At 40.3% G+C, this 57,671-nt stretch carries 63 protein-coding genes (1 of these 63 running past the window's edge); 41 read left to right on the top strand and 22 right to left on the bottom strand.

Annotated features, from left to right (window positions below):
• Nucleotides 1-15: 15 nt before the first annotated feature.
• On the bottom strand, nt 16-747 hold the full coding sequence (locus tag IHV10_RS20405; RefSeq protein WP_197133943.1) for a Bax inhibitor-1/YccA family protein: 732 nt from the start codon (nt 745-747) through the stop codon (nt 16-18).
• Between the two features lie 220 nt (nt 748-967).
• On the opposite strand from IHV10_RS20405, the gene IHV10_RS20410 reads away from it, so the two are divergent.
• The 7 genes from IHV10_RS20410 to IHV10_RS20445 all read left to right on the top strand — a co-directional run bounded on the left by IHV10_RS20410 (nt 968) and on the right by IHV10_RS20445 (nt 7,435).
• Nucleotides 968-1,819 (top strand): hypothetical protein, encoded by an 852-nt coding sequence (locus tag IHV10_RS20410; protein WP_197133946.1) that lies wholly within the window; start codon nt 968-970, stop codon nt 1,817-1,819.
• A gap of 58 nt (nt 1,820-1,877) precedes the next feature.
• The gene (locus IHV10_RS20415) at nt 1,878-3,185 is read left to right on the top strand and encodes a hypothetical protein (RefSeq protein ID WP_197133949.1); all 1,308 of its coding nucleotides are present in this window, start codon (nt 1,878-1,880) and stop codon (nt 3,183-3,185) included.
• A 250-nt stretch (nt 3,186-3,435) separates the two neighbouring features.
• Entirely contained in the window at nt 3,436-3,903 is a 468-nt protein-coding gene (locus IHV10_RS20425; protein WP_255552096.1) for a redoxin domain-containing protein, read from the top strand.
• A gap of 2 nt (nt 3,904-3,905) precedes the next feature.
• Complete coding sequence (locus tag IHV10_RS20430; RefSeq protein WP_197133952.1) at nt 3,906-4,079, top strand: hypothetical protein; 174 nt, start codon at nt 3,906-3,908, stop codon at nt 4,077-4,079.
• Between the two features lie 130 nt (nt 4,080-4,209).
• Complete coding sequence (locus IHV10_RS20435) at nt 4,210-5,265, top strand: SDR family oxidoreductase (protein ID WP_197133955.1); 1,056 nt, start codon at nt 4,210-4,212, stop codon at nt 5,263-5,265.
• A 579-nt stretch (nt 5,266-5,844) separates the two neighbouring features.
• A complete protein-coding gene (gene rsgA, locus IHV10_RS20440) occupies nt 5,845-6,906 on the top strand; it encodes a ribosome small subunit-dependent GTPase A (protein WP_197133958.1) in 1,062 nt (353 codons plus the stop codon).
• Between the two features lie 127 nt (nt 6,907-7,033).
• Entirely contained in the window at nt 7,034-7,435 is a 402-nt protein-coding gene (locus IHV10_RS20445; protein WP_197133961.1) for a secondary thiamine-phosphate synthase enzyme YjbQ, read from the top strand.
• A 218-nt stretch (nt 7,436-7,653) separates the two neighbouring features.
• Here the strand turns inward: IHV10_RS20445 and IHV10_RS20450 are convergent, their stop codons facing one another.
• Nucleotides 7,654-8,079 (bottom strand): hypothetical protein, encoded by a 426-nt coding sequence (locus IHV10_RS20450; RefSeq protein ID WP_197133964.1) that lies wholly within the window; start codon nt 8,077-8,079, stop codon nt 7,654-7,656.
• A gap of 2 nt (nt 8,080-8,081) precedes the next feature.
• Entirely contained in the window at nt 8,082-8,285 is a 204-nt protein-coding gene (locus tag IHV10_RS20455; RefSeq protein WP_197133967.1) for a helix-turn-helix transcriptional regulator, read from the bottom strand.
• A gap of 360 nt (nt 8,286-8,645) precedes the next feature.
• Between IHV10_RS20455 and IHV10_RS20460 the strand changes: the two genes are divergently transcribed.
• From IHV10_RS20460 to IHV10_RS20495, 8 genes are all read left to right on the top strand, one after another.
• Complete coding sequence (locus IHV10_RS20460) at nt 8,646-9,845, top strand: branched-chain amino acid ABC transporter substrate-binding protein (protein WP_197133970.1); 1,200 nt, start codon at nt 8,646-8,648, stop codon at nt 9,843-9,845.
• Nucleotides 9,846-9,936: 91 nt separating this feature from the next.
• On the top strand, nt 9,937-10,923 hold the full coding sequence (locus IHV10_RS20465; RefSeq protein WP_197133973.1) for a branched-chain amino acid ABC transporter permease: 987 nt from the start codon (nt 9,937-9,939) through the stop codon (nt 10,921-10,923).
• Between the two features lie 10 nt (nt 10,924-10,933).
• On the top strand, nt 10,934-12,223 hold the full coding sequence (locus IHV10_RS20470) for a branched-chain amino acid ABC transporter permease (RefSeq protein ID WP_197133976.1): 1,290 nt from the start codon (nt 10,934-10,936) through the stop codon (nt 12,221-12,223).
• A 14-nt stretch (nt 12,224-12,237) separates the two neighbouring features.
• Entirely contained in the window at nt 12,238-13,014 is a 777-nt protein-coding gene (locus tag IHV10_RS20475) for an ABC transporter ATP-binding protein (RefSeq protein ID WP_197133979.1), read from the top strand.
• Nucleotides 13,015-13,025: 11 nt separating this feature from the next.
• Complete coding sequence (locus IHV10_RS20480; RefSeq protein ID WP_197133982.1) at nt 13,026-13,733, top strand: ABC transporter ATP-binding protein; 708 nt, start codon at nt 13,026-13,028, stop codon at nt 13,731-13,733.
• Nucleotides 13,734-14,004: 271 nt separating this feature from the next.
• Complete coding sequence (locus tag IHV10_RS20485) at nt 14,005-14,175, top strand: hypothetical protein (protein WP_197133985.1); 171 nt, start codon at nt 14,005-14,007, stop codon at nt 14,173-14,175.
• A gap of 120 nt (nt 14,176-14,295) precedes the next feature.
• Nucleotides 14,296-14,766, top strand: a complete 471-nt coding sequence (locus IHV10_RS20490) for a low molecular weight protein-tyrosine-phosphatase (RefSeq protein ID WP_197133987.1) — start codon at nt 14,296-14,298, stop codon at nt 14,764-14,766.
• A gap of 15 nt (nt 14,767-14,781) precedes the next feature.
• Entirely contained in the window at nt 14,782-15,207 is a 426-nt protein-coding gene (locus tag IHV10_RS20495; protein ID WP_197133990.1) for a GNAT family N-acetyltransferase, read from the top strand.
• Between the two features lie 203 nt (nt 15,208-15,410).
• Here IHV10_RS20495 and IHV10_RS20500 read toward each other — a convergent pair whose 3' ends face one another.
• Nucleotides 15,411-15,665 carry a GlsB/YeaQ/YmgE family stress response membrane protein gene (locus IHV10_RS20500; RefSeq protein ID WP_066391095.1) on the bottom strand — a complete coding sequence of 85 codons (255 nt, stop codon included), beginning with the start codon at nt 15,663-15,665 and terminating at the stop codon, nt 15,411-15,413.
• A gap of 161 nt (nt 15,666-15,826) precedes the next feature.
• Here IHV10_RS20500 and IHV10_RS20505 point away from each other — a divergent pair, with 161 nt between their 5' ends.
• Nucleotides 15,827-16,702, top strand: a complete 876-nt coding sequence (locus tag IHV10_RS20505; RefSeq protein WP_231618342.1) for a YihY/virulence factor BrkB family protein — start codon at nt 15,827-15,829, stop codon at nt 16,700-16,702.
• A gap of 377 nt (nt 16,703-17,079) precedes the next feature.
• On the top strand, nt 17,080-17,526 hold the full coding sequence (locus IHV10_RS20510) for a VanZ family protein (RefSeq protein ID WP_197133993.1): 447 nt from the start codon (nt 17,080-17,082) through the stop codon (nt 17,524-17,526).
• Between the two features lie 74 nt (nt 17,527-17,600).
• Here the strand turns inward: IHV10_RS20510 and IHV10_RS20515 are convergent, their stop codons facing one another.
• Both IHV10_RS20515 and IHV10_RS20520 read right to left on the bottom strand, forming a co-directional pair.
• Nucleotides 17,601-18,050 (bottom strand): redoxin domain-containing protein, encoded by a 450-nt coding sequence (locus tag IHV10_RS20515; RefSeq protein WP_197134137.1) that lies wholly within the window; start codon nt 18,048-18,050, stop codon nt 17,601-17,603.
• A gap of 122 nt (nt 18,051-18,172) precedes the next feature.
• A complete protein-coding gene (locus IHV10_RS20520; protein ID WP_231619644.1) occupies nt 18,173-19,351 on the bottom strand; it encodes an MFS transporter in 1,179 nt (392 codons plus the stop codon).
• A 91-nt stretch (nt 19,352-19,442) separates the two neighbouring features.
• On the opposite strand from IHV10_RS20520, the gene IHV10_RS20525 reads away from it, so the two are divergent.
• Together IHV10_RS20525 and IHV10_RS20530 are read left to right on the top strand one after the other, a co-directional pair.
• On the top strand, nt 19,443-19,826 hold the full coding sequence (locus IHV10_RS20525) for an OsmC family protein (RefSeq protein WP_197133999.1): 384 nt from the start codon (nt 19,443-19,445) through the stop codon (nt 19,824-19,826).
• A 122-nt stretch (nt 19,827-19,948) separates the two neighbouring features.
• Complete coding sequence (locus IHV10_RS20530) at nt 19,949-20,794, top strand: YfkD famly protein (protein ID WP_197134002.1); 846 nt, start codon at nt 19,949-19,951, stop codon at nt 20,792-20,794.
• Nucleotides 20,795-21,031: 237 nt separating this feature from the next.
• Here IHV10_RS20530 and IHV10_RS20535 read toward each other — a convergent pair whose 3' ends face one another.
• Nucleotides 21,032-21,349 carry a winged helix-turn-helix transcriptional regulator gene (locus IHV10_RS20535; RefSeq protein WP_066243338.1) on the bottom strand — a complete coding sequence of 106 codons (318 nt, stop codon included), beginning with the start codon at nt 21,347-21,349 and terminating at the stop codon, nt 21,032-21,034.
• A gap of 111 nt (nt 21,350-21,460) precedes the next feature.
• Entirely contained in the window at nt 21,461-22,579 is a 1,119-nt protein-coding gene (yfkAB, locus tag IHV10_RS20540) for a radical SAM/CxCxxxxC motif protein YfkAB (RefSeq protein WP_197134005.1), read from the bottom strand.
• 134 nt (nt 22,580-22,713) lie between these two features.
• Between yfkAB and IHV10_RS20545 the strand changes: the two genes are divergently transcribed.
• From IHV10_RS20545 to pdaA, 3 genes are all read left to right on the top strand, one after another.
• A complete protein-coding gene (locus IHV10_RS20545) occupies nt 22,714-22,905 on the top strand; it encodes an SE1561 family protein (RefSeq protein WP_066243343.1) in 192 nt (63 codons plus the stop codon).
• Between the two features lie 107 nt (nt 22,906-23,012).
• The gene (locus IHV10_RS20550; protein WP_197134008.1) at nt 23,013-24,560 is read left to right on the top strand and encodes a fumarate hydratase; all 1,548 of its coding nucleotides are present in this window, start codon (nt 23,013-23,015) and stop codon (nt 24,558-24,560) included.
• 359 nt (nt 24,561-24,919) lie between these two features.
• A complete protein-coding gene (gene pdaA, locus IHV10_RS20555; protein WP_370568992.1) occupies nt 24,920-25,729 on the top strand; it encodes a delta-lactam-biosynthetic de-N-acetylase in 810 nt (269 codons plus the stop codon).
• A gap of 106 nt (nt 25,730-25,835) precedes the next feature.
• Here the strand turns inward: pdaA and IHV10_RS20560 are convergent, their stop codons facing one another.
• On the bottom strand, nt 25,836-28,268 hold the full coding sequence (locus IHV10_RS20560) for a carbohydrate binding domain-containing protein (protein ID WP_370629684.1): 2,433 nt from the start codon (nt 28,266-28,268) through the stop codon (nt 25,836-25,838).
• Between the two features lie 247 nt (nt 28,269-28,515).
• On the opposite strand from IHV10_RS20560, the gene rlmD reads away from it, so the two are divergent.
• A complete protein-coding gene (gene rlmD / locus IHV10_RS20565) occupies nt 28,516-29,907 on the top strand; it encodes a 23S rRNA (uracil(1939)-C(5))-methyltransferase RlmD (RefSeq protein WP_370629685.1) in 1,392 nt (463 codons plus the stop codon).
• A 27-nt stretch (nt 29,908-29,934) separates the two neighbouring features.
• Nucleotides 29,935-30,498, top strand: coding sequence for a maltose acetyltransferase domain-containing protein (locus tag IHV10_RS20570; RefSeq protein WP_197134014.1), 564 nt, complete (start codon nt 29,935-29,937; stop codon nt 30,496-30,498).
• Between the two features lie 232 nt (nt 30,499-30,730).
• Here IHV10_RS20570 and IHV10_RS20575 read toward each other — a convergent pair whose 3' ends face one another.
• From IHV10_RS20575 to IHV10_RS20595, 5 genes are all read right to left on the bottom strand, one after another.
• Nucleotides 30,731-30,895 carry a YfhD family protein gene (locus tag IHV10_RS20575; RefSeq protein ID WP_197134017.1) on the bottom strand — a complete coding sequence of 55 codons (165 nt, stop codon included), beginning with the start codon at nt 30,893-30,895 and terminating at the stop codon, nt 30,731-30,733.
• A gap of 176 nt (nt 30,896-31,071) precedes the next feature.
• Nucleotides 31,072-31,209, bottom strand: a complete 138-nt coding sequence (locus tag IHV10_RS20580; protein WP_197134020.1) for a hypothetical protein — start codon at nt 31,207-31,209, stop codon at nt 31,072-31,074.
• Nucleotides 31,210-31,297: 88 nt separating this feature from the next.
• The gene (locus tag IHV10_RS20585; RefSeq protein ID WP_197134023.1) at nt 31,298-31,864 is read right to left on the bottom strand and encodes a GNAT family N-acetyltransferase; all 567 of its coding nucleotides are present in this window, start codon (nt 31,862-31,864) and stop codon (nt 31,298-31,300) included.
• A gap of 253 nt (nt 31,865-32,117) precedes the next feature.
• On the bottom strand, nt 32,118-33,248 hold the full coding sequence (locus IHV10_RS20590) for an amidohydrolase (RefSeq protein WP_197134026.1): 1,131 nt from the start codon (nt 33,246-33,248) through the stop codon (nt 32,118-32,120).
• Between the two features lie 30 nt (nt 33,249-33,278).
• On the bottom strand, nt 33,279-34,172 hold the full coding sequence (locus IHV10_RS20595) for a TIGR01777 family oxidoreductase (protein WP_231618343.1): 894 nt from the start codon (nt 34,170-34,172) through the stop codon (nt 33,279-33,281).
• A 103-nt stretch (nt 34,173-34,275) separates the two neighbouring features.
• Between IHV10_RS20595 and IHV10_RS20600 the strand changes: the two genes are divergently transcribed.
• The 3 genes from IHV10_RS20600 (at nt 34,276) to recX (ending at nt 37,599) form a co-directional block, all read left to right on the top strand.
• Nucleotides 34,276-36,378, top strand: coding sequence for a carbon starvation CstA family protein (locus tag IHV10_RS20600; protein ID WP_197134029.1), 2,103 nt, complete (start codon nt 34,276-34,278; stop codon nt 36,376-36,378).
• The gene (locus tag IHV10_RS23155) at nt 36,375-36,581 is read left to right on the top strand and encodes a YbdD/YjiX family protein (RefSeq protein ID WP_197134032.1); all 207 of its coding nucleotides are present in this window, start codon (nt 36,375-36,377) and stop codon (nt 36,579-36,581) included. Before IHV10_RS20600 ends, IHV10_RS23155 begins: the two co-directional genes overlap by 4 nt.
• A gap of 202 nt (nt 36,582-36,783) precedes the next feature.
• Nucleotides 36,784-37,599 carry a recombination regulator RecX gene (recX, locus tag IHV10_RS20610; protein ID WP_197134035.1) on the top strand — a complete coding sequence of 272 codons (816 nt, stop codon included), beginning with the start codon at nt 36,784-36,786 and terminating at the stop codon, nt 37,597-37,599.
• Here the strand turns inward: recX and IHV10_RS20615 are convergent.
• Nucleotides 37,586-38,257, bottom strand: coding sequence for an SDR family NAD(P)-dependent oxidoreductase (locus tag IHV10_RS20615; protein WP_197134038.1), 672 nt, complete (start codon nt 38,255-38,257; stop codon nt 37,586-37,588). The two genes, recX and IHV10_RS20615, sit on opposite strands and share 14 nt — an antisense overlap.
• Nucleotides 38,258-38,324: 67 nt before the next feature.
• Between IHV10_RS20615 and IHV10_RS20620 the strand changes: the two genes are divergently transcribed.
• Nucleotides 38,325-38,630 (top strand): YfhH family protein, encoded by a 306-nt coding sequence (locus IHV10_RS20620; protein WP_137791576.1) that lies wholly within the window; start codon nt 38,325-38,327, stop codon nt 38,628-38,630.
• A gap of 234 nt (nt 38,631-38,864) precedes the next feature.
• Here the strand turns inward: IHV10_RS20620 and IHV10_RS20625 are convergent, their stop codons facing one another.
• Nucleotides 38,865-39,032, bottom strand: coding sequence for a YpzG family protein (locus tag IHV10_RS20625; protein WP_077364736.1), 168 nt, complete (start codon nt 39,030-39,032; stop codon nt 38,865-38,867).
• A gap of 39 nt (nt 39,033-39,071) precedes the next feature.
• Nucleotides 39,072-39,227, bottom strand: a complete 156-nt coding sequence (sspK, locus tag IHV10_RS20630; protein WP_066242730.1) for a small, acid-soluble spore protein K — start codon at nt 39,225-39,227, stop codon at nt 39,072-39,074.
• 100 nt (nt 39,228-39,327) lie between these two features.
• Between sspK and IHV10_RS20635 the strand changes: the two genes are divergently transcribed.
• The gene (locus IHV10_RS20635) at nt 39,328-39,594 is read left to right on the top strand and encodes a YfhJ family protein (protein ID WP_197134041.1); all 267 of its coding nucleotides are present in this window, start codon (nt 39,328-39,330) and stop codon (nt 39,592-39,594) included.
• A gap of 13 nt (nt 39,595-39,607) precedes the next feature.
• Here IHV10_RS20635 and IHV10_RS20640 read toward each other — a convergent pair whose 3' ends face one another.
• Nucleotides 39,608-40,609, bottom strand: coding sequence for a metal-dependent hydrolase (locus IHV10_RS20640; RefSeq protein ID WP_197134044.1), 1,002 nt, complete (start codon nt 40,607-40,609; stop codon nt 39,608-39,610).
• Between the two features lie 37 nt (nt 40,610-40,646).
• Here IHV10_RS20640 and IHV10_RS20645 point away from each other — a divergent pair, with 37 nt between their 5' ends.
• The 3 genes from IHV10_RS20645 to IHV10_RS20655 are packed head-to-tail and all read left to right on the top strand — an operon-like array spanning nt 40,647 to nt 42,836.
• Nucleotides 40,647-40,961, top strand: a complete 315-nt coding sequence (locus tag IHV10_RS20645; protein WP_197134047.1) for a hypothetical protein — start codon at nt 40,647-40,649, stop codon at nt 40,959-40,961.
• 1 nt (nt 40,962) lies between these two features.
• Nucleotides 40,963-42,084: an A/G-specific adenine glycosylase gene (gene mutY, locus IHV10_RS20650; protein WP_197134050.1), complete on the top strand. Its 1,122-nt coding sequence runs from the start codon at nt 40,963-40,965 to the stop codon at nt 42,082-42,084.
• Complete coding sequence (locus IHV10_RS20655) at nt 42,081-42,836, top strand: SDR family NAD(P)-dependent oxidoreductase (protein ID WP_197134053.1); 756 nt, start codon at nt 42,081-42,083, stop codon at nt 42,834-42,836. Before mutY ends, IHV10_RS20655 begins: the two co-directional genes overlap by 4 nt.
• Before the next feature lie 233 nt (nt 42,837-43,069).
• On the opposite strand, the gene IHV10_RS20660 is transcribed toward IHV10_RS20655, so the two are convergent.
• Nucleotides 43,070-43,294, bottom strand: coding sequence for a hypothetical protein (locus IHV10_RS20660; protein WP_153238266.1), 225 nt, complete (start codon nt 43,292-43,294; stop codon nt 43,070-43,072).
• A gap of 146 nt (nt 43,295-43,440) precedes the next feature.
• On the opposite strand from IHV10_RS20660, the gene IHV10_RS20665 reads away from it, so the two are divergent.
• The 8 genes from IHV10_RS20665 (at nt 43,441) to IHV10_RS20700 (ending at nt 52,451) form a co-directional block, all read left to right on the top strand.
• Nucleotides 43,441-43,614 carry a gamma-type small acid-soluble spore protein gene (locus IHV10_RS20665; RefSeq protein WP_082861254.1) on the top strand — a complete coding sequence of 58 codons (174 nt, stop codon included), beginning with the start codon at nt 43,441-43,443 and terminating at the stop codon, nt 43,612-43,614.
• Nucleotides 43,615-44,006: 392 nt separating this feature from the next.
• The gene (gene ntdP, locus IHV10_RS20670; protein ID WP_066242704.1) at nt 44,007-44,534 is read left to right on the top strand and encodes a nucleoside tri-diphosphate phosphatase; all 528 of its coding nucleotides are present in this window, start codon (nt 44,007-44,009) and stop codon (nt 44,532-44,534) included.
• Nucleotides 44,535-44,640: 106 nt separating this feature from the next.
• Nucleotides 44,641-46,383, top strand: coding sequence for an ABC transporter ATP-binding protein (locus tag IHV10_RS20675; RefSeq protein ID WP_197134056.1), 1,743 nt, complete (start codon nt 44,641-44,643; stop codon nt 46,381-46,383).
• A 224-nt stretch (nt 46,384-46,607) separates the two neighbouring features.
• A complete protein-coding gene (locus IHV10_RS20680) occupies nt 46,608-47,618 on the top strand; it encodes an ABC transporter ATP-binding protein (protein ID WP_197134059.1) in 1,011 nt (336 codons plus the stop codon).
• Nucleotides 47,593-48,567, top strand: a complete 975-nt coding sequence (locus IHV10_RS20685; RefSeq protein WP_197134062.1) for an ABC transporter ATP-binding protein — start codon at nt 47,593-47,595, stop codon at nt 48,565-48,567. Before IHV10_RS20680 ends, IHV10_RS20685 begins: the two co-directional genes overlap by 26 nt.
• Before the next feature lie 58 nt (nt 48,568-48,625).
• Nucleotides 48,626-50,227 carry an ABC transporter substrate-binding protein gene (locus tag IHV10_RS20690; RefSeq protein ID WP_197134065.1) on the top strand — a complete coding sequence of 534 codons (1,602 nt, stop codon included), beginning with the start codon at nt 48,626-48,628 and terminating at the stop codon, nt 50,225-50,227.
• Nucleotides 50,228-50,514: 287 nt separating this feature from the next.
• On the top strand, nt 50,515-51,519 hold the full coding sequence (locus IHV10_RS20695) for an ABC transporter permease (RefSeq protein ID WP_197134068.1): 1,005 nt from the start codon (nt 50,515-50,517) through the stop codon (nt 51,517-51,519).
• 11 nt (nt 51,520-51,530) lie between these two features.
• Nucleotides 51,531-52,451 carry an ABC transporter permease gene (locus IHV10_RS20700; RefSeq protein WP_197134071.1) on the top strand — a complete coding sequence of 307 codons (921 nt, stop codon included), beginning with the start codon at nt 51,531-51,533 and terminating at the stop codon, nt 52,449-52,451.
• Between the two features lie 46 nt (nt 52,452-52,497).
• Here IHV10_RS20700 and IHV10_RS20705 read toward each other — a convergent pair whose 3' ends face one another.
• The 3 genes from IHV10_RS20705 to IHV10_RS20715 all read right to left on the bottom strand — a co-directional run bounded on the left by IHV10_RS20705 (nt 52,498) and on the right by IHV10_RS20715 (nt 56,378).
• Nucleotides 52,498-53,472, bottom strand: coding sequence for a nuclease-related domain-containing protein (locus IHV10_RS20705; protein WP_197134073.1), 975 nt, complete (start codon nt 53,470-53,472; stop codon nt 52,498-52,500).
• Nucleotides 53,473-53,807: 335 nt separating this feature from the next.
• Nucleotides 53,808-54,878 carry an FUSC family protein gene (locus tag IHV10_RS20710; protein ID WP_197134076.1) on the bottom strand — a complete coding sequence of 357 codons (1,071 nt, stop codon included), beginning with the start codon at nt 54,876-54,878 and terminating at the stop codon, nt 53,808-53,810.
• Between the two features lie 213 nt (nt 54,879-55,091).
• A complete protein-coding gene (locus IHV10_RS20715; RefSeq protein ID WP_197134079.1) occupies nt 55,092-56,378 on the bottom strand; it encodes a glutamate-1-semialdehyde 2,1-aminomutase in 1,287 nt (428 codons plus the stop codon).
• A 537-nt stretch (nt 56,379-56,915) separates the two neighbouring features.
• Between IHV10_RS20715 and IHV10_RS20720 the strand changes: the two genes are divergently transcribed.
• Nucleotides 56,916-57,671 carry the 5' portion of an ABC transporter ATP-binding protein gene (locus IHV10_RS20720; protein WP_197134095.1) on the top strand. It continues 261 nt past the right edge of the window, so 756 of the gene's 1,017 nt are visible here — the first part of the coding sequence; the start codon lies at nt 56,916-56,918; the stop codon falls past the right edge of the window.

Genomic DNA, 57,671 nt, shown 5'->3' on the forward strand with positions numbered 1-57,671 from the left:
GTCGGCTTCTCTTTTTTAGTTTCTTCTTAATTTAGCAAGCAGATGTAAAATTTCAAAGTACAGCCAGATTAACGTAACCATAAGTCCGAAGGCACCGTACCATTCCATGTATTTAGGCGCCCCACGATCTGCTCCATATTCAATAAAATCAAAATCCAAAACTAAATTAAGTGCAGCAATCACTACGATAAATAGGGAAATTCCAATCCCAATCGGACCTGTGCTGTGTAGATAAGGTACGCTCATTCCGAAAAAACCTAAGATAAAGCTTGTAAGATAAACAAGCATGATTCCCATAGTCGCTGAGAAAACAATCAATCGGAAATTGTGAGTCACTTTTATGATCCTAAACATATATGCGAGCAGTAAGGCGAACAACGTTCCAAATGTTAAAGCAACAGCTTGCAATGTAATGCCATTGAATTGAGCCTCGAAGTTTGCTGATATTCCCCCAACTGCTAGACCTTCCAGTGCAGCATATACCGGTGCAAGTAATGGTGCTGTTTTAGGTACAAATGCAACGATTAATGCCGTGACTAAGCCTCCGACCAAACCAATCACGATAAAATGACCGACGGGTTTACCTAAGTTGTATTGATACCAAGTAAATATTGCAGATGCCATTAAGATAAGCAGAAGAATAAACGTTTTGTTTACTGTTCCTGATAAAGTCATTTTCTTGCTAAAAGACGTCCCCCTGAACTTATCAAAAGTGGAGCCTTTTAATGCAGGATTCGCACTTCTCAAGTAAAATCCCTCCTTCTTTCCATACTTAAAAGTACGTGCAAGCAACATCAAAGTTTCATGCATTATAATAATTGGTTACATATCAATCATTATAAGGGTATTTCCTAATGAATAAAAAAGAATAAAAAAGAATTAGGGAATATTGACTATTTTAGACAAAGACCGACAAAAATTTAACGATATGGAAGTATTATATAGTTGAAAGAAGGGAGGTGAATGTATGCGTATATCAAACCTCATTATGCAGGGGTTAATCGCGGGTGCCGTCCTTTTTATTCCTGCAGAGGCTTTTGCAGAGAAAGAAGATGTGGAGAAACGGAATCAAAATGCTGAGCGAAACAATCAGCAAATCGTACAGCAAGCCAAAGCGACAGATCGTGTTCCTGTGCAAGCAACTAAACCTGTAGGAACAGCGTTGAAAACAAATCCGTCTGAAAGTAAGGATAAAGCGGAGTTGAATAAACCTCAATCCAAGGATTCTGAAAAACGATCTGAAACAAAGCTGCCCAAGCAAGTTCCGTTTTCTAAACAGAAAAGTTCTCAACATGCAAACTACCGAAGCGGGGTAAAAAAATCAGATCCTAAACGACAAACTAAAGAACTTGTCCCGATGAAGCAGACTGAAAAACTGAATCAGGCAGAGCGTTCTGATTTAAAAAAGGCTGAATTATCAAGTGCTATACATAGAAAAACAGTGGTAAACAAATCCGCTTCAATAAAAGAATCGGTAAAGGTACTTAAAAAGAACTCTGCTCCATTAAAAGAGAATGTTAGTCAACCACCGATGGAAGAGGATTTTTCTCCTTTATCAAATAAGGAGTCTTCAAAAGTACCAACACATCTTGTTTCAAAGGTAATTCCTGCAACAACAGGACAAGGATCTTCCTCATCAACAAACCATACGGATGGTGGGGCCGGAACAACCTCATTTGCTAACTTTAAAGCTAGCTTAATGTTGCCGATTATCTTTGAAGATGGGGAAAAGGTTTCTGTGTATTTTGGCAGAATGGACCTCTTAAGAAGTCAATGGGTGAATGCACCGCCAGGAAGACCACCGGAAAGCGCTCTTTAATTTTTCAAGAAGATTGTGATGAAACCAACTATCTGAAAATTTAAGGAGCGAAATTAAAATGAAAAAAGTCAACCGTACATTTGTAAAATCTATCGTATTTGCTGGAACATTAACTCTTGCAGCTGTTGTAGGTACAGGTGCTGCTGAAGCAGCTGGTCACCAATCAGAAAAGGCTATCGCAGCTCAAAGTGCAAAAGGATCTCAAGGTAACGTACAAGCTAAGGATGAAAAGTTTGAAAAACCAGCTAAAGTTACTGTAAAGATTCAAAAGCCAGTAAAGGTTGAAAAGCCAGCCAAACCTGAGAAAGCTACTATTAAGCCAGAAAAAGCTGAAAAACCTGCAAAAGATAAGAGTCATTCTCAATCTACTGAACATGCAAGTGAAAATGCAAAGAAACACGCTGCTCCAAACTCAGCGGTTCATGCTGTACCGACTAGAACAGAAGAGCCAGTTGTAACAGAGCCTGTAACTGAAGAGCAAGCAGAAGTAGTGGTGCCTGTTGAGGAAGAAGTAATTGAAGTTGAAATCCCTGAAACAGATACTGAAGAAGGCAAAACAGAAGATACAGTGACTGAAGATGAGGATGCTACTCGCAAAGAGGATCTTGACGTTGATACTGACGAAAATGCAGTGAAAGAAGACGAAGAAGACTCTGAAGATCAAGCAGTTCAAGAGGAAAATGAAGATAACCCAGTCAAAGAAGAAGAGAAAACAGATGTTATTGCTGACGATGATGCAGTAAAAGAGGACGAAGATTCTAACGACGAAGATTCTGAAGATGCAGAAGAAGTAAAAGAAAACAAATCTCTTCAAAATAAAATCAACTCTAATGCATTCCAGCGTTCAAGTGAAAACGCAAAATTGCATGCTGCACCAAACGCTGCTGTACATGCTGATGCTGAAGTAACTGAAGAAGCGCCAGCAACTGAAGAGACTACGACTGAAGAGGAAGTAACTGAAGAAACTCCTGCAACTGAAGAAGTTGTTGAAGAAGAAACAGAAGTAAAAGAAAACAAATCTCTTCAAAATAAAATCAACTCTAATGCATTCCAGCGTTCAAGTGAAAATGCGAAATTACATGCTGCTCCAAACGCTGCTGTACATGCTGAAGCAACACAAGAAGTAACGGAAGAAGCACCAGCAGCTGAAGAGACTACGACTGAAGAAGAAGTTTCTGCTCTTTTGAACAAAATTCGTTCATTTGCAGCTGAGCAAGCTTCTGAAAATGCCAAGTTACATGCAGCTATTAACGCGGCAATTTTAGCAGTTGAAGATGTTTTAGAAGAAGATGCTTCAGAAGTTGTTGAAGTACCTGCAACTGAAGAAGAAACAATTGAAATCATAGTAGAAACTGAAACAAAATAGTAAAAATGAAGTCAGGGGTACGCGGTCCCTGGCTTTTTTGTACTGAAATATTTTTTTATAAGTCCTCGGAAAAATTTATAAGTCTCCAAACTTTTTTATACGTCCTCAAAAAAATTTATAAGTCTTGGTTAGGTATTTATAAGTCTTCAGCTTTTATACATCACGTCACCTTACAATGACTATATATTCCAACGTTTTCTTTTATACGTTCGGGGAAGTATATTCTTAAAGATGCAAGGAGGTGGGATAGTTGCTACAAAAAGGTGATGTTGCACCTGATTTTACGTTACCATCCACATTAAAAAAAGATATTTCATTGTCAGACTATAAAGGAAAGAAAAATGTCCTTGTGGCTTTTTATCCACTAGATTTCACACCTGGTTGAATTAAGGAAATTACCTCTTGGAAAGAGGATTATAAACGCTTTGAAGATGCAAATACAGAAGTGCTTGCGATCAGTGTTGATCACATATACTCACACAATGTCTTTGCGGCAGCTTTAGGAACCTTGCCTTACCCCCTTTTAGCCGATTGGCATAAAAAAGTAACACAGAAGTTCGGCGTTCTTAACGAAGAGAATGGAACTGCCATTCGATCATGTTTTGTTATCGATCAAGAAGGTATTGTTCAATTCAGCAACCATACGTTTGATGCGAATGAACCACTTCAGTATGAGGAAGTATTTAAAGCTTGTGAAACATGTGGAAAAGGAGATTAACTATGGACCAAGAAAGCAAGGATCATAAACCCATTGAAGATCCGACTGCTCATGCAGAACAAGAGATCAACGCTTATTTTTATGACGAGAAAAAACAAACCGATGGCCATCCCACTGATTATATGAATAGTGAGATGCCCGCTGTTAATATTGCTAAACCCGATGATGAAAAATAAGGCTGCTTTTTAGCAGCTTTTATTTTTGGGCTTTATTTAGCATATCTCTTGAAACCGGCAACATACAAGTAATGTTGTGGTACTATATAAGCAGAAGTATGCTGATATAGGAATAGGAAGGAACAGCTGAATGAATATATTTTTAACCGGAGCAACTGGTTTTTTAGGTGGTCGCTTAATTCAAAACTTGGCGCGTGAAGGTCATACACTTTATGTGTTAGCGCGAAACTTACAAAAAGCTGAGCAGCTTCTTCACAAGACAGCTGATTTGAACGGCGTTATTCATATCATACAAGGGGATATCACAGCTCCTCACTTAGGTATGACGAAGGAAGCGGAGCAAGAACTTTCAGATAAAATTGATGTGTTTTATCATATGGCTGCTCTTGTGAAATTTGACTTGGACCTTAAAGATGAACTTTTTCAAATAAATTATACAGGTACACAACATGCACTACATGCTGCAAAAAAAATGGGGGTTGAGCATTTTTATTATGTAAGCACAGCATATACTCTTGGCAAAGACGAATCTGCTAAAGAAGAATTGCACAGTTTGAACAATACATTCAACAATCCTTATGAAGAAAGTAAGTGTAAAGCTGAACATCTATGTATGGAGTTTACAGATCGTTTTAACGTAAGTATCTTAAGACCGGCGATCATTATTGGCGACTCTAAAACAGGAGAAGCAGATTCTAAGTTTACCTTGTATGGTTTACTCCGTAGCCTTGAAGTCTTTAAAAAGAGATTTCAAAGAAAAGGAATGGGTGATCGTGTATTCCACTTACTGTGTGAAGAAGGAAGTACGCAGAATCTTGTTCCTGTTGATTATGTAGCAGATATTTTATCTGGTGTTCTAAAAAAGGGAAGAGAAACAAAGATCTATCATATTACAAATAACAATCCGCCGCTTAGTGCAGATGTTTTTCAGGTTATGAGGGAAAAAGCGGGACTACAGCTGTTTAAGCTTGCTCCTTATGATTACGAGCCTTCTTTAAATGAAGAAGAAAAGCTTCTCAACAGCGTGATTGACGTTTATAAAAACTACTTGAACAGAAACATTACGTTTGATGACAGCAACACTCAACAAATGCTAGAAGAAATAGAAGCTGCACCCCTTCATATGGATATGCCTATGATCAAACGAATCATTGAAGGGTATCAGAATGCTTCTGTTCAAAAATAAAAATATGCATCTATTTACAATTTATGCATATCCTGCTATAGTGTATATGTAAAGTAACTAATTCTTAATGAAACCCAAGGAGGTATGTATCATGAGACAACTTAATGGAATGACTTCAGAGAGTGTAATTTATGTACAGCCTATTGGGACAATGAAGAACCGCTAGTAGTTTATTTGCGTGTAATTTCTTCGCTTAAATTTGTCATTTAACCATGGGCTGTACAACAGTGCCATGGTTTTTTATATGAAGAGGGGTATTTGTGTACCTTTCTTTCGTAAAGAACCTAAGTATAACTTTAGGTTCTTTTTCTATTTTATTTTGTAAAACGCTAAAGGATTGTTGCTTTTAACTCTTTACATCTTTGAAAGTTGATTGGAGTGGAAGATGCGAGACTCCTACGGGCTAGCCACTGCAACTAGACAGGTGAGACACTTAAATGTGAATCATTCGAATGTGGCTCACCGCCTGCCCCGTGGAAAGCGAGCAACCTGGAACGGAAATCAACACTTTCAAAAGCGACATAATTTGCGAAAAAAAGATATTAATAAAATGACAACATTTATTCGGAGGGTATTACATTGAATTTAAAATCACTAGGTTGGAATCAAACATTTGAAGAATCGTTTAAAACATATGAAAATCAAGATCTTGTTCCAGGAAGAATTAGTGTAGAACATAAAGGACTATATAGTGTTCTGACGGAGCATGGTGAATTACTAGGTGAGATCACAGGGAAGATTCGCTTTAATGCAACAGGGCGTCATGATTTTCCGGCTGTTGGAGATTGGGTCGCTGTTCAGGCTATTCCGCATGAAGGAAAAGCTTACGTTCACGGTATACTGCCCCGCAAGAGTAAGTTTTCTCGAAAAGCAGCAGGCTTAACAACAGATGAACAGATTGTCGCGACAAACGTAGATACAGTCTTTTTAGTGAATGCTTTAAATCAGGACTTCAACCTTCGTAGACTTGAACGCTATTTGTTAATGGCTTGGGAAAGCGGTGCGACTCCTGTTATCGTTTTAAGCAAGGCGGATCTTTGTGATGATGTTCAAAAGTTCTTAGATGAAGTGGAAACCATTGCGTTTGGTGTTCCTACATTTGCAGTTAGTGCAGAAACTGGTTCGGGTCTTGATGAACTTGCAGCATATATTACAGAGGGTGAAACCGTTGCTCTATTAGGTTCATCCGGTGTTGGGAAATCGACGCTTGCAAACAAACTTTTCGGCTCAGAGGTATTGAAAACAAACGTTATTCGTGAAGAAGATGGAAAAGGAAAACATACGACCACACATCGTGAACTGCTTGTTCTTGAAAGTGGTGGAATCTTAATCGATACTCCGGGAATGAGAGAGCTTCAATTGTGGGAAGGCGACAACAGTTTAAGCCAAAGCTTTCATGATGTTGAAGGATATGCGGAGCAATGCCGTTTTCGTGATTGTACCCATCAAAATGAACCAGGGTGCAAAGTGCAAGAAGCGATTGAAACAGGTGAGTTAAAAGAAGACCGCTATAACAGTTATGTAAAACTTCAACGTGAATTAGCGTACTTCGCTCGCAAAGAAGATCAGAAGTTAGCGAATGCCGAAAGAGCAAAGTGGAAAAAACTCGCTGGTGACCGTACGCGCGTTCATCGTAAATAATTGAAATAGAAGAGGAATGGTTTTATGGCCACTCCTCTCTTTTTTTGCCTATTGATACTGATAGATTAACTTTTAAAAAGGATTTTCATAGGGAAACATCAAAATAAGAAGATTGAGGAGGGATAAGATGGCACATGTATTTACGATACAAACGCATCAAAGAGATGAGATGTATGAGATTACGAGTACATTGGAGGCTTATCTAGAAGAGCAGCGTGTAAACGATGGTGTGATGTACATATATTGTCCGCATACGACAGCAGGAATAACAATTAACGAGAATGCAGATCCGGATGTTGTTCATGATATGCTTATGCGACTGGATGAGGTATATCCGTGGGAACACCCGAAGTATCGCCATGCTGAAGGCAACTCCGCTTCACATCTTAAAGCAAGTACTGTTGGTTCTTCGCAAGTTGTGTTTATTCAAAACGGCAAGCTTCTCTTAGGGACTTGGCAAGGGATTTACTTTTGTGAGTTTGATGGTCCACGGACACGAAAGTATCATGTGAAGATTTTGAACAAATAAATATATCCATAAAAGAAGGTTCACTGATATAACTAAGTATTTCAGTTAATGTGAAGAAAATTAAAATGAACAGTCCTATTTCAATTACAAAAAGCAATAGAGATAGCGATACAATTTACAGTTAATGTAGCACAAAAAAACGCTTGAAGATTTCTTCAAGCGTTTTTCATCCTGTTTTAATTCTGTCATTCAAGTAAAGCCCTTGTTAGTGAAAAGTCCTATTCATCGGCATCTTGTCTTTTTTTCCTTAGACTATAGATATAGACTATTGGAATAAAGCCGCAAATAAATAAAATTCCACCCATAATTACTCCATCAACTATATCAAAACCATCAGTAAGAGATACAAAAAATCCGACAACAGTTGAAATGAAAACAATCACAACCAATGAAATACTTAGACTCTTTTTGGGGTTAATTTTATTGCTTTCGTGGTCTGCACTAATACTCATTGATAAATAAGCGAAAATAGCTGTGGTTAATATAAATACAAGCCATAGGGGATTTTCTCTCATTCCATCTAACCCTTTTGTAACAAAGTCATATCCTAAAATTCCAAGAATACCAACTGTTTGAACAATATACGCAATGCGGATGTTTTTTAAATTCTGCAATACTAAACGTTCATCTGTTATTTTGTTCATTATTAATCACTCTTCCTTTCTATCCAAAATACTTCATCTAATGTTTTATTAACTGCATAGCAAATATCCAGACACAACTTTAATGTTGGATTATATTTTCCTTTTTCTATCAAGCTAATTGTTTGTCGAGTAACACCTATTCTTTCAGCTAACTGTTGTTGCGTTAAATCAACCTGTATACGAGCTATCTTAACTTTGTTTTCCAAATGATATAATCCCTCCTTATAAATAAATTGTAACATATATATTGCATTATTCAATATATATATTACATGTACACAGTGAAAGTCCTTTTTTAATTATTCTGCCTCGTCAGTTTTTGTGAAGAAACAGTAGAAATAGCAAAGTCTTGAATTTAAAGGATATAACAGTAAACCTTTTTTATTTCCTACTAAAGTTCTAGGTATCGAATGAAAAAGAAATATGTTGAATAATAGGGAAAACTTTTAAATTTAACATAAAAATTCTATTTTTCCAAAAATTTAGTTGTCTAATCCCTTTTCTTCATGTACTATTTTTTTTAAATAGTGGAAATTATCATAATATTCAAACAAGGGGGATTTTAGGTGGGGATTAAGAGAGGGTTAAAAGTATTAGCGGTTTCCGCATTATCACTAGGACTTTTGGCAGGTTGTAATTCTTCTGGTGGCTCAGAAGGAAGCAATGGAGGGGGAGGAAGCGGAAAAGTAATCAAGATTGCAACGCAAACTCCTTTGTCTGGCGGTAGTGCAACACTTGGGGAATCTATTAAGCTTGGTGCGCAACTGGCGTTGGAAGAAAACAAGAAGAAGTTTGAAGACTTAGGGTACAAGCTCCAGCTTCAGCCGTATGATGATCAAGCAGATCCTAAAAAAGGTGTAGCAAATGCACAGCTGATTGGGTCAGATAAATCGATCCTTGGGGTAGTAGGTCACTTGAATTCAGGCGTATCCATCCCTTCATCTGAAGTTTATGAAAAATATAAAGTCCCGATGGTATCCCCAGCAAATACTGCGACAGAGGTAACGGACCGAGGACTTAAAACAGTGAACCGTATCGTAGCACGTGATGATTTCCAAGGTCCTGCAGGTGCAGACTTTGCGATCAATAAATTAGGAGCAAAAAAGATCTTCGTTATCCAAGACAAAACAGCTTACGGAACAGGGCTTGCCGATGCATTTAAGGAGGCAGCTGAAGAAGCTGGAGCAGAAATTCTTGGTTACGAAGGAATTACCGTTGGTGAGAAAGACTTTAACGGTGTACTCACACAAGTATTATCAAAGAAACCTGATTTAGTTTTCTTTGGTGGATTATACACAGAAGGCGGTCAGTTGATCAGACAAGCTCGTGACAAAGGAATTAAGATTCCATTCATGGGCGGAGATGGTATGGATTCCTCTACTCTAGTTGAGATCGCAGGAGATTCTGTAAAAGACGTTTATTATACTTCTGTAGCAGCTGATGCGAGCAAATCAACAGAAGGCAAAGATTTCTCTTCTAAATACAAAGAGAAGTTCAACAAAAACGTAGAATCGTATTCAGCTTATGGCTATGATTCTATGAGCGTTCTATTAAAAGGATTAGAGGCAGCGATCGAAGGAAGTGACGGAGACCTTCCGGCACGTGAGAAAGTAGCAGAAGAAATTCGTAAGATTCAAGATTTCCAAGGTGTTGTTACGAAGGTTGGTTTCGATGATATCGGAGACAACAAGTTTGCAAAAGTATACATCTACAAGTTCAGTGAAGCTAAATATCCAGGCGTTCAAGAAGGCGAAATCAGTAAGTAAACTTATGTTTACAAGAGAGGGAATGACCCTAACGGCCATGTCCCTCTTCTTTTTTACATACACTCCCCAGACGTGAAAGAGAGGAATATTTATGTTAGCTGAAATTTTACAAAGTCTGCCTCAAGTACTTGTAGATGGTATTGCTCTTGGTGCGATATACGCAGTTATTGCACTTGGTTATACGATGGTTTATGGGATTTTAGAGCTCATCAATTTCGCCCACGGTGAAATTTTTATGACAGGTGCTTTTATCGGAGTTGCGATGCTGATTCTCATGACAGGCTTGGGCTGGTTAGCGGCGATGCCTGCCATTCTTGCTTTAATTCTTGTGTTGGTCGTTACGTCGATCCTGACCGGTTTCATGGGTGTTGGGATAGAGCGGATGGCATACAGACCACTCAGGAATTCGCCTAAACTGATCACGTTGATCTCGGCGATCGGTGTATCGTTCCTGCTGCAAGATCTCGTACGTTTTATTACGGAATACAAAAGAGGAAATTATATCTTAACAGGTCCATCCATGTTTAATGAGCAATTTTCCATAAAATTTTCTAGCATATCCTCTTCGTTTAGTGATGCTTTCTTTAAAACATCTACATTGATCTTAATCATTGCAGTAGTGATCATGATGATCGGACTGGACTTTTTCGTTAATAAAACGAAGTGGGGCATGGCGATGAGAGCAGTAGCTCAAGATCGTGAAACAGCTTCACTTATGTCTATCAATGTGAACAAAGTGATCTCGTTGACCTTTTTTATCGGATCAGCTCTAGGTGGAGCAACAGGTGTTCTATTTGCTGTGCAATATGGAACGATTGATCCGTACATTGGCTTTATTCTAGGATTAAAAGCATTTACAGCTGCAGTTCTTGGAGGCATCGGAAATATACGCGGTGCTATGGCTGGAGGATTAATGTTAGGGATTTTAGAGATGTTCGCAGCTGCCAATCTGCAGCTCTTAACGGGTGGGATCTTCGGCGCAGAGTATAAAGATGTATTTGCGTTCGCCATTCTAATTGTCGTATTAATTTTCAAACCAGAAGGACTGTTCGGCAAAGCAGTTACTGAGAAAGTGTAGGTGAAGAGCGATGAATAAGCTGACAAGTAAACTAAAAGGCAACAAGCTGGCACAAATTATTCTGCTCGTCCTTTATGTACTGATTACCTCGTTGAGCCTATATCTTGCTCAAGCATCTGTAACAGCTTTTCTCTTGCTGTTGTTCTCATTGTTGCTTCTGTACTATACAGAGTTGCCAGACCGGCTAAAATGGTTGATCGCAGGCGTCGTCCTTATTGGTGTAATACCCTTTGTATCGAGCACCGGACCAGGTTATCAATCGTATATGGAAGTCGCTACGGTTGTCGGTATCTATGTAGCGATGGCATTGGGACTTAATATTGTAGTTGGTTTAGCAGGTTTACTAGACCTCGGGTTCGTAGCCTTCTTTGCGATCGGGGCATATACGTATGGAATCTTTGCAACAGGACAAGCTGCTAACTTTATGCCATTCGGAACGTTCCCTTTATCGGGTGAGAGCTTTTGGATCTTTATTCTAATAGGCTGCTTTGTAGCTGCACTATTTGGTGTCTTATTAGGTATCCCTGTACTTCGTGTAAAAGGAGACTACTTAGCGATCGTTACGCTTGGTTTCGGTGAGATCATTAGAATTGTGTTTAATAATCTAGATAAACCTGTGAATATCACGAATGGAGCAATGGGATTAGCATCTGTTAAACCTCCAGAGATCTTCGGTTATCAGTTTGTATATCCAAACCAATTCTACTATATCGTTCTTGGTATCTTGTTTCTTGTCATTCTAGCTGTTAGAAGATTCGAGTTCTCAAAAATCGGCCGCTCATGGAAAGCGGTTAGAGAGAACGAAATCGCTGCACAATCAACGGGTATCCACCTTGTGCGTACAAAGCTTTTAGCATTTGCAATCGGGGCTTCTTTTTCAGGAATGATGGGAGTTGTCTTTGCAGCGAAACAAACATTCGTTGATCCGACGAGTTTCACGTTACTAGAGTCTATCACTATCCTAGTAATGGTCATCCTAGGAGGCATGGGAAGTGTGCCAGGTGTAATCCTTGGTGCAGCAGTCATTACTATTCTAAATCTACAGGTACTGACAGAGGTAACAAATTACTTAAATCAATTGAGTCTTGATGGTGTGATCAGCTTTCCAGAAGCACTTGCTCCAGCAAAAATGCAACGATTTATCTTTGGAGCGATTTTAATCATATTTGCCATCTATCGCCCTCAAGGGTTAATACCATCTAAAAATCCTGTGTTTGATGAAGAGTCTCTTAAAGAGGGGTCTAAAAAGCACAGAAAAGAACAGATTACGGTTGAACCTGACAAAGGGTTTCAGGCATAGGAGGCGGTATAAAGATGTCGATTTTAACAGTTAGTAATCTTACAAAACAGTTTGGCGGACTGGTTGCTGTAAATTCAGTTGATATGACAGTGGAAAAAGGTTCGATAACAGCTGTGATCGGACCGAACGGAGCAGGGAAGACTACCTTTTTTAACCTAATCACAGGGGTATACCAGCCGGATAATGGGAATGTGCAACTCGGACCGACTTCTTTAGTTGGGTTGAAGCCACACGAGATTTCCCGGCACGGAATTGCTCGTACGTTCCAAAACATACGTCTTTTTTCAAACATTACCGTTCTCGAGAATGTAATGGTAGGGTTGCATAAACAGTTGAAAGCGGGAATCGTTGGTACTCTGTTTCAAACAAAAAAGGTAAGAGAAGAAGAACAGCTGGCAAAAGAAGAGGCTTACCATTGGCTTGAATATGTCGGCCTTGCCAAGCATCTGAACGAAGATGCTCAGAATCTATCTTATGGAGCTCAGCGTAGGCTAGAGATTGCGCGTGCACTGGCTACGAAACCTAAACTCTTGCTGCTAGATGAACCTGCAGCAGGGATGAACCCGAGAGAAACGCGTGAGTTAACGGAGTTTATCCATCGTATGAGAGAGGACCTAGACGTAACAATCGTTTTGATCGAACATGATATGAAGCTAGTCATGGAGATATCTGAACAGATCTTTGTATTGGATCATGGTGAAAAGATCGCTGAAGGAAAGCCTGCTGAAATCCGTAATGATGTAAAAGTGATTGAAGCTTATCTTGGAAAAAGTGCCGTAACACCAGCGTAAGGAGGAGAACGATGAGTATTCTGCAATTAAAAGATATTAACACATATTACGGTGGTATTCATGCGCTAAAAGGTATCAGCATTTCTGTAGAAAAAGGGGAAATCGTTACATTAATCGGATCAAACGGTGCAGGGAAATCCACAACATTAAAGACGATCAGCGGACAGGTTCTACCGAAAACAGGTTCTGTTATCTATGAAGGAAAGGATATCTCTAAACAATCTGCGCACATTACTGCTCAAACGGGTATTGCCCACGTTCCTGAAGGAAGAAGGATATTTCCAAGACTTTCGGTAAAAGAGAATTTAGAGATGGGTGCTTTTATCGTAAAAGACAAAAAAGTCATCAAGGAACGAATGGAACAGGTCTTCGACTATTTTCCAAGGTTGAGAGAACGTTTAACCCAAAAAGGAGGTACGATGAGTGGCGGTGAGCAGCAGATGCTCGCCATGGGTCGTGCCCTTATGTCCAAGCCGCGTCTATTGCTGCTTGATGAACCTTCAATGGGATTAGCCCCTGTTATTGTAGAACAAATTTTTGATATTATAAGTGATCTCAATAAAGAAGGAATGACGATTCTTCTCGTTGAACAAAACGCATTTCAGGCTCTGCAGATCGCCAATCGAGGGTATGTGCTTCAGACTGGAGAGATCGTGATGGCTGGTCAAGGGAATGAGCTCATTACAAATGAGTCTGTTCGAGAGGCTTATCTGGCTTAACTAGACGGTTATAGCAAACGATGCTTTGTAAGCAGTTGATTTGCGTTCCAGATGCTCGCTTTCCACGGGGCGTGCGGTGAGCCTCCTGCCGCTTTGCGCCATTAGGAGTCTCCACCTGTCTAGTTCCAGTGACTAGCCCCTCTAGGTCAAAAGTTGAATGGTCAAGAATGCAAAGTGCGCCTTCCTGGCCCATTCAACTTTTGCTTGTCGGGGCTGAACGAGTCACTTCCACTTTTCGGACTGACCGCTCGTCCCGTAGGAGTCTCCCATCTTGCACTCCAATCAACTAGTCAGTGAAGTGAAAGAAAAGACAGTTAAGAAGAACTTCACAAAAAGACCAGTTCATACCAAAGTACTTAGTGATTTCGATCCGTCACAGGATGCTCGTGTTCCGAGGGCAAGCAGCTTTTCGAAACAATCTATTGTAAATTCAACAGCATAGTTTACAGAACAAATGAAACCGGGTTTGGTAGAAGCTCGGTTTTCTTTTTATGTATATTTCCTCTTTATTATTGGATGAAATTGTTATACCTTTAAAAGGAAGACGAAAGGGGTATGATTCATGATTAAAGTACTCTTTGTATGCTTAGGAAACATATGTCGATCTCCTATGGCGGAGGCAATTTTTCGAGATCTTGTAAAACGAGAAGGCTTATCTGAAATCATTTCGATTGATTCTGCTGGAACAGGAAACTGGCATGCAGGTGAACCGCCGCATGAGGGAACAAGAAACATCTTGAAAGAAAACCAAATATCCTATGAAGGCCAAAAAGCACGGCAAGTTAAGACAAAAGATTTAACAGACTACGATTATATCATCGGGATGGACGCTGAGAATATCGGTAACATGCATAGGATGGCGGGGCAAACCCAAACAGGTATGATCGCAAGGCTAATGGACTTTGTACCTGAAGTTGAAAAAGAGGATGTACCAGATCCATACTTTACAGGTAACTTTCAAGAAGTATATGATCTTGTGACAATCGGCTGTGAGAGGCTTCTAATCGAAATAAAAAATAGAGAATCGTTATAATCAGGAGGATATCGGATGGGTGAAATTCGTCAATTATCATCAGAACAAGAAGTGCGTAATGCTTTTCCGGTTATGAATCAGCTTCGTACACATCTTTCAGAAGACCTTTTCTATGAATTATTTTTGCAGATGGAGAAAGAAGGTTATACGTTATTCGCCAATGTTCATGAAGGAAAAATTGTTGCTGTGGCTGGTTTTGCGATGCTGACAAACCTTTACGACGGCAAGCATATTTATTTGTACGATCTAATCACTGATTCAAACGAAAGATCAAAAGGATATGGTGAGGAACTTCTTGCATTTTTGGAGTCCTTTGCACTTCAAAATAACTGTAATTGTGTTGCACTGAGTTCAAATGTGGACCGTAAAGACGCTCACCGTTTTTATACAGAAAAGATGAATTATGAGATGCCGAGCTATGTGTTTAAAAAGAGATTTTAAGGTAGCTGAGCATGGATTTAAATATTGACGTAAGAGCATTAATCAGCGCTTTAATCTCGACTAAAGGAACGGGAATCCTTATGCAACCTAAATGAATTGCATAACTATTGTAGCAAAGTAAAAAGCTGGCCAAGGAAGATCATGTTATGATCGACCTTAGCCAGCTTTTCTTTTTGAAATAGGTTATGTTTTAGTAAATCTTATTAAGCACGGCTACGCATACTGCGCATGATCCAGCTTACGATAAGTACTACTACAACTGCACCGATAATAGCTGGAACGATTGCAAAACCTGCTACCATTGGTCCCCAATCACCTAACAATAATCCACCTAACCATGCACCAACAAAACCTGCGATGATGTTACCGATGATTCCGCCTGGTACGTCACGCCCTGTTAAAAGACCTGCTAACCAACCGATGATTCCTCCAATTATAAGTGCCCATAATAAACTCATGTAAAATTCCTCCTTTTTTTTTGTAGGTTGTAATATGGAATTATTCTTAAGTTACCCATTATAAAAAATTATAAACTTATCCTGAAAAAAGTTTTTATCACCCTAAGTAAGGGGAAAGATAAAGGGAAATGTATAAAAATAAGTAAGGGGTGAGAGAAACTTTGACATTATGGCATATACTCAAACATATGAAAGCCAAAGCATTTGGAATCGAATTCATGCATGGTTTTCAAAGAGGAGATGTTACAGGACTTGCAGCACAGCTTGCTTATTATTTTCTGCTTTCCCTGTTCCCTTTTCTTATCTTCTTATTAACGCTCGGTGCCTTTTTTATAGAACCGAAAGAAGCGCTCGATCTGTTAGAGCATTTTGTACCAACAGAGGCGATGGATTCTGTTCGGGAGAATTTACTTGCTGTATTAGAAGGCAGAAGCGGTGGCCTCTTATCTATTGGAATTCTAGCTACGATATGGTCAGCTTCTAATGCGATCAATGCAGTAATTAAGACGTTAAATGAAGCATACGGAGTTAAAGAATGCCGTAGTTTCATTAAAACAAGGTTGTTGGCTATTTTCTTAACGTTTGGTGTTATTTTTGCTTTTGTAGTTGCACTTGTTTTTCCTGTATTCGGAAAGATGCTTGGGAACGCAGCGTTTTCTTATTTAGGGTTGAGTGATGAGTTCCTGCAAATCTGGGGAGTGTTACGGTGGTTGATTAGTTTTCTTATCATCTCGACAGTTGTATCTGTTCTCTATTATTTAGCTCCATGCAAAAAACTGAAATATAGTGAGATCTGGTACGGTTCACTTGTTGCTACATTCTTTTGGCAGATCGTTTCGTTCGGTTTCGCATTTTATGTGGATCATTTTGGCAATTATACAGCTACCTATGGAAGTATTGGAGCGATTATTGTTCTTATGCTTTGGTTTTATCTTACAGGTATCGTACTTTTATCAGGTGGAGTCCTTAATGCCACATTCCATAAGTTTAAGATTGATTTTGCCAAGAAAAGGGGCTTGTTAAAGGCTGAATCCTAGGGAAAACTATACATACCTTGTCGTTAAGGAGGTATTATTGATATGGGAAAAAGCAATAAACAGACCCACAACAATAAGAACAACAAAAATGATAGTCAGCATAAGACGAGTAAGTCTTCTAACAAAAAGAATGACTTTCATTAATCGAACACGAACAAGTACGAAGCTGTCCTTTTAAGGGGCGGCTTTTTCGTTTTAGCAGTAACGGTAATGAAAAAGTACATAAGAAGTACATGTTTTGAATGAACTATGCGAAATGTGTATAGGTAATGGGAGAAAGTTTGTGTCTTTTACCTGTATCTCCTTAAGAGCTTTGCGTGTTACACTAAAAAGGCACTTATGGGAATTTCTTTAAAAAAGGCAGGAGAAAAGGCAGTATGAAAAAAGTAAGATTCATCTTTAGCATTTTAGGTACACTTCTTTTTATCGTGTACATGGCAGTTTTGATTAAAGCCACTCTTTTCTCATTTAATGAGTACGTTTATGGAAAATCAGCTAATCTCGTTTTGTTTGACAGTATAAGGCTGATGTGGAGAAGCGATGATGATTGGCTCATTCTGAAGAACATAATAGGAAATGTTATTTTGTTTGTACCATTTGGTTTGTTGTTGCCTTTAATTTACCGAGTGTTTAACTCATGGCGTTTTATTTTCATTTTTGGTTTTGGTACAAGTTTTATTATAGAAGTTCTACAATATGAGTATTTTAAACGAATCTTTGATATTGATGATATATTTCTTAACGGTATCGGTGCCATGCTAGGACTGTTTTTATATAAGTTCTTAGCGGTGCTCTTTCGTTGGATTGAACGATTGCTAAAATAAAGCGTCTCTAAAGCAAGAATTTTATAAGATAAAAGAAACCGGACAGCGAATATAGCTGTCCGGTTTTTGTATACTTATTTTGTTTCTTTACCTAGTACACGGTTAACACGCTTTGTCAGCATCTTCATACCGTCCCCACCAGCTTGGTAATGACGAAGCTTTCCTTCTGCATCAAAAACATAATAAGCAGGTACGTATTCATTTTCAAACGCGTCTGTTAGAGCGTGGTCGTTATCAACGAAGATGGGCTGTGTAATATCGTGTTCTGCTGCTACTTCTTTAATTTGATCGATATCCAAATCTTTTTCTGAACGAGGCATATGAACCGCTATAACGTTCAGTTCGTCTTTATAGTCATCGCGGAATTGATTAATGTTAGGCATGGCATCCTTACATAATCCGCAGCTTACAGACCAAAAATGAATAAGTGTTGGTTTATTTCCAATCAAGTCACTTTTAGAAACTTCTCCATTAATCCATTGTGTAGCACCAGTAAGTTCTGGCATATCCGAACGTAATCTCATCATAAAAAATCTACTCCTTGTTTTGAAGATGGTTAAGTTATCTAATTTCTAGTTTAAAGATTGAACAACTAAAGTCAAAATTCCTGCTTTACTAATATGGTGTAAAAAGAAAAATATTATTTTTAAGCAGTTTTAGACTTAAGCGCGATCTCATGTTTATTTTTACTAAAAAGAATCGGTAAGCAGAGTATAAATAACATACCACAGATGGCAAATACAAAAGCACCGCCATCGAACAAGCTTATGAAGCTTCCACCGATCATAGGACCAGACATGCTGCCTATGCTAAAGCTGATGCCTGCTAAGATATTACCTGCTGGCAGGTGATATTTAGGAAGTAGATCACTCATATACGCGATCCCTAGAGAGAACATCGATCCGACAAACATTCCAGATAAAAAGAACAAACTGATAAGAAGCCAAAAGTTATTCATGCTCCAATATGTTGCCAAAAACGAGAAGAAGCCGGAGACGAAAGAAAAGATGAGAATTGGTTTTCGCCCCAATTTATCACTGAGAATTCCAAGTGGCAGCTGGAAAACAAGGCTGCCTAACACGAAGGCTGGCAGCAGAAGCGCTACCCAATCTAAGCTTATCCCGTTGCGAAGTGCAAATACGGGAAAAGAGCCGTGAAGAGTCGCTTCTAAAAAGCCGTAACCAAAAGGCGGCAACAAAGATACCCATGCTAATTTCAATACATCTTTATAGCGATCGATTGCAGTAATGCCAGAAGTACGAGCAGATTCTGTTTCAGGTCTTTCGTTGCGTATCGATGTCATTAGAAGAAAAGAAAGAAAACAAAGACCTGCAGCAAGCCAAAAAGGAAGGTTTTCGTTCACTTCTAACATCTTCGTCATAAGAGGTCCGATTCCAAATCCTGCTCCGAACGCGATCCCATATATAGAGATATTTCTGCCTCTCTTGTTTTCAGGGCTACTTGTCGTGATCCAAGTTTGCGTAGAGAAATGCAGCATATGATCTCCAATACCGATCAACAGTCTTAATACAAACCAAAACCAAAATACTTTCCAGACGGGAAACATTGCAAAACAGAGTACGACAGCTAACAGACCAGCTAATATGAGTGGTTTATACCCAAACCTTCTAAGAGGCTTCTCAATAAATGGAGAAGCGATCAAAATCCCTATATAAAGAGCTGTTGCATGAAAACCATTTAAGGAAGCGGATGTACCGTCCTGTTCAAAAATAACTGCAATTAAAGGAAGCAGCATGCCTTGAGCGAACCCTGAAATAAAAACAATGCTGACTAAAACTGAGAATTTATACGTAGAAAGCTGCATGAGCATCTCCTTTTCAAAACAAACTAAAACCATTGTACAATGGAAATCATAAAAAGTTGAGTGTAAAGTTCAAGATTAGAGGTGTGTAAATTTGGAATTTAAGATGACTGAAAACGGTTTTGAAACCGAGGTGGATTTCGGAACACTCGAAATAAGCGGGAACGCGGAGTATGGTTATCGGCCGTTTCAACTGCTCGTTTCATCTATCGCCGTATGCAGTGGTGGAGTTCTACGTAAAGTATTAGAGCGGATGAGAATGCCTTATGAAGATATTACTGTTCAAGCTAAAGAGACGAGAGTGGAAAAAGAGGCTAACAGAGTATCTGAAATTCATCTTCACTTTTTAATAAAAGGTAAGAATTTGTCTGAGGAAAAGGTTGAAAAAGCATTACATGTAACTCGAAAAAATTGCTCCATGGTCCAGTCCGTTAAAGATAGTATAAAAATCACCGAAAGTTTCACCATTCAAGCTTGAATAATACCCTGGTTCTTTAGAGAATCAGGTTTTTTTATTTTCCAACAATACCCGTACGAAACAAAGTAAGGAACGTGGATAAATTTTGTGGGTTAGAAAAAAATAGGGGAAAGGAGGATGTTATGAAAAAGAGAATTTTTATTATGTTATTTGTCATGCTTTTTGTGTTATCCAATACAGCGCTAGCAGCTGAAAAAACAAAACAACAGCCAGAACAAAAACAAAAACAAGCAGAAAAAATAGAAAAGACTGCTCCAAAGGCAGATATAAAAGTACCGAGTTCTGTTCTTAGCATATCAAAAGAGAACACGTATCCTAACTCTGCACAAGATCTTCCGTACTTAGAACCAAGCAAGCTCGCAAAAGCAATGCTTAAAACGTCTGATGTTCCAATCACAAATCCGGATCTCATTCGATTATTGAATGAGTCGACAATCAATGGATCAAAAGTAGCTTTTTGGTACCGTGCAAAAATTTACTTAGGTCAATGGCCGCTGTCTTATCAATCAACAGAGACGACCGTGAACTGGGAACATCAACAGATTAACACGAACCGTTTAGACAATAGGGGTGCAAAAGCCGTTGCGAAATTGTCTTATAATCAAACAGCTCATAAAAAAGTGAGTGGTGGCCTGACAGCTTCTATTCCTAATAGTGAAGCCGTTCAAAAGATGATGCTCATCACAGCAGCAGAAAAATCGAAGCTGCCGTTATCGTTCCAAACTGCTGTTGGTGCGGGTACAAAGAAATCAAACGTATACCATGTGTCACCGAAACAGGTGGGATATTTAAATAGTTATGTCCCAGCCGTAAATGAAAGAGGAAGAGTAACTTACGGAGAAGTGTATATCGTTCTAAAAGGCGGTAAGCGAGAGATCGTCATTCAAAACGTTACACAGCAAGGGATTGGTGCTTGGATTCCGGTTCAAGACCACGTATCATTCAGTTTTCATACAAGCAATATGTAAAAAAGGACAGCTCCTTAATCAGCTGTCCTTTCTTTTTTGCGTATTAAAGTTATATCCAAGATGATGCTGTGGTGCCAACAAGCTTCATCGAAAAGTTAATTGGAGTGTAAGGTGCGAGACTCCTGGGGGATCAGCGGGACAGGTGAGACTCTTAACAGCGCATAGCGCTAAGAGGCTCACCGCACGCCCCCCGGAAAGCGAGCACCTGAAACGGAAATTAACACTATCGGGTTAGCCTTAACAATGGTCCACCCATTGTTCGCTCCAGTCTTGAATGGCGTTAATGATTGTTTTTAAAGAGTTTCCTTTATCCGTCAGTGAATACTCAATTCGCACAGGTGTCTCTGGGTACACATTACGTTTCACAATTCCCACAGACTCCAATTCCTTCATCCGTTCCGTAAGCATACGATCACTCATTTCGGGAATCTGGGACTTGATGTCTTTAAACCGTTTAGGGCCATCCATCAAAACGCGAATGATGAGTCCTGTCCATTTTTTGCCGATAATATCCATGGCTACTTCGTACTTCGGACACATCGTGCTATAATCCATTATCATTCACCTCAATCTATATGAAAAAACGATGCTTTTTCTACAGTCTATATTTGCCTCCTATTATACGGTTTAAACTTACTTTTGTAAAGTTTATAACTTTTTAACGCTTTAAAGCTTTGAGGTATTATTTTTAAAATCAACTTCTTGATAGTAAGAATGCTTTACAAGCACGTTCGGTCCTAAACATTGCACAGCTGGGCAATGACAGCCTAGTTCTTTAGCAAGTTCTGATTGGTTCCATGCTTCATAAGCATCAAGCAAGCTCGTGTCTTTAATGTTCCCGAGAGCAGGAGCATCCCCAAAGTCTGTAACTATAATATTGCCATCAAACAGGTTGATGTTTAACCTCGATCTTCCATCAGGGTCATTACGCACTGTAACATTTTCTTCTGTTTGAAGTCTTCTGATCAATCTCAGATCCTCTTCGTTTTCAGAGCAAGCATAAAAGGGTAGGGTCCCAAATAGCATCCAAGTGTTCTTATCACGAAGATCAAGTAGATGATGAATACTTTCACGCATTTCTTCTAAAGAGATGGTTTCCAATGTGCTAGCAAAGTCACTCGGATACATAGGGTGAATCTCGTGGCGCTGACAGCCCATCTCAAGAACGTGTTTATGTATCTCTTCTAAGTAGGGCAACGTCTTCTTATTTAACATCGTTTCAGCAGATACCATCACACCAGCTTTTGTTAAAGCTTGTGCGTTTTCAACTAAGCGGGTGAAATACGCTTGGCGTTGTTCAACAGAAGGCTTCTTTTCCATCATCGCAAAACCAGTATCAGAAAATTCCTCCACCGTTCCCCAGTTATGGGAAATGTGAAGCACATCCAAATACGGAATAATTTTTTCGTAGCGTGCTAAATCTAAAGTTAAATTTGAGTTGATCTGAGTGCGTGCACCACGTTCTCTTGCGTATTTTAAAAGTGGCACAACGTAATTATTTACTGATTTTAAGGAAAGCATCGGCTCACCGCCAGTAATACTGAATGCTCTTAATTGAGGGATCTCATCGAGTCTTTTGATGACAAGGTCAAGTGGAAGAGGCTCAGGGTCTTTTGTTTGCAGCGTGTATCCGACAGCGCAGTGTGCACAACGCATGTTGCACAATGTGGTTGTCGTTATTTCTATATTGGATAGCTGAAGTTTATTATGTTCACTCATATCTAAATAAGCTTCCCACGGATCGTTCTTTGGGGTAATCGCTTTTAATTCGGTTTTTAACACCATCATACATCTCCTTTGCGACCATAAATGGACAGTATCTATCTTAACCGAAGCCTCATTAAAGAAAAAGGATATTATTCTGTTGGCAAAATCCCGTTACCTTGTTAAAGTAGAAGGGATGGAAAGGAGAGATCAACATGGGTAACTCTATTCAGGATAAATCCTCTCAAAAAGAATATATTAAAAATCGTATTGACTTATTAGTTGATGTTTTAGATTCTATAGATGCTGAAACAGCAGGAATTGAAGAGATCGACCGAATCATCGGAATGCTGGACGACTTAGAAGAAAAGTGCAAACAGTTCCGTCATGATTGGGAAGAAAAATAAGCTCGAAAACCGTTTCTTTATTAAAGAGACGGTTTTTTTTGTTATAATGAACTCATTAATAATTTGATTACGCTTACAATAGCAAGTCAAAAAGGGGTAGTGAAGAGATGGAGAAATTTCAAGAAAGCATGTACAAGCTGATTGTTGAAACATCAACGAAATTGCCAAAAGACGTTCGCCGTGCCATTCTTGCAGCTAAGCTAAAAGAAAATGCCGGAACACGTGCTGCGATGTCTTTAGATACGATTACAGATAATATCTTAAAAGCAGATGAAAATGTCTCGCCGATCTGTCAGGATACGGGACTTCCTACTTTTAAAATTAAAGTTCCTGTAGGAGCGAACCAGATTAAGATGAAAAAAGCCATCCGTCAAGCGATCGCGGATGCAACAAAAGACACGAAACTTCGTCCGAATTCAGTTGATTCGATCACTGGAGACAACAGTGGAGACAACTTAGGAGACGGGACGCCTGTTATTAAATTTGAGCAGTGGGAAGAAGATTACATCGATGCGCGGCTGATCTTAAAAGGCGGCGGTTGTGAGAACAAAAACATTCAATATAGCCTTCCTGCTGAGTTAGAAGGGTTAGGACGAGCGGGACGTGATCTAGACGGTATTCGTAAATGTATCATGCACTCCGTTTACCAAGCTCAAGGCCAAGGCTGTAGTGCCGGCTTTATCGGTGTTGGTATTGGGGGAGACCGTACATCAGGGTATGAATTAGCAAAAGAGATGCTATTCCGTTCTGTTGATGACGTCAATCCAAACGAAAATCTTCGTAAACTTGAAGAGTATGTAATGGAGAACGCGAATAAGCTCGGTATCGGTACGATGGGCTTTGGCGGTGAAACGACATTACTTGGCTGTAAAGTTGGTGTGATCAATCGTATTCCAGCGAGTTTCTTTGTATCAGTAGCTTATAACTGCTGGGCTTACCGTCGTTTAGGGGTAAAACTTAACGCTGAAACGGGAGAAATTCAAGATTGGTTGTATACAGAAGGTGAAGAAGTGGATTTCACTAAAGCTGAAGAGGAAGCAGCTGCGGCTGTTGAACAGCAAGAAGAGAAGACGAGAAGTGTCACACTTGAAGCTCCTATTACCGAAGAGCAAATCCGTGAGCTAAAAGTCGGAGATGTTGTGACGATCAACGGAATGATGCACACGGGTCGAGATGCTATTCATAAACACTTAATGGATAATCCTGCTCCAATCGATCTAAACGGTCAAATCATCTACCACTGCGGGCCAGTAATGGCAAAAGACGCTGAAGGAAACTGGGTTGTAAAAGCGGCTGGACCGACTACAAGTATTCGTGAGGAGCCTTACCAAGGTGATATTATGAAAAAGTTCGGAATCCGCGCGGTTATTGGTAAAGGTGGAATGGGTCCAAGAACATTAGCAGCTCTTAAAGAACATGGTGGTGTTTATTTGAACGCTATTGGTGGAGCTGCACAATATTACGCAGAGTGCATGGAGAAAGTAGAAGGTGTTGACCTCATGGAATTCGGTGTTCCAGAAGCGATGTGGCACATTCGCGTTAATGGATTTACAGCAGTTGTTACGATGGATTCACACGGAAACAGTCTTCATGAGCATGTGGAGAAATCGTCCTTACAGAAGTTAGAACAGTTTAAAGATCCCGTATTTAAATAAAATGAATGTGTGAGCCACAGTTCTGATATGGAACTGTGGTTTTTTATTTTACAGCGTGAGATGAATAGGGAGTGTCGAAAAATGTCCATATTTGTAGACTCGTGGATAAATCGCAAAAACTTTAGGATTGAGCATTAAAACTTGTGGATTGAAGCACAAAACTTTAGGATTAGGCATCAAAATTTGTGGATAGAAGCAGAAAAATTTAGGATTCACCATATAAACTATCGAATACAAAGCGCCAGGATATTTGGTTTCAACAAATTACACTCGTTTCCTTTATATCCCTAGCATGGTTTTCTACAATTACACCAAAATAAAGGTATAGGTTGTCGCTTGAAGGAGGAAGTTTAATGAAAATCAATCGGCTCCTGTGCCTAATATTGGTTTCAATCATATTTTTTACACAAACGCATGTTATTTATGCTCAAAGAGGCGTATCCAATCAAAGACTGGAATGGTACTTTGAGAAAAAAGGGGAAGAGAAGCCTCCGATTACAGATGCAAGATACATGGAGCTCGTCCATAAATACGATAGCCTTTTTATTGGGGACCCGACCAAAAAAGATATCTATTTAACCTTTGATAACGGATACGAAAACGGTTATACCGATAACGTTTTGGATGTTTTGAAGAGAAAGAAAGTACCTGCAGCCTTTTTTGTAACCGGACAATTTATGAAGACTCACCCTCACCTAATTAAACGAATGGCTGAAGAAGGGCATATTGTTGGGAATCACTCTTATTATCATCCAGATCTTACCCAAGTGTCTGATGCACGTTTGAAGAACGAGCTTGAAAAAGTAAAGCACAGATACACGGAGATAACAGGTAAAACTGATATGAATTATATTCGACCTCCAAGAGGAGTGTTTAGCGAAAGAACGATTATGCTTGCTAAACAAGAAGGCTATACACATGTGTTCTGGTCACTTGCCTTTTTAGATTGGGAAACCAATAAACAGCGTGGTTGGCAATATTCATACAATCAGATCATGAAGCAGATTCATCCAGGTAGCATCATGCTTCTGCATACGGTTTCTAAAGACAATGCAGATGCACTCGAACGTACGATTGAAGCCCTTCAAAAAAGAGGCTACACATTCAAAAGCTTAGACGACTTACAGCTTAAGAAATCTGTGCCAACACCATTATTGTTTAAGTCTTAAAAACACTTTTGCATACTTTGCGAAGGTGTTTCTTTTTGTACTAAAAGGATACAAAAAACGCTTAAACCTTTGCTTTTGAGAAAACAGTGGTTTAAGCGTTCAAGGATTATTTTAAAACAGATAGCTGCACGTCATCGAGATAGATCTCATGTTCGCCTAGTGGTGATCCTAGACTTTTTCCAAAAAGGAACTTTAAAGACAACGTATCTGTATCAGTAGGGGTTATTTTGTACGTATAGGTGGTTTTTTCAGTTCCGATTTCAATGCTCTCAGCAAAATAACGCTTGTACTGTGCGTTCTCTAACGTTACCTCTATGTTGCGAGCGATCTGTGAGGAAACCGAAAAACGTAGTTCGTAATTCAATCCCTTAACTAATTTTAAATTGCCTTGTTCTAAAAGAACGCTCCATGGCTCATTTCCTTCAGAATTGATGTTAATCATGGCTTTGCCTTCCTCACTCATAATTTCAGCGTTAGCATCGTAATGAATGTAGGGGCTCCAAAATGAAAGGCCGGAAAGAAAATCTCCATTTTTTAATGGTTTCATGTCCACATCGTTGTAATCAGGAATGTTGGTTAATTTTTTCAAAACAATATCATCTAAGTAAACATCAGCAGGATTGCCGCCTAAGTAAAAGATTAACTGGCTATTATAATCTGACGTTTCTCCTTCATACGTAAACCTTACCTCGTGCGTATCACTCTTTTTGTTCAGAGTTACTTTAGCTGGTGTTACATAGTACTGTTTGCCGCTTTCATCTAACACACCAATTGCAATGGATCGAGCTCTATCGGCTTTTCCTTTAAAAGTTAAAAGGTATTCATTTCCTTTGATCAATTGGATTCCTTTTTGAACAAGGTATCTATCTGTTTTGTTAGTAGAGTGTCCCTTTAAATCAGCATGAAATTCACGAGATTTCTCGCTAACAACAGCTCTATCTTTTTTGTGTTTGGAAACAAAGTTCCAGTACGTTAATCGATCCATCGCGCCTTGATCGAATGTTCCGTTATAAATGTGGTTACCATCGCGAAGTGGTGGCTTAGAGGCGGACTCATCAATGGGCTCATTTGTAACTTCTTCTACACGCACGTTACCGATCCAAACAGGAACGCTTCCGTTGTTTCCTAGATTGAATTCTAATCGAGCAGCAAGGTCTGTATCGGCAAGCATATCAAAAGTAAAGGAATAACTTGAAAGTGCAGTGCCTAATTTGATATTTTCTTCATTGGAGTATTTACCCCAACCTCGCTCTGCGCCACCGCCAACTTTAACAGTCATTTGTCGATCAGATGCTGCTTTTGCATCAAAGCTAACTTTGTAACGTCCGCTTTTACCGAGTGAAAGAAGTTGGATCGCTTGAACAGAATGTGAAAATGCTCCAGGAACTTGTGGAGTGATCACTGCAAAATTCGTATTATCGATCATTTCTTTATCAGCTGAAGCTTCACCACCAAAGTCGGGAAGGGTAACAAGATTCCAGTAGGATGGATCGAAAGGCTGTTCATTTTGATTGATAAGTGTAAAAGGTCTTTCAAAGTTTCCGTCATAAATCAGGTTTCCATCTTCAAGAGGTTGTTTAGCATCTTCAGGCAGTTCAACAGGTTTTGGAGTAGGTTCCACTGGATCTCGGTAATCGCGGTTTTTCATCTCATATACACGAACATAATCAATCTCCATCTGTTGAGGGAACGTAGTCGTTTCATCAGGATCTCCATCAAACCATCCGCCAACAGCTAGGTTCATGATTAAATAAAAGTTTTGATCAAATGGCGCTGGATACGAGTACTTGATCGGATTATTTTGTCCTTTTGCATACCACTCATTTTGCGTTTGGTACAGTTCACCATCTACATACCATCTGATCTCACCAGGTTCCCATTCGATGGCATATGTGTGCCAAGTATTGATTCCCTCGTTAAAAGGGAATTCAAACTCTTTTCCTGTATACCGATTGTTTGGCCAAGTCTCCCCATAATGGAGCGTGCCAGCTACTTTATTAGGTTTACTTCCCCAAGCTTCCATGATGTCTATTTCCCCTGATGCAGCCCATCCGCCATATCGGTCCTTTTCAGGCAACATCCAAACCGCCGGCCACAATCCTTTACCAGTAGGAGATTTAGCGCGAACCTCATACCGGCCATACGTTTGACTGAATAATCCCTTTGTTTTTAATTTGGCAGACGTATAATCATAAGTACCTGAGTCATCAGTCGTACTTTCTTTTTTAGCACGGATAATCAATTTACCGTCTTTGATAAATGAGTTCTCATCTGAGTTCGTATAATACTGTTTTTCATTGTTTCCCCAGCCTGGTGTAATGAGATTCCCATCTTCATCTTTTATCCAGTTACCGATATCATACGTCCACTTTTTTGGGTCAATTTGAGGTTTGTTAAATTCATCTGACCAAGTAAGAGACCATTTCGCTTTCCCTTTCTTTTTTTGAACTTCTTTATCCACATCGTCATCTGCAGAGGCAGTCCCCCCGCTAGGCATCATTAATAAAGCAGAGAGAGCAAAGGCATAGATTTTTTTCACTGAGCAATATCCTCCTTTATTATAAATACTGAAACGAAAGCGGTTTCGAAAATACAAAAAATGATAAGCGCTATTTACGAAAGCGCTTTCGTTAAAGCTATTATAGAGATTATAAAAATTCAAGACAATCTGACTTTAGTATTATTTTTATATAAACTCTTTTTTTGATTGAGATTGAAGTTGGTAGAACAAGCAAGTTTCGTCTACAATAAGGAAAGCCACTTTTAGCTAAGAAACGAGTGAAGATATGATGAAGAATACTAAACAAAATAATCCCATTATGAAGATTGGTGAGACAATTCCTTTATCCATTAAACGATTAGGTATCAATGGAGAAGGAATCGGATTTCATGAACGACAAGTTGTATTTGTCCCTGGAGGGATTCCGGGTGAAGAAATGTCGGTTATTATTACAAAAGTCTTTCCAAATCGAGCAGAAGCAAAGATTAAAAAAGTATTTAAAAAGTCAAAGGATAGAGTAACACCACCTTGCCCGATCTATGAGACGTGCGGGGGATGTCAGATTCAGCATATGTCCTATCCGGCGCAACTAAAAGAAAAACGAGATATTGTTGTGCAAGCCTTCGAGCGATACACAAAGATTCATAGGGATAAATTGAACGTGAGAAAAACAATTGGAATGAATGAGCCTTGGGCTTATCGCAACAAGTCTCAGTTTCAGGTGGGTAAAATCGATGATACTATCATTGCTGGTCTATACAGCAGCAACTCACACAAGCTGATTAACATTGATCATTGTCTCGTACAACACGAAGATACGAATATTGTAACGAATAAAGTGAAACAGATTATTAGAGATCTGAACCTTCCTGTATATGACGAAAAAGAACAAACTGGAAGCATTCGTACGATTGTAGTTAGGACGGCTTTCCGTACAGATGAAATTCAGCTAGTAATCGTAACTGCAACCACTGAGTTGCCGAAAAAAGAACTTTTTATTGAAGAGATCAAGAAAAGACTGCCTCAAGTGACATCTCTTGTTCAAAATGTAAACGAAGAGAAAACTTCGCTTGTATTTGGTGATCAGACGGATGAGATTTACGGAAAAGATACGATTACTGAGCATCTTGGCGATCTTCGTTTTGAGCTATCAGCGCGTGCATTTTTTCAATTGAATCCTGAGCAAACCGTGAACTTATATAACGAGGTAAAAAGGCAGGCGAACCTTACTGGTAATGAAAAGGTCGTTGATGCATATTGTGGGTCAGGCACGATCGGCATGTGGCTTGCAAAAGATGCCCAAGAAGTGAGAGGGATGGATATTATTAAAGAATCCATCATGGATGCTAGAAAAAATGCTGACAAACATCACATCAAAAATGCTTTTTATGAAACGGGAAAAGCAGAAAAACTTCTCCCGAAATGGGTAAAAGAAGGCTGGCAACCCGACGTTGTAGTAGTGGATCCACCAAGAACGGGGTGTGATCCTGTTTTCTTAGATACAATCATAAAAACAAAGCCTAAAAAAATGATATACGTTTCATGTAATCCGTCAACATTAGCAAAAGATGTCCACATGTTAATAAGTAATGGTTATAAAGTAGAACAAATTACTCCTGTGGATATGTTTCCGCAAACATCACAAGTTGAAGCTGTTTGTACGCTAGTACTGAAGTAAGTCAAGACACGAAGGGAATGATGCTTTGTGAAAACGGAAAAAGAGAAAATGATAGATGGCGAGATGTATCGTCCCGATGATGAGCAGCTTGTAAACGAACGAATTCAAGCAAGAAGACTGACTCGAGAGTACAATGCAACAACAGAAGAGGAAGTGGATAAGCGTACTTCTTTAATAAAACAATTATTCGGATCAACCGGTCAGAATGTTGGAATAGAACCGAACTTTAAATGTGATTATGGCTATAACATTCATGTTGGGGAAAACTTTTATGCCAACTTTGACTGTACCATTTTAGATGTGTGTGAAGTTCGATTTGGAGATAATTGTATGCTGGCACCAGGTGTTCATGTCTATGCGGCTACACATCCATTAGATCCTATTGAAAGAAATTCGGGTGTAGAGTATGGAAAACCTGTCGAAATTGGAAATAACGTTTGGCTCGGTGGGGGAGTCATTATCAATCCAGGTGTAAAAATTGGAGATAATGTGGTTGTAGCTTCTGGAGCTGTAGTCACCAAAAATGTTCCGGCTAACGTAGTAGTTGGGGGTAACCCAGCAAGAATCATTAAAACGATTGAAATGAAATAATATATTTAAAGCTTAAAAAATTCAGAAATATACACACTATCCACATGTTTTTCCACAGAAAATGTGCATAACTATTGTGTTTTGCACAAATTTGCACACAATAACTATTATGTTAATTTGAAATATCAACATTATCAACAGTGTTGTGGATAACTTTGTCCACAACATATTAAAACCATAAGGATTTCTATACTAAAAAAAGACCTGCTATCCCAGCAGGTCTTTTTTGCACTTAGCGACGACTTTTTTTCTGGCGTCGGTCAGCGGCTTGTGCACGTGCTTGTGCTTCAAGATCGTTTTGATCTGCCAATTCACTTGAGTACTCGACATCAAGTCCTTTGGCTTGAGAAGCTTTAGCATTATTGTGCAATGAGGACTTTCGGTTACGTTTTTCCACACAAATACCTCCTTAAAGATATCACGATGTTTGAAACGTAAAACAAAAGCAATTGAGGAACTTGTCCTCAACTATAGAATGTGCATTTTTCAGCTAAATATTATAGGAAGAATCATCCTTTTAGAAAATCCGTTTCAGATGCTCGCTTTCCACGGGACGTGCCTATGAAGAAAAACTTAGGAATTATCTTCGTTTGTCATTTCTTGTGTCTCTGCCGTTGATTCTGCAGACTTTAATTCCTCTTTATATAGAATTTCTTGTGTTTTTGTTAGATCGTTGTTTCTTTCTTTTGCTTGTTGTTTACGGCTTTCCATAACTTTACCTCCTTAGAAAAAAATAAACACCACTCAATAGGAGTGATGTTCATTAGTATGCGCAGAGTAAGTGTACACATTACCTGTATTAAGCTTCCTTTAACTGTTCTTCCACAATTTCAAGAGGCTGTGATTGCGTACGAAGCATGTGCATGAGATAGTTATCTTTTTCAATCTGATATAAGTTATAGATATCCTGACCTTGGTTTAACTGATCATAAACATCTTTTCTTGTTTCGTTGGCTAACGTCACATAAGGAATTTTTTCAGCTGCTTTTTGTGAACGAATATTTACTTTACGAATACGCATAAAGATTGTGTGGATATCTTTTTCATAAAACAATTCAGAAAAGAAAGCATCTTTTGCTAAAGAATTGTACCCTTTTCCAAAGTAAGGCTGACCAATCCAGGTGCCAAGAAAGCCATAGCCATCTTGGACATCAAATAAATTAATGGTGCCGATTGGATTATGCCACTCATCCAAAATCGTTCTGGAAATAATGTTTCCTTGGTCCTCTTCCTCGATCGTTTGCTTCGTTAGAAATAGAAATTCTTCGAATGAAGCCGCTTTTTGACGCACAAAAGGGAAGACGTCTGGGTGCACCATTAAATTGTAAAGAACATGACTCTCTGATAAATCACGCTTTTTCAACAATTTAATCCCTCCTAGAGGGCAGAAGTATCCCCCACCCTCGAATTAAGAATAAAAATTAATTCGGGGTGGGAATCGAACCCACTAGGACCAGTCATAGCTGGTGGCGCACCAATTGCCTTCCCTTGCTTCAATATTTAATTTATGAAAATAATGTTGTATTTGACTCTTGAGCGACTATTAAATGTTCCGGATTCGCTTAATCCGCATGTTGCTCTATTTGTATCATAAGACATTTTTTCAAAAAAGAAAATAGTTATTTTGTAGATTTTTTGTAAATTATTTCACCGTCAATCATGGTCATAACAGGGGTAGCAGAAAAGTGGAACGGATGCTCGGTCCAAAGGGATAAATCTGCATCTTTTCCTGGCTCGATACTGCCTACTCGATCATCTATTCCAAGATTTCTGGCAGGAGCGATGGTGATCCCTTCAAGCGCCTTTTTTTCACTCAAACCTTCCCTTACAGCAATTGCCGCACAAACGTTTAAATACTGTATAGGGATGTAAGGGTGATCGGTCGTAATGGAAACATCAACATTATTTTCAGATAGTATACGATACGTTTCCCATGATTTGTTCTTCAGTTCGATTTTGGACTTTCGTGTCAGAGTAGGACCAACGCTTACTTTCAAGTTCAAGTCTTTAAATGAGTCTGCAATAAGGTGGCCTTCTGTACAGTGTTCAATACGAAAATCTAAGTTGAATTCCTCCGCAAAACGGATAGCCGAAAGAATATCATCTGCACGGTGAGCATGAATGCGAACAGGAATCTCACGGTTTAAAGCAGCTGCGATCGGTGCAACACGCAAATTATCTTGATACGCTGAATCTTTTGCTTGATAGAAGGCTTCACGAAGCATGCCCATAATTCCCATACGAGTGATGGAATCATTATGACGTCCACTATGAATGCGTTTTGGATTTTCACCCAACGCGATTTTAAGTCCTGCTGTTTCCTTAATAATCATCTTTCTAATGTCATGACCATGCGTTTTGATAACAGAGGTTGTTCCACCAATAACATTTGCACTTCCGGGCATGATGTGAGCAGTAGTTACTCCAAAACGAACAGCATCTTTAAAGGCGATGTCTAGAGGGTGGCAGCCGTCGATCGCACGGATGTGAGGAGTGAGCACCTCGTGCGTCTCGTTAGCATCATTTCCAGCCCAGCCTGTTCCTTCATCATACAAACCTAAATGAGTATGAACATCAATGAATCCTGGAAGAAGATGCAGGTTTTCAGCTTGGATGATCTCCATGTCAGCTGACGGTTCTATGTGTGCTTCGACAGCTGAGATTTTGCCGTTTTCTACTAGAACATCTCCTTGCTGAAGTTCGCTGCTCGTAATCGGATATACTTTTGCTTTTTGGATTAATGTTTTCATAATGTGTCACCTGATAAATTATTTTTATTATCATTGTAACAAATCATGTAAAGCCCCCTTTAAGTGAGGATATGTAAACGTATAGCCTAAGTTTCCCGCTTTTTCAGGAAGGACGTGCTGTCCCTTGAGAATCAACATACTCATCTCTCCAAACATGATTTTAAAAGCTATAGATGGTGCTGGGAGCCAGTGTGGGCGATGCATAACGTCAGCTGTTACTTGACCAAATTCTTTCATCTTAACAGGATGTGGGGAAGTAACATTTACAGGTCCTGAGTATTGTTCATTCTCTATGGCTTCTGTAATGAGTTTTGCTACATCTTCTACGTGCACCCATGAAACCCACTGCTCGCCTGAACCAACCGTACCCCCTGCAAAGAATCGATAGGGAAGGCTTAGCTGGGGAAGTACTCCACCGTCTTTACCTAGTACGAGGCCGAACCGTGTGAAAACCGTTCTGATACCAAGGGATTCTGCTGCTGATGCTTTTGTTTCCCAGGCTTTTACGACTTCGGCTAAAAAGTCAGAGCCATGCTTTGAGGATCTCTCTGTGAACACTTCGGTTTCAGAAGTACCATAATACCCTATGGCAGAAGCGTTAACCCAAACAGAAGGCTTTTGAGGCATCTTCTTAACAAGCTTTAATAATTCTTCTGTCACCTTTAAGCGGCTGTTTAAAATCGATTTTTTCTTTTCATCGGTCCATCTGCCATTTATAGATTCTCCAGCAAGGTTAACAACGGCATCGATCGGAGGCAGGTCAGGTTCATTGCTTCCCATCCATTGCACATATTGAACGCCTTTTTTCTCTGACTGTTTATCTTTTCTTGTCAGAATATAGACTTCATTTCCAAGCGCTGTAAGGTGCTTGGTTAAAAATCCCCCTACAAAGCCAGTGCCTCCGGTTACTAAGATTCTTTTCAAGGTAATCCACCTCTTTCCGATTTATTTATTTAAAAATTATGAATATTTGATATAATTCATCTTGTACATATTATATTACCCTATTAAGGAGGAAAGAAGGCTTATGGAGCTCCAAAGAAATGTGCAAGCAAAAAAGAAGAACCCCTTTTTGAAAGCGCTCTTATGGATTGGGATTGCTTTAGCTGGTGGAATCGCCTTGTCAATCATCGCGCTTCAAAGAGATGAGAAAATCAACGCGATCTGGTTTGTTGTTGCTTCATTGTGTACGTATGCTATTGCGTACCGCTTTTATGCACGATTTATTGCTACAAAAATCTTCAGCCTTAATAAAAACAATGCAACACCTGCAGAAAGGTATGCAGATGGGAAGGATTATGTACCAACAAACAAATGGGTTCTTTATGGACACCATTTTGCAGCGATCGCAGGTGCAGGTCCCCTTGTAGGTCCAACATTAGCGGCACAGATGGGATATCTTCCAGGAACCATCTGGATTATTGTCGGAGCTGTTCTTGCTGGTGCTGTACAAGACTTTGTTATTTTAATTATTTCCATGAGACGTAGAGGTAAATCAATCGGTCAGATTGCAAAGGAAGAAATAGGGCCAGTTGGTGGAATGCTAGCGCTAATCGGTGTTTTTGCTATTATGGTTATTTTAATTGCCGTGCTTGCACTAGTAGTTGTTAACGCACTCAAGTCCAGCCCATGGGGTACATATACGATTGCCATGACCATTCCAATCGCTCTTTTCATGGGTGTTTATATGCGATATTTACGCCCGGGAAGAGTAGGGGAAGCGTCTATAATTGGTTTTGTATTGTTAATATTTGCTTTGGTCAGCGGCCAATGGGTAGCGGACTCACCAACACTAGCACCTCTTTTTACTTTCGATGGTGAGACTTTAGCTTGGATGCTGATTGTTTATGGCTTCCTTGCATCCGTTCTACCTGTTTGGATGCTTCTTGCACCAAGAGACTATTTAAGTACGTTTCTAAAAGTAGGGGTAATCGGAATGATGGCACTCGGTATTCTTATCGTAATGCCTGAGATTCAGATGCCTGCACTTACTAAATTTATTGATGGAACAGGGCCTGTATTCGCAGGGAACCTCTTTCCGTTCTTGTTCATTACGATTGCATGCGGAGCCATCTCTGGTTTCCATGCTCTGATCTCTTCAGGAACATCTCCTAAACTGATTGCAAACGAGCAGCATGCTCCTATGATCGGTTACGCCGGAATGTTAACTGAATCATTTGTTGCGATTATGGCGATGGTAGCGGCAACGCTATTAACTCCAGGAATTTACTTTGCGATCAACTCACCAGGTGCTGCGATCGGAACGGATGTCGCGACCGCTGCTACCACGATATCCTCTTGGGGTTTCACAGTATCAGCAGATGAGATCAATGAGCTCGCTAAAAATGTCGATGAAGAATCGATTCTTTCTCGTACAGGCGGTGCTCCTTCGTTAGCAGTAGGGATCGCCCAAATTTTCTCGCAAGTGATTGGTGGGCCACAATTGATGGCGTTCTGGTACCATTTTGCGATACTATTTGAAGCCGTGTTCATACTAACCACCATAGACGCAGGTACACGAGTAGGCAGGTTTATGTTGCAGGATCTTCTCGGACAAATATATAAGCCGCTTCGAAAAACAGACTCTATGCCGGCTGTATATTTCACGAGTGCGTTAGTCGTTGCAGGCTGGGGTTATTTCTTAGTTGTTGGTGTAACTGATCCGTTAGGCGGAATCAATACACTATGGCCGTTGTTCGGTATCGTTAACCAAATGTTAGCGGCCATCGCACTTATCGTGGCAACAACTGTTATCTTGAAGATGGGCAAGAAGAAGTTCGTATGGGTCACATTAGTTCCCCTTGCTTGGTTGATGATCGTAACGTTCTCAGCTGCTTGGCAAAAGATTTTTTCTGATGTTCCGAAAATTGGTTTCTTGAAACAAGCAGAAGTGATGAAGGAAGCAATAGCGAGCGGCAATTTGCCTGCAACTGTACCTTCCATGGAAGCTGCTAAACAGCTGGTCTTCAACAATACGTTAAACGCGTATTTAACCGCGATTTTTATGTTGCTTATTTTAGGAGTGCTGATTGATGCGATGCGCATCTGGTACAAGGCGGTCAAGAGCGAGAAGCCTTTAGAAACATCAGAAGAGCCGTTTGTACAAACAAAGCTTGGTGATGTATCGTGACATTTCAAGCCGCTTGGCAATGGGTGAAAAACATCTTCCAGATCCTTTTATATATCGGAAAGGGCATCTCAAATCTCCCTGATTATCAAGCATATGTGAAGCACCTAAAAGAAAATCATCCAGAGCGCACACCGCCTACTGAAAAAGAGTTTTTTGCAGAGTTGCTCGAGAATAAATATGGCGCAAATGCAAAACGTTGTTGATAAGCCTTCATAAGTGCAGGTTGCACTTTCACGAAAAAGCATTCTCTCCAAAACGGGGAGGGTGCTTTTTTTATGTCATGAATGGATCAGTGCGATTTTTGTTAACAAATCCATACAGATACAAATCGATTGTTTGAAGGATGTTTAAACAGTACGAAATCTATAAGATATGGTACACTATTTGGTGAAAGAAGGTGGGTAGATGGCTGTTATAACAAGGATTTCTGCTCAGCAAAAAAACGACGAACGATTCAATATTTTTATACAAAAAGGCCCAAAAGAAGAATTTGCGTTTAGCGTAGACGCAGATGTTTTAATAAAGTTTTCACTTCAAAAAGGTATGGAGATCGATGAAGAAGAATGGGAATCCATCATTGAAGAAGATCAATATCGAAAAGCTTTTAATAAAGCTCTTCACTATTTATCTTTTCGAATGCGAACGGCTCATGAGATCGAGGTATATCTAGAAAAGAAGGAAGTTCCTGAAGCCACGATCAAACGCGTTCTGCAAAAACTTTCGGAGTATGATTTTGTGAATGACCAAACATTCGCAAAATCACTCGTAAGAAGCCGTATGAACACATCCTTTAAAGGACCCGGAATGATTCGGCAGGAGCTGAAGAAAAAAGGAATCAGTGATCGTCACACGGAAGAAGCACTTGATCAGTTCAGTTATGACGAGCAACTAGAAGCTAGCATTGCGTTTATTCAAAAACAATTTTCAAGCGGAAAGAAACGGTCTGAGAAAGAACAAAAGCAAAGGATTGCTCAGCAGCTTCAGCAAAAAGGCTATATGTGGGATGTTATTGAGATGGCATTTCAAGAAGCGAAGATCAGTCAATCTGCTGAAGATGAAAAAGAAGCCTTGCTGGCACATGCTCGCAAAGCTCACCATAAATACAAGAAGTACAGTGGGTTTGAATACGAGTCGCGCATGAAGAAATTTCTTTACAGCAAAGGCTTCAATTCCGAAGTGATTTCAGAACTGCTTAACGGGGATGAAATTAACGATCTATAAAGATTTCAGGTCGGTTGTCGTCCTGTTCAACGATTAGTGACGCAACTTGCTCTGGAGACTTTAAACGTGAGCGATCTGCAATATGAGTGGATTCATCCCAGAATGGCGTATCCATTCCACCCATATAGACGGCTGTGGGATAGATATTCGCTCCGTCCCATTCCTTTACGAGACTTTCTGTAAATCCTCTAACGGCAAATTTAGAAGCACAATAGACGGATTCATTTACCTTTCCGCGTAAGCCTGCAGTTGAAATGATGTTCATGACCTTGCCAAAGCCCTGTTTTTTAAATAACGGGAAAGCAATCTTCGTTGGGAAAATCGTGCCATAAACATTCGTTTCAAGCATTCCTGTAATATCTGTTTTTAATAAGTCTTCAAGCGGATCGAATATTCCAATGCCTGCATTGTTGATTAACGCGTGAACATGCTCGCTATCGAAGATGGATTGAAGCATGGATTCTGTTTGTTCGTAATTCGTAACATCACAAACTTTATACGATACCTTGTTTTCGCTGTGAGTGAATGATTGAACAGCTTGTTCTAATTTTTTCTCATTACGACCAACGAGATATACGTTGTATGTTTTATTATATTCGCGGGCTAGTGCGAGTCCTAAGCCTGAACCGCCGCCCGTAATAATGACAGTCTTACTCAAAATTATCACTCCTATGTAGTTAGTTCTTAAGCATATATAGGGTACAGAAAAGAAAGGAAGTAATCAAATGGAAAAAAGATTCAGCGAGATGACAGAAGTTGAAATTAAAGGCGAAATTGCTTCCCTTCGAGCAAAAGCACAAAAAGCAGAACAAATGGGTATGGTAAGTGAGTACGCTGTTTATGAACGCAAGATCGCGATGGGTAAATGCTATCTGATGGACCCGTCAACGATCGAAAGCGGGAAAGAGTACGGAATTCAAGGGGACCCGGGATCGACTTTTTCTGTGCTGTACCTAAATGGTATTTTTGCCTGGGGTTACAAAAATAAACAAAGTGCACTCGAAGCGTTGCCGATTTCAGTTCTTGAATAATTTTTGAAGGCTCTTTTCTTTGTTTTTTGTTCAAAGCTTCTTTGCAGTTGAATGGAGTGTAAGGTGCGAGACTCCTGGGGGATCAGCGGGACAGGTGAGACACCTAAGGTCGCAAGGCGACGAGGTGGCTCACCGCACGCCCCCCGGAAAGCGAGCACCTGGAACGGAGATCAACCACTTAAAACACCGTGAACAAAATAAAGAAGCGGTACAGGACCGCTCCTTTATTCGTCACTATGAACGCTTACGTGTTTGAATTTCAAGCACATAGTTATTTAATGCTTGCTGGGTCTCCCCGTTCACTTGGTTGTACGCATGCTTCGAATTGGCACGCGGTGAGTGAAAGGGGTCAGAATATTTACCGTTAAATCGCGTTGATGAGAAGTAGTCTTTCTTGTTCAACTGATTCACCCCCCAGAATGAAATTCATAACCGCAAGAGTTACTGATCATCTCGGTGTTGATTGGACAAAAACATTCGTTCCTGCGGATGGTCACGAATGGATCCATCTGGCCGTTTAGAAGAGAATTCTTCTTTTGATCTCGGCTCACCTGAGAAGGAGATCCGATTAGGGAAGTTTTTCGATTTATTGCGCATGTGATTACCTCCTTATTATCGGTTCTCAACTAGTATGAAACGTGAGAGAACCCTTTATGTGACGGGGGTTTCTTTAAAAATTGGTTAAGGAGGGAGAATAATGGAAGAGCGTTTTGACAGATTGGCGAAATTACTGCAAGAAAAGAACCCAGCCCTTACAAATCAAGAAGCAAGGGAATGGGTGGAAGGATTATGGGAAGATTTTGAGTCTACTCGAGCGAAAGCGGGATGGGAGTATGAAGGACAAGAGGTTACTGAGAAGATGGTAACCCAATTGATTACTTCATATGGCCATAAGCTTCATGAGTATTTTTCAAACAATCCTAAATTTCAGCGATTTGTAAAAAAAGACGGGCCTATTCAATAAGCCCGTCTTCTTCCTATTCATTATTGTTGATGAGGTCGAGTGGAGAGAATTCCATCTTCTTTTTTAAGCGGTCTTCAGAATAAACCCAGCCTGTAAAAGAAGTAATGATGTTCAAGTTTTCATCTAACTGTACCATCGCGACAAAAGGATAGTGTCCTTTACTTCTATATCGAAGATCAATAAATTGAACGAGGTGCCCGTGATCGTTTTTCTCGACTTCCCACCTGTGTACAGGAGAAAAGGAAAGAAAGGCAGATATATTTTTATCTTTTTTCGCTGCATCGATCAATTTCGTTTTTGGAACAGCTAGACGATCAAACGTATCCCAAACCGTAACTTTTCCATTTTTCAAACCGGCTACAAAGAATTCATGCTTCGATTTAATGGCAAGATGGTATTGTCCCCAACGAATCGTAGGGCTAGCATAAATCTCTTCAGCTTCTGGAATCTTTTTCAGCACAATCTTATTTACTCGCTGCCTGGACATGATTCGAATGATGTAATAAACGATAAGTATGATATATACCGTTAGGAACGTGTATCCTGGATCAACACCAACATACCAGAGCAACAAACCTCCTATATGCAAGAAAAAGATAAAGGGATCAAAGATACTGATGACACCTAGTGCGATCCATTTCTTTGAAACAGGGTACAGTGCCTGTGTGCCGTAAGCATTAAAGATATCAACGAATACATGAAGGAAAACTGCGATCGCTGTCCATAACAAAAGCTTTCCGTTATCAGCTTCAGGAACAAATAATGAGATAGCCCCAAATAAAAGCAGCGGCCAGATCACAAGAGCAGGCAATGAATGTGTAAGCCCTCTATGGTTTCGGATGTATACCGCATTATTTTTAAGTTTAAGTACTGTGTCAAAGTCGGGTGCTTGGGAACCGATTAGTGTCCCAGCAAGAATGGCTTGGGAGGTCACTGGATCATTTGCAATTGCAGGGTCCAGCATCGCTAATCCACCTAACCCGAGCCCCATTACAATATGTGTGCCTGTATCCAAGGCGATCACCTCCTATGTAGGAATGGAGTGAAATAATATGTTAACAGTTTTTATGGAGTATAAAGTAAGTCCGGATTCCATTCAATATTATGAGTCTCAAATGGTTTCTGTGATTCAAGAACTTAAAGCTTATGGAGCTTCTGATATTCAATGGTATAGGGCAGCAGATCAGCCTTCCCTATATGTTGAATGTTTCCAAGTTAATGATCAAGAATCATATGATACGATTAAAAAAAATCGAACTACACTTCAGCATCCTGTTTTTTCATTACTTAATGAATGTGTAACAGGAGGACTTGAAAAAGTCCATTGCTGGGCGTTTGAAAAGCTTAATACAAAGGAAGATCTGTAAATTGAACACAACAAGTAATAGTATATTTTCCCTCAATGATTCATATGTGAAACAATTTCAAGACCATTTGTTAACTTGGTATAACGAGAACAAACGAACATTGCCTTGGAGAGAAAATCAAGACCCCTATCGTGTTTGGGTCTCTGAGATTATGCTTCAGCAAACAAGAGTAGATACGGTTATTCCTTATTTCGAACGTTTTACTCAACTGTTCCCAACGCTTCAGGACCTCGCTTATGCGGATGAAGAAAAAGTCTTAAAAGCATGGGAGGGTCTAGGTTATTATTCCCGAGTTCGAAACTTACAAACCGCAGTAAGAGAAGTATGCGAATCTTATGGAGGAAAAGTACCGAATACGCCAAAAGAGATCGCTGGATTAAAGGGAGTTGGCCCATATACAGCAGGCGCGGTTCTAAGTATTGCGTACGGTATTCCAGAACCTGCCGTTGATGGTAATGTTATGCGTGTTTTATCACGAATTCTATTGATTGAAGAAGACATCAGTAAACCAAAAACGCGTATACTCTTTGAAAAAGCAGTGAGGGAACTGATCTCACATGAAGATCCGTCTTCTTTTAATCAAGCATTAATGGAGCTAGGTGCATTGATTTGTACACCCAAATCACCAGCTTGCTTATTATGTCCGATGCGAGAATTATGCAAAGGGTTTGAGAGTGGAAGACAAGCTGAACTTCCTGTAAAGTTAGGAAAAACAAAAGTAAGAACAGCTAAGATGACTGCAGGTGTGCTAGTGAATAGTAATGGAAAAATTCTTATTCACAAAAGACCATCAGAAGGCTTGCTTGCTAACATGTGGGAATTTCCGAACACCGAGTATGTGGGGGAGCACAAAGACGCAGAAATAAATGCGTTGGTTGGATATGTACAAGAACAGACGAATTTGGGAGCATTTGTAGAAGATAAAGCAGGATACATTGAGCATGTTTTTTCTCACTTAAAATGGGAAATTCAAATATGGCAGGGAAAAATCGAAAGTGAAGATAATCTAGAACAGCTGCCGGCGGATTGGAAATGGGTCAGTGTAGACGAGCTTGAAACATATCCATTTCCTGTCTCTCATCAAAAAATCATTCGGCTTATAAAGGAGGCATTAATTGTATGAACTTAGATCTTGAAGGAAAAGTTGTGCTTGTTACAGGTGGATCTAAAGGGATCGGTCAAGGTATTGCTTATGCCTTTTTAGAAGAAGGTGCAAAAGTAGGAATCGTCGGTCGTAACTTGGCTGATCTGGAAGCTGCTCAAAAAGACGGGATCGAAATTTTTCAAGGTGATGTAACGAATGCCGATGATCGTGAAGAAGTGATGAATGAGTTCGTTACAAAGTTTGGAACGATAGATGTTTTGGTTAACAATGCAGGTGGAAGCAATGGATCTTCTGTTATGGAGACAAGCATCGAGCAGTTTGAAGAAGCGATGCATCTGAATTTTCTTTCAGCTGTTGATCTGAGTAAAAGAGCGGCAGCGATCATGAGCGGGAAATCAGACGGTGGAGCTATTATTAATATTTCATCTATTTTTGGCCGGGAATCTGGTGGTAAGCCTACGTACAATGCAAGCAAGGCAGCCATGATTTCCTTCACAAAGTCATTTGGTGACGAGATGATCAAGAAGGGGATTCGAGTAAATGGCGTCGCCCCTGGATCGATCTTGCATGAAACAGGAAATTGGAAAAAAAGATTGGAACAAGATCCAGACAAAATCAATTCGTTTGTAGAGGAACATATTTCTGCTGGCCGATTTGGGACGGTAGAAGAAGTAGCCAACGTTGTAGTGTTTTTAGCTTCCAAAAAGTCATCATGGGTCGTTGGAAGTACGCTGAACGTGGATGGCGGACAGTCTTATAGTAACTTTTAAAGGATATGAAGGAAAAATAAGCCCCTGCAGTGTGCAGGGGCTTGTTTGTTTGTTTGTGCTCGTCCAGCAGCTGGTAGGCTTGCTGGATGAGCGATTCCCAGGGTTTATGAGCGATTCCCAGGGTTTATGAGCGATTCCCAGGGTTTATGAGCGATTCCCAGGGTTTATGAGCGATTCCCAGGGTTTATGAGCGATTCCCAGGGTTTATAAGCGATTCCCAGTCAATCAGGATATCAATCGTATTTAACCTCAGTCCCATGCGTCCAATCGGCTTCATCTCGTTTCATTCCGCCTCTTGCTTCAATCTCCTTAATGATCTCGCGGTGCATGCTAGTTCCTTCTTCGTTTAAATAAGGAGCCACCTGCTGCAAAGAGTGGTGAAAATATGCGAGTTCCGCATCCTTCCAATCGGTCTTACTCGTCATACTCAATTCCGTCATATCTCTTCCTACATACATGAGTTGTCCCTCCTTTTATCAAGATTTAGTTATTCATTCATTTATCCCCTATATCTCAATGTTTTAATACTGGAAATATCTAATAAAAAAAGTGCTTATAAAAAAGGACTACACCGGGTAAATTATATTTCGTGGAGGTGAAAAACATGGACAAACAACAAAAACAACAACAACAACAAGCTCGTCAAAAGCAACAAAACGCTCAACAACAACAAGCTGGTCAATCTTACGGGACTGAATTTGCTAGCGAAACTAACGCTCAAGAAGTTCGCCAACAAAACCAACAGTCTCAACAAGGTAAAAACCAACAACAAAAATAACCTCTATCCAGGAATGCTCCCTAATCACTAGGGAGCATTTTTTGGTTCCTCTTCATTTTTTATCTGACATTCACAAGAATTACATACGTTTTCTAAACATGACCGATGGGAATACTAGTGACGAGTGGAATTATTTGAAAAAAGGCGCTTTTATGAAAAAAACAGGGACAAGTACATTTCCAAACTATTCTTAAAACGATATAATAAAGAAGAGAAAAAAAGCGTGTGTTATGAAAGAAAGTAATGATCGGGAATAAAAACATCGAAAAAAATGAAGAACGAGGTTTATTAATGGAGCTGGTGAATTACCGACAATTGGTTAAAGAGGAAGGAGAATTAACAATTCAATAGGTAACATTAGCTTCCGGAACTCGGGCAGAAAGGAGAGAGAGATGAGTTTTCCTGCAACCGGAAGTATAATCAATATCCAAAGCTATAAGCATAACGGTTATCTTCATAGAAACTGGGAAGATACGGTTATTTTGAAAGGGACTCCTAGTCAGGTGATTTGTGGTAACGACCGGATTCTTGTTACTGAATCTGACGGGCGTCAATGGCGCACGAGGGAACCGGCCATTTGCTACTTTAACGCGAAGCAATGGTTTAACGTGATCGGAATGATACGAGAAGACGGGATTTATTACTACTGCAACCTAGGCTCACCATTCATGTGGGACAAGGAAGCATTGAAGTATATTGATTATGATCTTGATATAAAAGTATTTCCAGATGGCACTTATATCTTATTGGATGAAGATGAATATGAGCTGCATAAAAGAATGATGAGGTATCCGAGTCAGCTCGATACGATTATTAAGAAGAACCTTCAAGAGTTAATCTTGATGGTCACACAAAAAAAGGGGCCGTTTGAACCTGGATTTGTGGAACAATGGTACGAAAGATATTTAGAATTCCGATAAAAAGGAAAACCTGTTGAAGAGTCAACAGGTTATCCTTTTTTTATCTTTGGTTAACTTGGCGCTTTGCCAAGTTTTCTTTTTATGAAAGAAAGAATGGTGAAATGAAATGGATAGTATTAAACGTTATTTGAAATTTGTAAAACCATACAAGTGGCAAATCTTTTGGACAATTTTAATCGGGTTAGCCAAGTTTGGTATCCCGTTGCTAACACCACTGATTTTAAAATATGTAGTGGATGATATCATTCAAGTCTCATTGCCGGTAGATGAAAAGTTAAACAAACTTTACTGGCTCATGGGCGGAGCTGCACTCATATTTGTTGTGCTTCGACCACCAATCGAATACTGGAGACAATATTATGCACAATGGGTAGGAACAAAGGTTTTATATGACATTCGTGATAAGATGTTTGATCATATCCAACGCTTGAGTCTGCGTTTTTATTCGAACAATAAATCAGGCGAAATTATTTCAAGAGTCATCCATGACGTTGAGCAAACAAAAACGTTTGTCATTACCGGTCTTATGAATGTATGGCTAGATATGGCGACGATAATTATTGCAGCGGCCATCATGTTCTCTATGGATTTCTGGCTAACGATCGTAGCCTTATCCATGCTTCCGGTTTACGGGTTTTCGGTAAAATTTTTCTATGCTCGACTTCGTCAATTAACGAAAGATCGTTCGCAGGCTCTGGCTGAAGTGCAAGGCCATCTGCATGAACGCGTTCAAGGTATGTCAGTCATCCGCAGTTTTGCACTCGAAGATCACGAGCAGGTTCAGTTTGATAAACGAAACCGCAACTTCTTAGACCGTGCAATGGATCACACAAAATGGAACGCAAAGACATTCTCGGTCGTAAATACTGTAACAGATATCGCGCCGCTTCTTGTTATTGGGTTTGCAGCGTATCAAGGCATTCAAGGAAACATTACAATTGGGGCTTTAGTTGCTTTTGTAGCGTATATGGATAGACTATATAATCCACTTAGACGACTAGTGAATTCATCTACAACACTGACACAATCGATCGCGTCTATGGACCGGATGTTTGAGTTTTTAGATGAGTCCTATGATATTGAAGACTCTCCTCAGGCGAAACCCTTAACATCGGTAAAAGGAAAGCTTGATTTTGAAAATGTATCATTCACTTACAACGAGGAAGAAGCGGATGTGTTACATAATGTTTCCTTATCGGTTGAAGCAGGTGAAACGATTGCTCTTGTGGGAATGAGTGGCGGAGGTAAATCTTCGTTGATCAGCTTGATTCCACGCTTTTATGACGTATCAGAAGGAAGCATCAAGCTCGATGGAACGGATATCCGCGATTTTAAAGTGCGAACACTAAGAGATAATATCGGTATGGTTCTTCAAGATAATATTCTTTTTAGTGAATCTGTTCGCGCGAATATTCTTATGGGTAATCCAGAGGCTTCAGATGAAGACATGATTGCGGCTGCTAAAGCGGCTAATGCACATGAATTCATAATGAGCCTTCCGGAGGGTTATGATACCAAGATCGGGGAACGTGGAGTCAAATTATCTGGCGGTCAGAAGCAGCGAGTGGCTATATCTCGTGTCTTTTTAAAAAATCCACCGCTCCTTATTCTTGATGAAGCAACTTCTGCACTCGACCTTGAGAGTGAACATTTAATTCAAGAAGCTTTAGAAAAACTTGCAAAAGATCGAACAACGTTCATTGTGGCCCACCGACTTTCCACTATAACGCATGCGGATCGAATCATCGTGATCGATCACGGCAGGATCGTAGAAATCGGTAACCATAAGAAATTGATGGAAAAACAAGGCGCCTATTATGACCTATTCATGGTTCAACAACTAAGTTAATTTTAGACGAGACCAGCAGAGATGCTGGTCTTTTTTATAGCTTTTAAACGGGATTGTAGTTTCAAAGGCACATGAAAATCATACGAAAGAACTACAACATAAGACATATTTGTCGACTATTCTGAAAATTAAATATTGTCAAATTGTCAGAGTAGTGTCATAATTCTCAACAGAGAAGTAATATTCTAGGAAATTTGGCAGCTTAGAGAAAGGAGTGAGATCTCATGGGAAATCCAGTTCTAGAAGTGAAGAACTTAAGAACTTCTTTCCTTACAGACGATGGCGCAATCCCTGCTGTGGATGGTGTTGATTTCCACGTCAATCCTGGTGAAGTGCTTGGTATCGTAGGAGAATCGGGCTGCGGTAAAAGTGTGACGTCACTATCCGTAATGGGACTAGTACCTACACCGCCTGGGAAAATTGAAGGAGAGATTCTCTTTAAAGGTGAAAATATTGCTTCAGCACCAGAAAGAAGGATGCGGCAAATTAGAGGCAATGAAATCGGAATGATTTTTCAGGAGCCGATGACAAGCTTGAACCCGGTTATAACAATCGGTGAGCAGCTTATTGAATCACTACGCATACATAGAAAATGGTCCAAAAAAGAAGCGATGGGCAAAGCCGTTGAGATGCTTAAGCTAGTGGGGCTTCCACGGGCAGAAGAGCTTGTAAAAGAATATCCTCATCAATTATCAGGAGGTATGCGTCAGCGTGTCATGATCGCCATGGCCATGATCTGTGACCCTAAACTTCTGATAGCGGACGAGCCTACTACCGCTTTGGATGTTACGATTCAAGCCCAGATTTTAGATCTGATGAAACGACTAAACAAAGAAACAGACACCGCCATCATGATGATTACGCATGATCTTGGTGTAGTTGCTGAGATGTGTGAGCGCGTTGTTGTAATGTACGCTGGAAAAGTGGTCGAAGAAGGTGAAGTGAAAACCATCTTCCAAGATCCGAAGCATCCTTATACGGTAGGGTTGATCAAGTCCGTACCAGACATGAGGGAGAAGGTTGGCCGTCTATACTCTATACCAGGAAACGTACCGAAACCCGGTTCTGTCAAAACGGGTTGTTCGTTCGCACCACGTTGTGAGCATGCAGGAACAAGGTGTATAACTGAAACTCCTCATCTTAAAACTCAAGAAGGCAGTCATCAAGTCAGATGCTGGCTTTACGAGGACGGGAAAGGAGTGAATCTGCATGAGTCAGACACAGCCATTAGTTAAAGTTGAAAATTTAAAGATGCACTTTCCGATTAAAGGCGGACTATTGAGCAAGACCGTTGGCGAAGTAAAGGCAGTAGACGGAATCTCTTTTTACATAAAAAAAGGGGAGACACTCGGCCTCGTAGGAGAGAGCGGGTGCGGTAAGTCCACGACAGGACGCATGCTCCTAAGACTTTTAGAACCTACTGAAGGAAAGATCTACTTTGAAGGCGAGGATATAACGAAATTATCCTCGAGTGAGATGAGGAAGAAACGCCGCGAGATGCAGATGGTGTTTCAAGATCCTTTTGCTTCCCTGAACCCGCGTCATACGGTTGAGAAAATTTTAGAAGAGCCACTAATCGTTCATGGTGTAAAAGATAAAGCGGAACGAAAAAGACGAGTAAAAGAACTGCTTGAAGTGGTAGGACTCTCAAGCTGGCACGCAAAGCGATATCCTCACCAATTTTCAGGAGGACAAAGACAGCGTATCGGAATCGCACGAGCACTTGCCGTGAATCCGAAGCTCATTATCGCGGACGAGCCGGTATCTGCACTGGATGTTTCCATTCAATCTCAAGTATTAAACCTTTTACAAGATCTTCAAAAAGAGTTCGATCTTACGTATTTGTTTATCGCGCATGACCTTGGCGTAGTCCGCCATATCAGTGACCGAGTGGGAGTTATGTATTTGGGTCATATCGTAGAGCTTGCTGATAGTGAAAAGCTTTATGATGATCCAAAACATCCATATACACAAGCTCTTTTATCAGCTGTTCCTATACCAGATGTAGAGCATCGAAAGGACCGTGTCATCCTGCAAGGAGATGTTCCGAGTCCATCGAATCCGCCTGCTGGTTGTCCGTTCCATACACGTTGCCCTGCAGCGATGGATCATTGTGGAACCGTAAAGCCTGTTTTAAAAGAAGTTGCTGAAGGCCACTACGCTGCCTGCCACCTTTACGAATAACGGCAGACACGTACATATAAACAAAGGCATAACTAAAATGAGAACTGGGGGAAAGAAGATGAAGAAAAGTTTATTAACTTTATTTGCTTTAATGCTCGCTTTATCTCTTGCGTTGGCAGGGTGTTCATCAGGAGGAGATAGCAGCAGTGGAGGAGACGACGAAAAAGTCGATCCGAACAATGTCATGATCTACGGTCGTGGCGGAGATTCTGTAGCACTTGATCCAGCAGTTGTTACTGACGGTGAATCATTCATCGTAACAGAGCAAATCTATGAGCCACTAGTAAACTACGGAAAAGATAACACAGATATCGTTCCTGGTCTTGCAAAGAAATGGGAGATCTCTGAAGATGGCTTGACGTATACATTCGAGCTTGAAGAAGGTGTTAAGTTCCACGATGGTGAGAAGTTCAACGCTGATGCAGTTGTAAAGAACTTTGACCGCTGGGCACAAAGTAAAGATGGTGAGAAATTCGCATACTACGGATCTATGTTTGGTGGGTTTGAAGGTGACGAAGGCCACGTCATTAAAGATGTAAAAGCAGATGGTGAGAACAAAGTAGTTATTACGTTGAACAAGCCACAAGCTCCATTCTTAAAGAACGTAGCCATGAGCCCGTTCGCAATCGCGAGTCCTAAGTCATTAGACGGCGACAAGCTAAGCAAAGAGCCAGTTGGTACAGGTCCTTTCAAATTCAAGAGCTGGAAGCCAAACGATACGATCGTTCTTGAAAAGAATGCTGACTATTGGGTAAAAGATATGCCGAAACTTGATGGCGTAACGTTTAAAGTAATCAAAGATAACTCTTCTCGTTTGAATGCACTAACAAAAGGCGAAATCGACTTAATGGATGCTCTTAATCCATCTGATATGAAAAAAGTTTCAGACAATGGGAAGCTTCAGTTGTTCGAACGTCCATCTATGAATGTTGGTTACCTAGGATTTAACGTTGAAAAAGCACCATTTGATAAAAAAGAAGTACGTCAGGCGATCAGCCACTTGATCGACAAGCAAGCGATCATCGACAACTTCTATGAAGGAACAGCTGAGCCGGCTAAAAACCCAATGCCTCCTTCAATCGCTGGATACAACGATGAGATTCAAGATCGTGAGTATGACGAAGCAAAAGCAAAAGAACTTTTGGCAAAAGCAGGTATGGAAAAAGGATTCGAAATGGATCTTTGGGCAATGCCTGTAGCACGTCCATATATGCCAAATGGTCAAAAAGTAGCTGAAGCGATTCAAGCGAAACTTGCAAAAGTGAATATTAAAGCGAACATCGTAACATTTGAGTGGGGTACTTACCTTGAGAAAGTTCAAAAAGGTGAAGCACCAATGTTCATGTTAGGTTGGACAGGTGACAATGGAGATGCGGATAACTTCCTTTATACGCTTCTTGATAAAGACACGATCGACTCTAACAACTACTCTCGTTATGCGAACGAAGACGTTCATAAGCTTTTAGTTGAAGCTCAAACAACGGCTGACGAAGCGAAGCGTGAAGAGCTTTACAAACAAGCACAAGTAATCATCCATGAAGATGCTCCATGGGTACCACTTGTTCACTCTAAGCCTCAGTTAGCTGGAGCAAGCAAGATTAAAGGATTCGTTCCACATCCTACAGGTTCTCAATCTTTCGCGGACGTATCTTTCGAATAATGTATGGCGGGGAGTATGGCCTAAAATAGCCTGCTCCTCTTTTTTTGGAAAATGATTCTCTAAAAGGTAGTCTTTCATAACCCCTTTGATACGTTGATTGGAAAGTAAGGTGCGAGACTCCTGGGGGATCAGCGGGACAGGTGAGACTCTTAATAGCGCCTAGCGCTAAAAGGCTCACCGCACGCCCCCCGGAAAGCGAGCATCCTGGAGTGGAAAGCAACGCCTTTCAAGAATCACAACTCGTAACCTAACATACTTGTAATTCTTCTTAAGAAAGAGGTGACCCTATGTTTGCCTATACGATCAGACGGTTAGCAACGCTCGTTCCTGTACTTTTAGGGATGACATTTATCGTGTTCATGATGATTCGCGCTATCCCGGGTAATCCAGCACAATTAATTTTAGGGCAACAGGCCACAAAGGAAGCTGTTGCTGCATTAACTCAGCGACTTGGATTAGACCAACCGTGGTACACGCAATTTATTGATTATTTGACAGGTCTTTTTACAGGAGACCTAGGAGTTTCATTAAAAACGAACGTTCCGATCGCAGAAGAAGTGTGGCCGTATCTAGCAGCTACCATTGAACTTGCTTTAGTTGCGATGGTTATTGCAATCGTGATTGGAGTTAACGCAGGTATCATTTCCGCGTGGTTTCAAAACTCTTGGTTCGATTATACGGCTATGGTTCTTGCGCTAGTTGGTGTTTCTATGCCGATCTTCTGGCTTGGATTGATGGAGCAATATGTTTTCTCTATTCACTTTGATCTTCTACCGACTACAGGAAGAGACAACATTCGTGTCCCGGTTGATCCGATCACGCATCTGTATTTGATCGACACATTGATCCAAGGAAGAATGGATCAGTTTGCTGAGGTAGTCAAACATCTCATCTTGCCAGGAGCTGCACTAGCTACGATACCGATGGCAATTATCGCGCGTATGACTCGCTCAAGCATGCTTGAAGTTATGCGCTCAGACTACATCCGAACGGCTCGTGCTAAAGGGATGAAAATGTTTTGGGTCGTATACAAGCATTCATTGAAAAACGCGTTAATCCCAGTAGTAACGGTTATCGGTCTTCAGACGGGACTGCTATTGGGCGGTGCGATTCTGACTGAGACGATTTTCGGATGGCCGGGCATTGGTACATACATCTATGATGCGATCTCGTATCGTGATTATCCGGTTATCCAATCTGGTATTTTAGTAGTCGCAACGATTTTCGTATTAATCAATCTACTCGTTGATTTGCTGTACGCAGCAATTGACCCGAGAATTAAATTCAAGTAGGAGGGATTAGAATGTCAGAACTCACAAGATCAACACCTCCCGTAGTTCCGCAGCCACAGCATATGCCAGTGGAACCTGTGGAAGACAAAGTAATCTCTCCTTGGAAAGATGCTTGGAGAAGCTTCAAAAAGAATAAGATCGCTCTTGTCGGTCTATCGATCGTATCGCTATTTATCTTGATTGCGATTTTCGCGGACCTGATTGCACCTTACAGCTATAGTGAAGTTGAGCTAAAAGATAAACACATCGCTCCATCTGCTGAACATTGGTTTGGAACGGATGAATTCGGCCGTGATATTTTAAGCCGTGTCATTCATGGTGCTCGCATCTCGCTTTGGGTAGGATTTTTCTCGGTAGCTGGCTCCGTTATCGTAGGTTCCTTGCTTGGCATTATTGCAGGATATTATGGAAGATGGGTCGATGGCATCATTTCCCGTATTTTTGATATTTTACTGGCGTTTCCAAGTATTTTACTTGCTATTGCAGTTGTGTCTGTACTTGGACCTTCTCTAAAAAATGCGTTGATCGCGATCGCGATAATAAACATTCCAACGTTTGGACGCTTGTTGCGCTCAAGGGTGCTTAGTGTAAAAGAAGAGGAATACATTACAGCAGCTCGAGCGGTCGGAATGAGCGACTTCAGGATTCTGATTCATCATATCCTACCGAACAGTCTCGCTCCAATTATCGTTCAAGGAACACTTGCCATCGCAACGGCGATCATTGAAGCAGCAGCTCTTGGATTCCTAGGAATGGGTGCACAGCCACCAACTCCAGAGTGGGGTAAGATGCTCGCGGATTCAAAAGACTTTATCATTCAAGCGCCATGGACCGTATTGTTCCCAGGCTTAGCGATTATGCTCACGGTACTCGGATTCAACCTGATGGGTGACGGCCTGCGTGATGCACTAGATCCACGAATGAAGAGTTAGCGATTAGTTGAATGTGAGGAAGCTTGGCTTAGGCTGAGCTTCTTTTTTATGTGGTTTTTTCTAGTAGGGGGGTTAGGTTGTAGAGTCTTGTTCGATTTGTACCAGTTGAGGGTAGATTTAATGAACGAAGAAGGTGGTAAGCTTGGCTGCTAGATTGTAAATTTAAATACCATGCAAACTCATAGTTAGAAATATGATTTGATATTAATAGTGCGTAATCTTGAAGAGCTTCAATGTGCGCAGTTTTTGAAGAAGTATTACAAGTAGAACAATGCCATTTCCCCCAAGCATAGTTCATGATGGAGTGAGGACAAGTTGGACAAAATACCCCTTTTGAGAGCTCATTTTTATTTACTTGGAAAAGTTCACAAATATCTGGATCGTACGAGGAGCTTAACTTAAGGAGAAGTCTTGCAAGTTTTTTAACCTGTTTTTGAGTAATCATAGTTTCTGTATATTTCTGTATTAGACTTTCGTACTTTTGTTGTAAACTCGAACTCTTAATGACTATCTCATTAGCTTTTTTATAACCTGGTGCCGCTTCAATAATTCCTGCGGGATGTGTCATAACCACAAGTGTCTCAATAGGTAAGAAATTCATTTTGTGTTGTTCTAATACCCTAGTAAGATGAATTTTTTGGCGAGAAACTTGATCAATCGGATTTGGAAATGCCTCTTCTTTTCCTGCATGAGTTCGAATGAATTGAAAGAATTGGTCTTCAAAATAAAGATGGCCAGCCATATATTTGATCTCAAGGATTGTAATGAAACTTGGAGTAATGAGAAGAGTGTCCATTTGAAAAAAATATTCATCGTCTAATATTCGAAGACCATGTAAGTAAAGAATATCCTTGGGCAGATAACGATAAAAGTATTCGAGTGACTGCTCGCCTTTAAAGCCGGATGAATGATTCCGCAACAAATCTTGAAATTCTTGTTTCTTAAAATGATTGGGTGGAATTCTTTTGACCAATTTAGATAATTTGGTAATAAAAATAGGTGCTTTTTTTTCTTTTTTCAAATGAAGCGCCTCCTACAATTTTAGTTAGGATCATGGAACTCCATTTTGCCGCATTCTTACGTTTAGCTCAAAGACCAAGATACCTAATATCACATTTAAAATCAGTTCAATCCACAAATTTCACCTATGAATCCACAAGAAATAGTGTTTAATCCACGAGTTTTATACTCGAATCCTAAAGTTTTAGTGGTTTATCCACGAGTCTACAATCCTAGACATATTTCGACAGAGGCGTACCGAGTAATGTCCGCTATAGACTGGTGTACACAACAATTCGCTGCCCACAAACAAACAAAAAAACCAACCCTCAAAAAAGGGTTGGCTTCCAATACATGTTAGTCCTCAAACCGCTGGTCCAACTGCACTTCACTGTCTTCCTGGTGGTAGTTCTTAAAGCTTTCTACCAGTGTGTTCAAGTGTTCCAATTGGTCCGCGTAATCTATGATTAGAGCGAAAACGGGGAATAGTTCGATCCAATCTTCGTTCTCTGGATTTTTGTAATAGCTCATGATGCATTTCATGAGTGCTTTTTTATTGATAGCATCATCCATATCAAGCGTATGCTGTGCACGGATCTTGTCTGTGTACTTCAACAGCATCTGTTCGTGGAAGTTGGTCAAGCCATCAAGTTTTAATTGGATCAGCTCTTGAAGAGGTTCAGGCATGTTGTTCAATTCGTTTTCATGGCGGTGAAGACTCTTCAACAGTTCTAGTGCTTTGTTTGTCGTTTGTATCATCTGGCGGTAAAGAACCAGTTTACGTGTTTTGGTGTACTTATTGCTTCTAAAATACGTACGTTCTTCTTTATACAATAAGTAATATTGATCCATCTTAAAGCGGTTTTCTTTGAGATGAGTCAGATCTTCTTTAATGGCACTATGTTCTGTAGCATGACGGGTAATCATGCGAATCCATTTTATGATTTCGTCCGTGTGATCGGAAATTTTATAGTACAGTTTCGTTTCGTATTTAGGTGGCATGAATACCAGGTTAACTAAGAACGCTGATAATACGCCGAGCATGATCAATAAGAAACGGTCGATCGCAAAACCGATAAAGTTTTCCGTATGGCTCTCCATGATCACAATCACGGTAACGATGGATAACGGAATCGTTTTCTCAATCTTCATTTTTAAGTTCGCTGCAATGACAAGTACGACAACGAATCCGATAACAAATGGGTTGTTTCCTAGTAAAATTACAAAGATAATAGCAAAAATGGCACCCACCAAGTTACCTTGAACTTGTTCTAAAATGGTTTGATACGATCTATAGATGGATGGCTGGATCGCAAATGTAGCGGCAATCGCGGCATAGACCGGCTGATCCAATTGAAACAACATCGCTAAGTAGATCGATAAAGAAATGGCTAAACCCGTTTTAATCATTCGGGCTCCTAGTTTCATAACTGCAATAATTCCTTTCTCATAAAAAATGTTAATAATCTCAAACACTATAAACTGTTTCGACCTTTTAATCAAGTAAATATCTGTTAACAAATTGTGAAAAGTAACAGACCTATATACCTTATGAAAAACAAATACGCTCTATTACAGGTTTTCCCTTAAATCAAAAAAAGAATCCGTACCATGACGGATTCTTTCATATTTCTATAAAACTTATAGGGAGCTGAATGCTCTCCCAGCTGCTTCGATCGTTGCGCGAACGTCTTCTTCGGTGTGCGCTGTTGTTAAGAACATCGCTTCATATTTGGATGGAGCAAGGTTGATCCCTTCATGTAGCATGTGTTTGAAGTATCTTCCGAAAATCTCACCATCTGTTGCTTCTGCTTGTACATAGTTCTCGATCTTTTCATCTGAAAAATAAAGTGTTAAAGCACCTTTTAAGCGGTTAATCGTTACGGAAACACCATGTTTCTCAGCTTGTTCAAGCAAACCTTTTTCAAGAATAGCACCCAAGCGGTCCATTTCCTCGTAAACGCCTTCTTCTTTTAAAACTTCTAAACAAGCGATACCCGCTGAAATCGATGCTGGGTTTCCTGCCATCGTTCCAGCTTGATATGCAGGTCCGAGTGGTGCTACTTTTTCCATGATCTCTTGTTTACCGCCGTATGCGCCGATCGGCAGTCCGCCGCCGATAATCTTTCCGAGCGCTGTCATGTCTGGTTTAACACCAAGAAGATCTTGTGCGCCTCCATACATGAAACGGAAAGCTGTAATCACTTCATCATAGATTACAAGTGCGCCATGCTCATGGGTGATATCGTTAACAGCTTGCAAAAAGCCTTCTTTCGGTTCGACGATCCCAAAGTTTCCAACGATCGGTTCCACTAAAACTGCAGCGATCTGGTCACCCCATTTATCCATCGCCTCACGATAAGCGTCAACATCATTAAATGGAACGGTGATCACTTCTTGCGCGATAGATTTTGGAACACCAGCTGAATCGGGAGTACCTAGAGTCGAAGGACCAGAGCCAGCTGCAACTAAAACTAAATCAGAATGGCCATGATAGCAGCCAGCGAACTTGATGATCTTATCGCGGCCGGTATAAGCACGAGCAACGCGGATTGTTGTCATGACCGCTTCTGTACCAGAGTTTACGAAACGAACTTTATCCATGGCAGGCATCGCTTCTTTTAACATCTTCGCGAATTTTACTTCAAGAGAAGTAGGCGCTCCGTAAAGAACACCGTTTTGTGCGGCTGTCACGATTGCCTTTGTGATATGAGGATGAGCATGTCCGGTAATAATAGGACCATAAGCAGCTAGATAATCGATGTACTGATTGCCGTCTTCATCCCAAAAATATGCGCCTTGTGCGCGTTCCATAAATACAGGTGCACCACCGCCAACTGCTTTAAATGATCGGGACGGACTGTTAACACCGCCAACAATATGTAGAAGCGCTTCATCATATAGAGCTTCAGATTTCGTATGATTCATCTATAAATACCTCCTGTAAACGATACGTCAGTTAAGTTCAATTCATATTGTAGCATGAATAAGCGCGAGGAACAGGTATGGAAAACTATAACAAAGCAGTCTCAACTATTTGAGTTTATGAATGTGATTGGAGTAAACTTATCGAGTGCCTTGAGTTTCTCTTGCATGAAATTGGAAAAATGGTTGCTCTTGAAAGTGGTTGATTTCCGCTCCAGGATGCTCGCTTTCCGCGGGGCAGGCGATGAGCCACATTCGAACGTTTCACTCTTAAGTGTCTCACCTGTCTAGTTGCAGTGGCTAGCCCCTCGAGGTCAAAAGTTAAATGGCTAAGAAGGCAAAATGCGCCTTCAAACCCATTCACCTTTTGCTTGTCGGGGCTGAACGAGCCACTTCCACTTTATGGGCTGCCCGCCTGTCCTAGCCGAGAGTCTCGCACCTTGCGCTCCAATCAACTTGTGATTGAAGAAAGATGCTACAAACGTCAAGCAGCAATCTTTTAAAAAGAGTCTAATACCTATAAAATACGGAGGCATTTCTATGCAGAACATTATAGATGTACAAGGTTTAAAAAAAGAATTTAAATCCTTCTCCAGCCGATCAGGTCTGAAGGGGGCGTTTCGTGATCTTTTTACACGAAACTATACGATCAAGACAGCAGTGGACGACATCTCTTTTACGATAAAAAAAGGAGAGATGGTCGGTTATATCGGAGAGAACGGTGCAGGTAAGTCGACTTCCATTAAAATGCTGACGGGGATCCTCACCCCGACTGACGGAAAAATTGTTGTTAACGGTATGAATCCGCATAAGGAACGAGAGAAGTTCGTAAAAACGATCGGTGTTGTCTTTGGCCAAAGATCGCAGTTATGGTGGGATATAGCTGTTCAAGAGTCTTTCAGATTATTAAAGAAGATCTACAATGTGCCGGATCAACAGTATGAAGAGCATATGAAAGATGTGATCGAGACACTTGATATCGGACCGTTGCTCGACAAGCCTGTCCGCAAACTTTCACTCGGACAACGCATGCGCTGTGAATTAGCTGCAGCTCTTATTCATAATCCGCCGCTATTGTTTCTGGACGAGCCGACAATCGGACTTGATGTGCTCGTAAAGTTAAAAATTCGTGAGTTTCTAAAGAGAATTAACGAGAAATACGGTACGACGATTCTTTTAACAACGCATGACCTTTCAGATATTGAAGCGCTTTGTGAACGAGTGGTTATGCTTGATGAAGGAAAAATTATTTATGATGGACCACTAAAAGAGCTTCGTGAAAATTGGGCAGAAGGA

This window comes from Fictibacillus sp. 5RED26 (assembly GCF_015903895.1).
In the GTDB taxonomy this organism is placed as follows: domain Bacteria; phylum Bacillota; class Bacilli; order Bacillales; family Fictibacillaceae; genus Fictibacillus; species Fictibacillus phosphorivorans.

Bases quoted from the DNA above. Each gene is read 5' to 3' on its own strand.
- IHV10_RS20475 (WP_197133979.1), top strand. From the start codon at position 12,238: ATGTCGATTTTAACAGTTAGTAATCTTACAAAACAGTTTGGCGGACTG.
- IHV10_RS20500 (WP_066391095.1), bottom strand. From the start codon at position 15,665: ATGAGTTTATTATGGGCACTTATAATTGGAGGAATCATCGGTTGGTTA.
- IHV10_RS20465 (WP_197133973.1), top strand. From the start codon at position 9,937: ATGTTAGCTGAAATTTTACAAAGTCTGCCTCAAGTACTTGTAGATGGT.
- IHV10_RS20435 (WP_197133955.1), top strand. From the start codon at position 4,210: ATGAATATATTTTTAACCGGAGCAACTGGTTTTTTAGGTGGTCGCTTA.
- recX (WP_197134035.1), top strand. From the start codon at position 36,784: ATGGCTGTTATAACAAGGATTTCTGCTCAGCAAAAAAACGACGAACGA.
- IHV10_RS20530 (WP_197134002.1), top strand. From the start codon at position 19,949: ATGAAAAAGAGAATTTTTATTATGTTATTTGTCATGCTTTTTGTGTTA.
- IHV10_RS20685 (WP_197134062.1), top strand. From the start codon at position 47,593: ATGAGTCAGACACAGCCATTAGTTAAAGTTGAAAATTTAAAGATGCAC.
- IHV10_RS20520 (WP_231619644.1), bottom strand. From the start codon at position 19,351: ATGCAGCTTTCTACGTATAAATTCTCAGTTTTAGTCAGCATTGTTTTT.
- IHV10_RS20550 (WP_197134008.1), top strand. From the start codon at position 23,013: ATGGAGAAATTTCAAGAAAGCATGTACAAGCTGATTGTTGAAACATCA.
- IHV10_RS20510 (WP_197133993.1), top strand. From the start codon at position 17,080: ATGAAAAAAGTAAGATTCATCTTTAGCATTTTAGGTACACTTCTTTTT.
- IHV10_RS20655 (WP_197134053.1), top strand. From the start codon at position 42,081: ATGAACTTAGATCTTGAAGGAAAAGTTGTGCTTGTTACAGGTGGATCT.
- IHV10_RS20675 (WP_197134056.1), top strand. From the start codon at position 44,641: ATGGATAGTATTAAACGTTATTTGAAATTTGTAAAACCATACAAGTGG.
- IHV10_RS20620 (WP_137791576.1), top strand. From the start codon at position 38,325: ATGGAAAAAAGATTCAGCGAGATGACAGAAGTTGAAATTAAAGGCGAA.
- IHV10_RS20665 (WP_082861254.1), top strand. From the start codon at position 43,441: ATGGACAAACAACAAAAACAACAACAACAACAAGCTCGTCAAAAGCAA.
- IHV10_RS20580 (WP_197134020.1), bottom strand. From the start codon at position 31,209: ATGGAAAGCCGTAAACAACAAGCAAAAGAAAGAAACAACGATCTAACA.
- IHV10_RS20445 (WP_197133961.1), top strand. From the start codon at position 7,034: ATGGCACATGTATTTACGATACAAACGCATCAAAGAGATGAGATGTAT.
- rlmD (WP_370629685.1), top strand. From the start codon at position 28,516: ATGATGAAGAATACTAAACAAAATAATCCCATTATGAAGATTGGTGAG.
- IHV10_RS20450 (WP_197133964.1), bottom strand. From the start codon at position 8,079: ATGAACAAAATAACAGATGAACGTTTAGTATTGCAGAATTTAAAAAAC.
- IHV10_RS20470 (WP_197133976.1), top strand. From the start codon at position 10,934: ATGAATAAGCTGACAAGTAAACTAAAAGGCAACAAGCTGGCACAAATT.
- IHV10_RS20600 (WP_197134029.1), top strand. From the start codon at position 34,276: ATGGAGCTCCAAAGAAATGTGCAAGCAAAAAAGAAGAACCCCTTTTTG.
- yfkAB (WP_197134005.1), bottom strand. From the start codon at position 22,579: ATGGTGTTAAAAACCGAATTAAAAGCGATTACCCCAAAGAACGATCCG.
- IHV10_RS20680 (WP_197134059.1), top strand. From the start codon at position 46,608: ATGGGAAATCCAGTTCTAGAAGTGAAGAACTTAAGAACTTCTTTCCTT.
- IHV10_RS20495 (WP_197133990.1), top strand. From the start codon at position 14,782: ATGGGTGAAATTCGTCAATTATCATCAGAACAAGAAGTGCGTAATGCT.
- IHV10_RS20430 (WP_197133952.1), top strand. From the start codon at position 3,906: ATGGACCAAGAAAGCAAGGATCATAAACCCATTGAAGATCCGACTGCT.
- IHV10_RS20490 (WP_197133987.1), top strand. From the start codon at position 14,296: ATGATTAAAGTACTCTTTGTATGCTTAGGAAACATATGTCGATCTCCT.
- IHV10_RS20690 (WP_197134065.1), top strand. From the start codon at position 48,626: ATGAAGAAAAGTTTATTAACTTTATTTGCTTTAATGCTCGCTTTATCT.
- IHV10_RS20715 (WP_197134079.1), bottom strand. From the start codon at position 56,378: ATGAATCATACGAAATCTGAAGCTCTATATGATGAAGCGCTTCTACAT.
- IHV10_RS20660 (WP_153238266.1), bottom strand. From the start codon at position 43,294: ATGTATGTAGGAAGAGATATGACGGAATTGAGTATGACGAGTAAGACC.
- IHV10_RS20415 (WP_197133949.1), top strand. From the start codon at position 1,878: ATGAAAAAAGTCAACCGTACATTTGTAAAATCTATCGTATTTGCTGGA.
- IHV10_RS20535 (WP_066243338.1), bottom strand. From the start codon at position 21,349: ATGGATTATAGCACGATGTGTCCGAAGTACGAAGTAGCCATGGATATT.
- IHV10_RS20515 (WP_197134137.1), bottom strand. From the start codon at position 18,050: ATGAGATTACGTTCGGATATGCCAGAACTTACTGGTGCTACACAATGG.
- IHV10_RS20635 (WP_197134041.1), top strand. From the start codon at position 39,328: ATGGAAGAGCGTTTTGACAGATTGGCGAAATTACTGCAAGAAAAGAAC.
- IHV10_RS20545 (WP_066243343.1), top strand. From the start codon at position 22,714: ATGGGTAACTCTATTCAGGATAAATCCTCTCAAAAAGAATATATTAAA.
- IHV10_RS20695 (WP_197134068.1), top strand. From the start codon at position 50,515: ATGTTTGCCTATACGATCAGACGGTTAGCAACGCTCGTTCCTGTACTT.
- IHV10_RS20480 (WP_197133982.1), top strand. From the start codon at position 13,026: ATGAGTATTCTGCAATTAAAAGATATTAACACATATTACGGTGGTATT.
- IHV10_RS20700 (WP_197134071.1), top strand. From the start codon at position 51,531: ATGTCAGAACTCACAAGATCAACACCTCCCGTAGTTCCGCAGCCACAG.
- IHV10_RS20410 (WP_197133946.1), top strand. From the start codon at position 968: ATGCGTATATCAAACCTCATTATGCAGGGGTTAATCGCGGGTGCCGTC.
- sspK (WP_066242730.1), bottom strand. From the start codon at position 39,227: ATGCGCAATAAATCGAAAAACTTCCCTAATCGGATCTCCTTCTCAGGT.
- IHV10_RS20590 (WP_197134026.1), bottom strand. From the start codon at position 33,248: ATGAAAACATTAATCCAAAAAGCAAAAGTATATCCGATTACGAGCAGC.
- ntdP (WP_066242704.1), top strand. From the start codon at position 44,007: ATGAGTTTTCCTGCAACCGGAAGTATAATCAATATCCAAAGCTATAAG.
- IHV10_RS20710 (WP_197134076.1), bottom strand. From the start codon at position 54,878: ATGAAACTAGGAGCCCGAATGATTAAAACGGGTTTAGCCATTTCTTTA.
- IHV10_RS20645 (WP_197134047.1), top strand. From the start codon at position 40,647: ATGTTAACAGTTTTTATGGAGTATAAAGTAAGTCCGGATTCCATTCAA.